Annotated in this window: 50 protein-coding genes, 3 pseudogenes and 1 riboswitch (2 of these 54 cut by a window edge); of the genes and pseudogenes, 24 read left to right on the top strand and 29 right to left on the bottom strand. The window is 63.2% G+C overall.

The window, feature by feature from the left end; all coding sequences use genetic code 11:
• Positions 1 to 452, top strand: partial view of an alpha/beta hydrolase gene (locus F3J15_RS10030; RefSeq protein WP_166890353.1) — the 3' portion only. It extends 385 nt beyond the left edge of the window; only the last 452 of its 837 coding nucleotides appear in the window; its start codon lies off the left edge, out of view; it ends in the stop codon at positions 450 to 452.
• Between the two features lie 47 nt (positions 453 to 499).
• Here the strand turns inward: F3J15_RS10030 and F3J15_RS10025 are convergent, their stop codons facing one another.
• From F3J15_RS10025 to F3J15_RS10015, 3 genes are all read right to left on the bottom strand, one after another.
• The gene (locus F3J15_RS10025; RefSeq protein WP_166890418.1) at positions 500 to 1,057 is read right to left on the bottom strand and encodes a glutathione peroxidase; all 558 of its coding nucleotides are present in this window, start codon (positions 1,055 to 1,057) and stop codon (positions 500 to 502) included.
• 306 nt (positions 1,058 to 1,363) lie between these two features.
• Positions 1,364 to 1,690 carry an EthD family reductase gene (locus F3J15_RS10020; protein ID WP_166890350.1) on the bottom strand — a complete coding sequence of 109 codons (327 nt, stop codon included), beginning with the start codon at positions 1,688 to 1,690 and terminating at the stop codon, positions 1,364 to 1,366.
• A 540-nt stretch (positions 1,691 to 2,230) separates the two neighbouring features.
• Positions 2,231 to 2,647 (bottom strand): hypothetical protein, encoded by a 417-nt coding sequence (locus F3J15_RS10015; RefSeq protein ID WP_166890347.1) that lies wholly within the window; start codon positions 2,645 to 2,647, stop codon positions 2,231 to 2,233.
• Positions 2,648 to 4,228: 1,581 nt separating this feature from the next.
• Here F3J15_RS10015 and F3J15_RS10010 point away from each other — a divergent pair.
• Positions 4,229 to 4,780 (top strand): hypothetical protein, encoded by a 552-nt coding sequence (locus tag F3J15_RS10010; protein ID WP_166890344.1) that lies wholly within the window; start codon positions 4,229 to 4,231, stop codon positions 4,778 to 4,780.
• 248 nt (positions 4,781 to 5,028) lie between these two features.
• Here F3J15_RS10010 and F3J15_RS10005 read toward each other — a convergent pair whose 3' ends face one another.
• Both F3J15_RS10005 and F3J15_RS10000 read right to left on the bottom strand, forming a co-directional pair.
• On the bottom strand, positions 5,029 to 5,364 hold the full coding sequence (locus F3J15_RS10005; RefSeq protein ID WP_166890342.1) for a hypothetical protein: 336 nt from the start codon (positions 5,362 to 5,364) through the stop codon (positions 5,029 to 5,031).
• A gap of 397 nt (positions 5,365 to 5,761) precedes the next feature.
• Complete coding sequence (locus tag F3J15_RS10000; RefSeq protein ID WP_166890339.1) at positions 5,762 to 6,226, bottom strand: GNAT family N-acetyltransferase; 465 nt, start codon at positions 6,224 to 6,226, stop codon at positions 5,762 to 5,764.
• Positions 6,227 to 6,376: 150 nt separating this feature from the next.
• Between F3J15_RS10000 and F3J15_RS09995 the strand changes: the two genes are divergently transcribed.
• The 3 genes from F3J15_RS09995 to F3J15_RS09985 all read left to right on the top strand — a co-directional run bounded on the left by F3J15_RS09995 (position 6,377) and on the right by F3J15_RS09985 (position 8,843).
• Positions 6,377 to 7,039 carry a GntR family transcriptional regulator gene (locus F3J15_RS09995; protein WP_089448773.1) on the top strand — a complete coding sequence of 221 codons (663 nt, stop codon included), beginning with the start codon at positions 6,377 to 6,379 and terminating at the stop codon, positions 7,037 to 7,039.
• The gene (locus F3J15_RS09990; RefSeq protein ID WP_166890336.1) at positions 7,023 to 8,264 is read left to right on the top strand and encodes a dicarboxylate/amino acid:cation symporter; all 1,242 of its coding nucleotides are present in this window, start codon (positions 7,023 to 7,025) and stop codon (positions 8,262 to 8,264) included. Before F3J15_RS09995 ends, F3J15_RS09990 begins: the two co-directional genes overlap by 17 nt.
• A gap of 174 nt (positions 8,265 to 8,438) precedes the next feature.
• Positions 8,439 to 8,843: a hypothetical protein gene (locus F3J15_RS09985; protein WP_166890333.1), complete on the top strand. Its 405-nt coding sequence runs from the start codon at positions 8,439 to 8,441 to the stop codon at positions 8,841 to 8,843.
• A 385-nt stretch (positions 8,844 to 9,228) separates the two neighbouring features.
• Here the strand turns inward: F3J15_RS09985 and F3J15_RS09980 are convergent, their stop codons facing one another.
• A complete protein-coding gene (locus tag F3J15_RS09980; RefSeq protein ID WP_166890330.1) occupies positions 9,229 to 9,543 on the bottom strand; it encodes a hypothetical protein in 315 nt (104 codons plus the stop codon).
• A gap of 202 nt (positions 9,544 to 9,745) precedes the next feature.
• On the opposite strand from F3J15_RS09980, the gene F3J15_RS09975 reads away from it, so the two are divergent.
• The 3 genes from F3J15_RS09975 to F3J15_RS09965 all read left to right on the top strand — a co-directional run bounded on the left by F3J15_RS09975 (position 9,746) and on the right by F3J15_RS09965 (position 12,013).
• On the top strand, positions 9,746 to 9,961 hold the full coding sequence (locus F3J15_RS09975; protein WP_069249651.1) for a hypothetical protein: 216 nt from the start codon (positions 9,746 to 9,748) through the stop codon (positions 9,959 to 9,961).
• A 412-nt stretch (positions 9,962 to 10,373) separates the two neighbouring features.
• Positions 10,374 to 11,399 (top strand): phosphate ABC transporter substrate-binding protein PstS, encoded by a 1,026-nt coding sequence (gene pstS, locus F3J15_RS09970; protein WP_166890327.1) that lies wholly within the window; start codon positions 10,374 to 10,376, stop codon positions 11,397 to 11,399.
• Between the two features lie 257 nt (positions 11,400 to 11,656).
• Complete coding sequence (locus F3J15_RS09965) at positions 11,657 to 12,013, top strand: hypothetical protein (RefSeq protein ID WP_166890324.1); 357 nt, start codon at positions 11,657 to 11,659, stop codon at positions 12,011 to 12,013.
• Here F3J15_RS09965 and F3J15_RS09960 read toward each other — a convergent pair.
• The 3 genes from F3J15_RS09960 to F3J15_RS09950 form a co-directional block, all read right to left on the bottom strand.
• Positions 11,994 to 12,593 (bottom strand): DJ-1/PfpI family protein, encoded by a 600-nt coding sequence (locus F3J15_RS09960; protein ID WP_166890321.1) that lies wholly within the window; start codon positions 12,591 to 12,593, stop codon positions 11,994 to 11,996. The two genes, F3J15_RS09965 and F3J15_RS09960, sit on opposite strands and share 20 nt — an antisense overlap.
• A 219-nt stretch (positions 12,594 to 12,812) precedes the next feature.
• Positions 12,813 to 13,226, bottom strand: a complete 414-nt coding sequence (locus F3J15_RS09955; RefSeq protein ID WP_166890318.1) for a hypothetical protein — start codon at positions 13,224 to 13,226, stop codon at positions 12,813 to 12,815.
• A 1,191-nt stretch (positions 13,227 to 14,417) separates the two neighbouring features.
• Positions 14,418 to 14,801 (bottom strand): ATP-dependent protease, encoded by a 384-nt coding sequence (locus F3J15_RS09950; protein WP_166890314.1) that lies wholly within the window; start codon positions 14,799 to 14,801, stop codon positions 14,418 to 14,420.
• Positions 14,802 to 14,912: 111 nt separating this feature from the next.
• On the opposite strand from F3J15_RS09950, the gene F3J15_RS09945 reads away from it, so the two are divergent.
• Positions 14,913 to 15,353 carry a hypothetical protein gene (locus F3J15_RS09945; protein ID WP_240158750.1) on the top strand — a complete coding sequence of 147 codons (441 nt, stop codon included), beginning with the start codon at positions 14,913 to 14,915 and terminating at the stop codon, positions 15,351 to 15,353.
• A 372-nt stretch (positions 15,354 to 15,725) separates the two neighbouring features.
• Here F3J15_RS09945 and F3J15_RS09940 read toward each other — a convergent pair whose 3' ends face one another.
• Positions 15,726 to 17,171, bottom strand: a complete 1,446-nt coding sequence (locus tag F3J15_RS09940; protein ID WP_205190762.1) for a DEAD/DEAH box helicase — start codon at positions 17,169 to 17,171, stop codon at positions 15,726 to 15,728.
• Between the two features lie 379 nt (positions 17,172 to 17,550).
• Between F3J15_RS09940 and F3J15_RS09935 the strand changes: the two genes are divergently transcribed.
• Positions 17,551 to 18,285 carry an ABC transporter substrate-binding protein gene (locus F3J15_RS09935; RefSeq protein WP_166890410.1) on the top strand — a complete coding sequence of 245 codons (735 nt, stop codon included), beginning with the start codon at positions 17,551 to 17,553 and terminating at the stop codon, positions 18,283 to 18,285.
• A 138-nt stretch (positions 18,286 to 18,423) separates the two neighbouring features.
• Here the strand turns inward: F3J15_RS09935 and F3J15_RS09930 are convergent, their stop codons facing one another.
• Positions 18,424 to 19,068, bottom strand: a complete 645-nt coding sequence (locus F3J15_RS09930; RefSeq protein ID WP_089448781.1) for a carbonic anhydrase — start codon at positions 19,066 to 19,068, stop codon at positions 18,424 to 18,426.
• A 407-nt stretch (positions 19,069 to 19,475) separates the two neighbouring features.
• Here F3J15_RS09930 and F3J15_RS09925 point away from each other — a divergent pair, with 407 nt between their 5' ends.
• Together F3J15_RS09925 and F3J15_RS09920 are read left to right on the top strand one after the other, a co-directional pair.
• Positions 19,476 to 20,225, top strand: a complete 750-nt coding sequence (locus F3J15_RS09925; protein WP_166890311.1) for an MHYT domain-containing protein — start codon at positions 19,476 to 19,478, stop codon at positions 20,223 to 20,225.
• A 21-nt stretch (positions 20,226 to 20,246) separates the two neighbouring features.
• Positions 20,247 to 20,617: pseudogene (locus tag F3J15_RS09920) on the top strand (GyrI-like domain-containing protein); the annotation flags it as partial.
• A 75-nt stretch (positions 20,618 to 20,692) separates the two neighbouring features.
• Here the strand turns inward: F3J15_RS09920 and F3J15_RS09915 are convergent.
• Positions 20,693 to 21,670: a LysR substrate-binding domain-containing protein gene (locus F3J15_RS09915; RefSeq protein WP_166890308.1), complete on the bottom strand. Its 978-nt coding sequence runs from the start codon at positions 21,668 to 21,670 to the stop codon at positions 20,693 to 20,695.
• Positions 21,671 to 21,782: 112 nt separating this feature from the next.
• Between F3J15_RS09915 and F3J15_RS09910 the strand changes: the two genes are divergently transcribed.
• From F3J15_RS09910 to F3J15_RS09895, 4 genes are read left to right on the top strand one after another with little or no spacing between them, the layout of a single operon-like run.
• Entirely contained in the window at positions 21,783 to 22,955 is a 1,173-nt protein-coding gene (locus F3J15_RS09910) for an acyl-CoA dehydrogenase family protein (protein ID WP_166890305.1), read from the top strand.
• 58 nt (positions 22,956 to 23,013) lie between these two features.
• Complete coding sequence (locus F3J15_RS09905; protein WP_166890302.1) at positions 23,014 to 23,871, top strand: MaoC family dehydratase N-terminal domain-containing protein; 858 nt, start codon at positions 23,014 to 23,016, stop codon at positions 23,869 to 23,871.
• Positions 23,872 to 23,881: 10 nt separating this feature from the next.
• Positions 23,882 to 25,081, top strand: a complete 1,200-nt coding sequence (locus tag F3J15_RS09900; protein WP_166890299.1) for a CaiB/BaiF CoA-transferase family protein — start codon at positions 23,882 to 23,884, stop codon at positions 25,079 to 25,081.
• Positions 25,082 to 25,084: 3 nt separating this feature from the next.
• Positions 25,085 to 25,936, top strand: coding sequence for a CoA ester lyase (locus F3J15_RS09895; protein WP_166890296.1), 852 nt, complete (start codon positions 25,085 to 25,087; stop codon positions 25,934 to 25,936).
• A gap of 50 nt (positions 25,937 to 25,986) precedes the next feature.
• Here the strand turns inward: F3J15_RS09895 and F3J15_RS09890 are convergent, their stop codons facing one another.
• The 15 genes and pseudogenes from F3J15_RS09890 to F3J15_RS09820 form a co-directional block, all read right to left on the bottom strand.
• Entirely contained in the window at positions 25,987 to 27,027 is a 1,041-nt protein-coding gene (locus F3J15_RS09890) for an LLM class flavin-dependent oxidoreductase (protein ID WP_166890293.1), read from the bottom strand.
• Between the two features lie 236 nt (positions 27,028 to 27,263).
• Positions 27,264 to 27,474: pseudogene (locus F3J15_RS09885) on the bottom strand (hypothetical protein); the annotation flags it as partial.
• A gap of 38 nt (positions 27,475 to 27,512) precedes the next feature.
• Positions 27,513 to 27,800: a DUF1330 domain-containing protein gene (locus tag F3J15_RS09880; protein WP_166890290.1), complete on the bottom strand. Its 288-nt coding sequence runs from the start codon at positions 27,798 to 27,800 to the stop codon at positions 27,513 to 27,515.
• Positions 27,801 to 28,261: 461 nt separating this feature from the next.
• Positions 28,262 to 34,165, bottom strand: coding sequence for an excinuclease ABC subunit UvrA (gene uvrA, locus F3J15_RS09875; RefSeq protein ID WP_166890287.1), 5,904 nt, complete (start codon positions 34,163 to 34,165; stop codon positions 28,262 to 28,264).
• Positions 34,166 to 34,523: 358 nt separating this feature from the next.
• Positions 34,524 to 35,729 carry an MFS transporter gene (locus F3J15_RS09870; RefSeq protein ID WP_166890284.1) on the bottom strand — a complete coding sequence of 402 codons (1,206 nt, stop codon included), beginning with the start codon at positions 35,727 to 35,729 and terminating at the stop codon, positions 34,524 to 34,526.
• A 204-nt stretch (positions 35,730 to 35,933) separates the two neighbouring features.
• Positions 35,934 to 37,952, bottom strand: a complete 2,019-nt coding sequence (locus tag F3J15_RS09865; protein ID WP_166890281.1) for a bifunctional DedA family/phosphatase PAP2 family protein — start codon at positions 37,950 to 37,952, stop codon at positions 35,934 to 35,936.
• Between the two features lie 3 nt (positions 37,953 to 37,955).
• Complete coding sequence (locus F3J15_RS09860) at positions 37,956 to 41,075, bottom strand: efflux RND transporter permease subunit (protein ID WP_166890279.1); 3,120 nt, start codon at positions 41,073 to 41,075, stop codon at positions 37,956 to 37,958.
• Positions 41,076 to 41,117: 42 nt separating this feature from the next.
• On the bottom strand, positions 41,118 to 42,179 hold the full coding sequence (locus tag F3J15_RS09855; protein ID WP_166890276.1) for a metal transporter: 1,062 nt from the start codon (positions 42,177 to 42,179) through the stop codon (positions 41,118 to 41,120).
• The gene (locus tag F3J15_RS09850; RefSeq protein ID WP_166890273.1) at positions 42,176 to 43,567 is read right to left on the bottom strand and encodes a TolC family protein; all 1,392 of its coding nucleotides are present in this window, start codon (positions 43,565 to 43,567) and stop codon (positions 42,176 to 42,178) included. Before F3J15_RS09850 ends, F3J15_RS09855 begins: the two co-directional genes overlap by 4 nt.
• Before the next feature lie 88 nt (positions 43,568 to 43,655).
• Positions 43,656 to 44,951 (bottom strand): HAMP domain-containing sensor histidine kinase, encoded by a 1,296-nt coding sequence (locus F3J15_RS09845; RefSeq protein ID WP_166890406.1) that lies wholly within the window; start codon positions 44,949 to 44,951, stop codon positions 43,656 to 43,658.
• Positions 44,932 to 45,621, bottom strand: a complete 690-nt coding sequence (locus F3J15_RS09840) for a response regulator transcription factor (protein WP_166890239.1) — start codon at positions 45,619 to 45,621, stop codon at positions 44,932 to 44,934. Before F3J15_RS09840 ends, F3J15_RS09845 begins: the two co-directional genes overlap by 20 nt.
• A 125-nt stretch (positions 45,622 to 45,746) precedes the next feature.
• A complete protein-coding gene (locus tag F3J15_RS09835; protein WP_174945789.1) occupies positions 45,747 to 45,932 on the bottom strand; it encodes a DUF1289 domain-containing protein in 186 nt (61 codons plus the stop codon).
• 2 nt (positions 45,933 to 45,934) lie between these two features.
• The gene (dmeF, locus tag F3J15_RS09830; RefSeq protein ID WP_166890270.1) at positions 45,935 to 47,218 is read right to left on the bottom strand and encodes a CDF family Co(II)/Ni(II) efflux transporter DmeF; all 1,284 of its coding nucleotides are present in this window, start codon (positions 47,216 to 47,218) and stop codon (positions 45,935 to 45,937) included.
• A gap of 12 nt (positions 47,219 to 47,230) precedes the next feature.
• On the bottom strand, positions 47,231 to 47,503 hold the full coding sequence (locus F3J15_RS09825; RefSeq protein WP_166890253.1) for a metal/formaldehyde-sensitive transcriptional repressor: 273 nt from the start codon (positions 47,501 to 47,503) through the stop codon (positions 47,231 to 47,233).
• Between the two features lie 170 nt (positions 47,504 to 47,673).
• On the bottom strand, positions 47,674 to 48,672 hold the full coding sequence (locus F3J15_RS09820; RefSeq protein ID WP_166890250.1) for a sodium:calcium antiporter: 999 nt from the start codon (positions 48,670 to 48,672) through the stop codon (positions 47,674 to 47,676).
• 50 nt (positions 48,673 to 48,722) lie between these two features.
• Positions 48,723 to 48,904: riboswitch (yybP-ykoY riboswitch) on the bottom strand.
• A 271-nt stretch (positions 48,905 to 49,175) separates the two neighbouring features.
• Between F3J15_RS09820 and F3J15_RS09815 the strand changes: the two genes are divergently transcribed.
• From F3J15_RS09815 to F3J15_RS09800, 5 genes are all read left to right on the top strand, one after another.
• Positions 49,176 to 49,583, top strand: coding sequence for a plastocyanin/azurin family copper-binding protein (locus F3J15_RS09815; protein ID WP_166890247.1), 408 nt, complete (start codon positions 49,176 to 49,178; stop codon positions 49,581 to 49,583).
• A 231-nt stretch (positions 49,584 to 49,814) separates the two neighbouring features.
• Complete coding sequence (locus F3J15_RS09810) at positions 49,815 to 50,891, top strand: TIGR03118 family protein (RefSeq protein ID WP_166890244.1); 1,077 nt, start codon at positions 49,815 to 49,817, stop codon at positions 50,889 to 50,891.
• Positions 50,892 to 51,385: 494 nt separating this feature from the next.
• Positions 51,386 to 51,835, top strand: a complete 450-nt coding sequence (locus F3J15_RS37745) for a hypothetical protein (RefSeq protein ID WP_240158763.1) — start codon at positions 51,386 to 51,388, stop codon at positions 51,833 to 51,835.
• Complete coding sequence (locus F3J15_RS09805; RefSeq protein ID WP_240158766.1) at positions 51,781 to 52,500, top strand: hypothetical protein; 720 nt, start codon at positions 51,781 to 51,783, stop codon at positions 52,498 to 52,500. The genes F3J15_RS37745 and F3J15_RS09805 overlap by 55 nt, the downstream gene beginning before the upstream one ends.
• The gene (locus F3J15_RS09800) at positions 52,497 to 53,240 is read left to right on the top strand and encodes a cytochrome c (protein WP_345891489.1); all 744 of its coding nucleotides are present in this window, start codon (positions 52,497 to 52,499) and stop codon (positions 53,238 to 53,240) included. Before F3J15_RS09805 ends, F3J15_RS09800 begins: the two co-directional genes overlap by 4 nt.
• Before the next feature lie 871 nt (positions 53,241 to 54,111).
• Here the strand turns inward: F3J15_RS09800 and F3J15_RS09795 are convergent.
• Both F3J15_RS09795 and F3J15_RS09790 read right to left on the bottom strand, forming a co-directional pair.
• Positions 54,112 to 54,450, bottom strand: a pseudogene (locus F3J15_RS09795) (sensor histidine kinase); the annotation flags it as partial.
• The gene (locus F3J15_RS09790; protein ID WP_166890239.1) at positions 54,431 to 55,120 is read right to left on the bottom strand and encodes a response regulator transcription factor; all 690 of its coding nucleotides are present in this window, start codon (positions 55,118 to 55,120) and stop codon (positions 54,431 to 54,433) included. The gene F3J15_RS09790 and the pseudogene F3J15_RS09795, both read right to left, overlap by 20 nt.
• 209 nt (positions 55,121 to 55,329) lie before the next feature.
• On the opposite strand from F3J15_RS09790, the gene F3J15_RS09785 reads away from it, so the two are divergent.
• The 3 genes from F3J15_RS09785 to F3J15_RS09775 all read left to right on the top strand — a co-directional run.
• Positions 55,330 to 56,307, top strand: coding sequence for a chromate resistance protein ChrB domain-containing protein (locus tag F3J15_RS09785; RefSeq protein ID WP_166890236.1), 978 nt, complete (start codon positions 55,330 to 55,332; stop codon positions 56,305 to 56,307).
• Positions 56,304 to 57,482 (top strand): chromate transporter, encoded by a 1,179-nt coding sequence (locus F3J15_RS09780; RefSeq protein ID WP_166890234.1) that lies wholly within the window; start codon positions 56,304 to 56,306, stop codon positions 57,480 to 57,482. The genes F3J15_RS09785 and F3J15_RS09780 overlap by 4 nt, the downstream gene beginning before the upstream one ends.
• A 180-nt stretch (positions 57,483 to 57,662) precedes the next feature.
• A protein-coding gene (locus tag F3J15_RS09775; RefSeq protein WP_166890231.1) for a hypothetical protein crosses the window boundary here: on the top strand, positions 57,663 to 57,671 show its 5' end (the start). The gene runs 315 nt beyond the window's last position; 9 of the gene's 324 nt are visible here — the first part of the coding sequence; the start codon lies at positions 57,663 to 57,665; its stop codon lies beyond the right edge, outside the window.

The raw sequence follows: 57,671 nt of genomic DNA, 5'->3' as shown, positions 1-57,671 counted from the left end.
AGGCGACGTTCCCGGTCCTGCGCAATCCGGCCAACCTGCATCGCGCTGTGCCCATTACCGAGAAAGAGTTTCACTACGCATTCACGAACAACCTGAGCCTCGAGGAATCGAAGCGGGTTTACGACCGCTACGCGGTACCCGTGTCGGGGCGCATCCTGTTTCAAGGCGGGTTCGCGAACGTCAACCCGAATGCCCCGACGCGCTACAACTTCGCGAACGGCGATCGCGCGCCGCTGCTCTTTATCGCCGGCGGCAACGACAACATCCTGCCGCCGGCCGTACAGCGCGAGAATTTCGAAAGGAATGCGAAGGGCTCGCGGGCCGTTTCGGCGTACAAACTGTTCGACGGCCGCAGCCACTACACCTGCGGCGAGAAAGGCTGGGAGGAGGTTGCCGATTTCGCGCTCGACTGGGCGCTGGCGCCTGCGGCGGGAGATCTCGGCAAGGGTTGAGTTGCCGGCCAATGGCCCATAAACGGCTATGGCCGTGAATCCACCTGCTATCGTGCAACAACGGTCTTGGCCAGCTCCGCGTCGATGGCGGCGACCAGCGTCGGGTCGTCCGCGGTCGTATCGGGCGAGAAGCGCGCGACCACTTCGCCCGTGCGGCTCACGAGAAACTTCTCGAAGTTCCACAGCACCTCGGGCGCCGGGCTCGGTTGAATGCCGTAGCCTTCGAGGCGCGCACGGAACGGACCGTCGCCGGTCGCCTGCGGCTGCGCCTGGGTGAGCGAGCGATAGAGCGGATGCTTGTCGTCGCCGATCACGGAGATTTTCGAGAACAACGGAAACTTCACGCCGAAAGTGCCGGTGCAGAACGACTGGATCTCCGCATCGGTGCCCGGCTCCTGGCCCTTGAAGTTGTTGGCGGGGAACGCCAGCACTTCGAGACCTTCGGCGCGCTTGCCTTCGTAGAGCGCCTCCAGACCTTCGTATTGCGGCGTCAACCCGCATTTGGACGCCACGTTCACCACCAGCAGCACTTTGCCTTCGTAGGAACGCAGGGTTGTTTGCGCGCCGTCGATGGCGTTGACAGGAATATCGTAAATCGTGCTCATGTCTGCATCCTTCAATTGATCAAATTGATTGGCGAACCGCCGGAATCGCGGTGTATCGCGTTCACTGGAAAACCTTGCACGTCGGTCAGCGAAGGCGCGTTATCGACGCTCGTGATCTGCGCGTAGCGGAGCCCTATCCTACTGGATCGGTCAACTGCTTGCTTGCAGGCGCGGGCCGCAGGGTCAAACAGGCGGCCTCGAAAGACACGAGACTTCGATACCCCGGCTGAGTGCTTGCATAAGCACCGCCTTGTTGCCGAGGTATGCCATGTGCGGATGCGGTGCCTGGCGATATCCGAACCTTGGTCAGAATTCGGAACGCTCTACCACCACCTCACTGATTTGAAGCACGGGTTGTATATCCGTGTATTTGGCGATGTCGGCCATGATCTCCTGCGCGTGCGGGTCGCGGGCCGCCTCGAAAGCTTCAACAGAAGTGCAGACGAAGTCGCACTTGGCCACGTAGACAGGATCAGTGCCCGGAGCGCCGCCTGCGATGCCCTTGTCCACCGTGTAGTACAGACATGCCGCACCGAGCCGCTGCTTCACCATTGGCATGTGCTTCTCGCGGTAGTAAGCATGATCGAATCGCGCGCCTGCGGCGTACGGGTACATGACACTGACTTTGATCATCGGGTTCTCCTGTTGCTGCACGGTAATCGAGGCGCCAACGCTCGCGAGACGACATCGAGGTCGCCAATTTATGGCGTGGCGAAGGCTTTTTGCAGAATCGGCGTACTGATTCTTCTGATTGTAAGCACGGGCGAACCCGTCTTGTCAGTTTGGTGGCGCTGTGTGTCCAACGATGCGGGAGCCGTTCGGCGATGTCGGATGCTTTGAGGGGCGGCAGTCAGGTGAGGACGCCTTGCAGATAGCTGCCGATCGTCATAACCGACAACCGACCGAATGTGAAGCTCGAGTCGTCCCGTTTGGACCGCTGATACACTCGGGCGTCCACGGCAACTTTTCGCGGTCACATGGACACGCGCCTCCCCGGAGCGCCAGTACCCGCCCCTCCAATGATGCAGCAATACCTGGAACTATTCTGATTAGGCTCGGCGCGCAAACCCAAGCCGCGACCTGCGCTTACCCTTTCAAGGATCGCCCGTTACCGACCCGAAGCGGGCATCCCGCGTTTCAGTATTGCTTGTCGTGTAAGTTGGGACTTTCACATCATTCTTCGTGCACTATAAGTTCATAGCCTCCCCCATTTCCGTCTTTCCGCTCCACCATAATGTAGTAAGTGGCATTGGGAGAACTGTCGAAAGACAGCGTCACGGGATCGTCACCGGTTTCCCAATTCGACTTGACGTTCCGCTCGACTGCGTCATAAATCGTGACGCTCGCGTAGAAGCGCTTTCGCAAAATCACCCTTATCGTTCCGGTGGTATGGCTAGGGGTTTTAAGGGTGTAGAACGCGCGATCTTGGATCTTGCTCAATCGCCCCGCTATCGTTTCGCCGAGCATGATTTTATAGGCGGAAGTGATTTCATTGCCAGCCGCTTTCTCCACGCGCGGAGTTGTGGCAGTGGGCGTTGCGTTGGTGTCCTCTATGGGAGGTGTTTGATGGCTGGCATCCGTTGTTGGCACCGTCAGCTCCGGTCTACTCTGCTCCGGTATTGTGTGAGAGACTGACGCGCGTTCTGAAACTGGCGCCTTATCTGAGGAAGAAGGTATCCTCTGCATTTGTTGATGCATACATTACAACGCCAACAGCAACGAATACTGTGCCAAGAATCCCGGAAATTATGCGCCCATGAGAACCGGGCTCAACTTTCCCACTAATATTTCCGACTGCCGCAACAAACAAGAAGATCATCCCGGCAACAACAAATATAGTCGCCAATGGTGCGTTGAATACGCCCTTGACTATCTCACCCATTGTCGTTCTCTAGCTTGCCCTAGGGGCGTTTCAAGAGACAGAATAATTCTTCACACGGATGCCGGCGCTCGATGCAACGTCCTGTCCGCTCGACGTCACTGCACCAAACATTCAATCATCATAGACAAAATATGTCCTCCAGCTTAAGCGAAAAAGTAAGCGATAGTCTGCGTCTGGCCGAAAGGCGAACTTTATACGAAGGCATCGGAGCTGCTGGTAAGCTCGCGAAGCCAAACCTTTTCGTCTGACCTATAACGGCCTTACTACTCGATATCCTCGCAGGCCGCTCGCCGTTGATGCATAGGTTTCTTGGTTTTGTCTGATAATACTCGGATCCAAAAGCTACGCTACAACGCACGCCGACGGATTTCCAGGACGCCCGCAGCCGATAAGCGGCCCTTCGTGATGACGCCGCAGGTTCTAAGTACTTAGCAAAATGGCAACGTCTACGGCCGTGAGATCAGTGAGCGCATTAATAATTCAGATACGTCGCTGGTACGTGAAGTCAATGGTTTTCCTACCCCAGATCTCGGGTGTTGACCCATGCCCCGCTTCATCGATCGTCTCTACAATTAAAATTCAATGACTTGAGATTCGTGATCCTGAGATTTATAGCCAAGCGCCGTAAGTCGTGTTTAGCTTGCGCTCTTCGGAAAATTTCCGAGGCGGCGTAAACGGCTTGCACTTTCGGATCCAAGCGACCTGTCCTCATACATACTCCACTCCTCGAAATGTGGAGGCGGATAAATCTGCGGGGCAGTCGACAACATTCATTTCTCGGACGTTTTAGTTTCGAATGATTGAGCGTATCTCTTCTTTCTAGAAAATTCGTATAGCGCGCACCGAGTATCTGTCCCGGACTGCGCCGGGATTTGACCGGCTCCCCCACCCCTAACTTGAAAAAAGGAAAAGAAATGGCCACTTTGAAACCGCGTCCCGTGGGCCCCACTCACTGGATGACTCGCAAAAACGTACCGAAAGCACCCGCCGATCTTCAACAGCTACGGGCTATAGGGTCCAGAGCGGGTGTTATCCAGATTGTTGCTCCACGACACGTTTACCGACCGGCGTATCTTCGAAGCGCAGAGCAAAATGATCACGAGTTGGTCACTCAGCCGCTGGCATCACCGACGGGCCCAGGAGGAGCGGCGGGTTTTAGAAACCGAGGCGGCAGTCAGCTTCTTCAACCCGAAGTGATGAATGTGTACCTCGGACCGTATTGGGGAGACCAAGGGTTTCTGGAAACGTTTAGTAAGGCTATCGTGGAGTACGGCTACCTGCAGCCGCTTATGGATCTTGGCTACGGAACTGGTCCGGGGCGCTATAACGGATCAGTAGTTGGACCGACGCTGGACTCAGGCTCCATTTTTACCGACTCCGACGCTCAACAGGTAATCAAGTCGCTTATATCGGACGGTACGCTTGTAGCCAACGCGAATAGTCTTTTCATGCTCATACTTCCCGATGGAGTTACATCGCGGTTTGACGGCAACGGGGATGAGTCTTGTAGCGCGTACTGTGGATATCATGACGCATTCTCCTTTAATGGCCTCGACACTGCATATGCCGTGCTTCCTTCTCCCACCGGATGCAATGGTTGTGGTAATGGCGATGTCGGAGATTTCACTGCGGTTTATGGTCACGAACTTGCAGAGGCGGCTACTGACAAGGTTCCTGGGAAAGGGTGGATGGCTGATGATGGCCAGGAGAACGGTGATCTGGAAGCCTGGATATTGTTTGGATGGGGGCCTCCGACAGATCCGCGTCGTTACACTGTTCAAGGTTACTACACCAACCAACGCGGAAATACGGTTGGATCTTGGTCTGGACCGGAAGCTTAAGACGTTTCAATGAAATCGATGTTTCACGACCGGCTGCAAACACGGCGTTGCAGTTTTTGTGTCGATCGAACTCGCTTCGCTTCAGTAGCATGGGGACGCTCGCGTTGCGAAAATATGCTCTTCGATTGTGACGTTGGTTGGTTTTTTTGACCGTGCCCCCCTAAACCTGAGTGGGCACCGGCGCTCATAGCGCGATAATTCGACAAGGGGCGGACTCACGGCAGCCGACCGCTTCCGCCCCGAAGCGGTCAGCCAATTTTCTCGAAGCTGGCCGTTCGATCCAGGCGAGTGTTCGCTCCAAGTGCATCCCAAACTTGCATTCCCCGATACCAACCGACGATGGGGATCAGTGCCGCTGCGCCGAAAATTGAACTCATTAAAATGGCAAGTAGATGCTCGCCCGCAACTGACCTGAAAACAAACCCTAAAACGACGACGGCCACGAAAAGCGCACCAAACAAAATGGCGGCAAAGCGCAGCGACGATATAGAGGAAACACCCTCAATGCGGCCGCTCTGATGGTTGCGCCACCCCTCCAACGTTTGCCAATCATTCGGGGCCCGGAGTACTGCAGTTACGATCATTCCGCTCTCAACTCGAACAGTTCCGACGATCTGCACAGCGCATTGTCGCTGACCGTCTATGGTGGCATAGAATACAGTGTTCGCCCCGAACCTCGTTCGGGTCGTTACCGCGCCCGATACATCGTCGATTGCCGCTGTAACCGGTAGAGCTTCATTTTTCTCATGCTCCAGTCATCCAACGACGCTGATTGTCGATGATGCAGGCAATTGCGTCGAGCGACTCTTCATGGCCGTCGGCGGCCCTATCCAGGCAGGCCAGGGCGCCGTCGATCGCTGATAGTTTCCAAGTTGATCGCAGAAGTCCTTGGACATCACACGCAATCGGAGTCAGCGCAGAAGCACTGCACCAGACCATGCAGACACCATCTAGTCGTCTGACGTCAGTAGCAGACGAAAATCAGCCCACGATCTGGCGCTGCATGAGAAAGAACCTCATGTCGTCGCGCCCCTGCATTGAAATCGGTTTCGGATCGCGATTAAAGCCGAGCATTTCATAAAATGGGTATGCTGATTCGCGCGCCGTACACCAGAGCAATAATCCACGCTGTTCGCGGACATGACGAATGGATAGATTGACCAGAAGGCGTCCGAATCCCAAACCACGCACCGATGGATGGACGGCCATGCCGCGAAGGCGCCACGCTTCAGCGTTCAAAACACCGGCTTGTCCTTCTTGACATACGGACGCCACAGCCACAATACCGTCGTTATCACGCACGGCAAAATGCATCGTCGTCGGGGCGAAGTCTCCGGGTAGAGCGCTCCCCTCCTCATCGCCGGCCATCAAGATTGCGGCCCTGAGGGGATAGGTTTCTTCCGCACGAACGGCGCAGATGGTAAAGCGCACATCTTGTGAAGTCATCTAATTATCAGCTCGCTTCATGACGCAGATTTTCTTCCGGTTCGCGTTCGGCATACCCACTCGCAAAATTATCAGTTGCCGAACGTTACCAGTAAGGGTAATTTCCTATCCGTTATCTCTTTTTCAATCATACGCTAACTGCGATCACAGATGACGTCAAAAGTCTCGACAGATGCAGAGCTTGCCTACGACGAGATCCGATCGAGGATCTTTGACGGCCGCCTTGCGCCTGGACAGAAAGTATCCCATCGAGGCCTGTCGGACGAACTCGGCTTCGGCCAAATGCCCGTGCGCAGCGCATTGCATTTGCTCGAATCCGAAGGGCTGGTCGTCGTGATCGAAAAGAGTGGGACCTATGTCGCCTCGCCGACAACGAGTGATCTCCGCGAAATTTTTGAAATGCGGCTGGCCCTCGAGAGTACAGCGGCATTTCTTGCAGCCAGGTCGGGCGTAACGGCAGACCTTCGCGACGCAGCAGAGAAAATGCAGGACTTGATTGACCGGGACGTCGCGGACATCATGCTCGAGCAACGTGTCGGCTGGGTCTTTCATCAAGCGTTATTTGCTGCAGCAAGAAACGTGCGAATCTCATCGGCGTATGGTCTATTGCGAGCCCAGACATTAGCGCTAAACGAACTCCCGCGTAGCGACGACGAAACCGTTCGGCGCGGCACGATCGAGCACCTAAAAATCTTTCACGCAATCGAAGCGAACGACGGCGAGCTTGCGCGTCAGCATATGTGGAATCACATCGTTGACGGTACGCCCGCACGGATAAAACTACTAAAGGCGCGGCATGAAAACGAAAAATAAGGGACTTTCCCTCCCGATGCAAATGCTTGGCGGGCTCGTCCTGGGCGTCGCTTGCGGCGTGTTTGCTCCTGGCTTTGCCGGGAAACTGGGCTTTCTCAGCGCGATGTTCGGCCACGCGATCAAGATGGTCGTCATGCCGTTGATCTTCCTGTCGGTCACGGTCGGTGTCTTTCGTGCCGGCCGACTGCGCGAACGGCTTGGCAAGGTCGCACTATCCAGTATCGTCTTCTTCGTCTTGATGACCGGCCTGGCTGCGTCGCTCGGCCTGCTGCTCAACTTTGCATTTCGACCGGGTCTTGGTGCGAGCCTCATTCACTCCGGATCGATGCCCACCGCGCTCGCGTCCAGCATCGACTGGACGAAATTTCTCGTTGATTTGATCCCCGCGAACATCGTCGCTGCGCTCGCTGCAGGGAATTCTCTCCCGGTACTCGTTTTCGGCGTCATTTTCGGTGCGGCCTTGTCGGCTGCCCCGGAGCGTGCCGAGCCCGCGATCGCCGTTTTCGAGGCGCTTCTGTCGGGGCTGTTCAAGATGACCCAGTGGGTGATCGCATGGTCGCCGCTCGCGATCTTCGCCGCGATCGCGCAGCTGTTGTCGGCCAAGGGCTTCACCGGCGTGCACTCGCTCGTCGAGCTTCTGGGCGTGGCCTATCTCGGCATGGCGGTGCTGGCGGTGGTACTCACCCTCGTCATTCGCGTCGCCGGTCAGTCGCCTCTCGCCGTTCTCAGGAAGGTGAAGGAACCGCTGATTCTTGGTTTCACGACGCGGTCGTCCGAAATTACCTACCCGTTGCACCTGAAGAAGCTGGTCGAATTCGGCGTTCCCCACGGCGTGGCGTCCACGATCTTGCCGCTCGCCTATATTTTCAATCGCGACGGCGCAGTCCTTTACACGGCCCTTGCAGTCGGCTATCTGGCCGACGCATATCATCTCGCCTGGTCCTGGCCGCTGGTGATCACGATTTTGATTTTGACGATCATCACCATCGACGGAGCAGCCAATGTGCCCTCCGGAGCGATCGTAGCCATCACCATCGTGCTGACGTCGATCGGATTGCCGGCCGATGCGGTGCTGCTGCTGTTGGGCGTCGACGCCTTTTTCGACATGGGGAGAACCGCCCTCAACGTCTACGGGAGCACGGCGGCGGCGGCTGTTGCGGTGAGACTTTCCGGTTCGGAGGACAGTATCGCCGCCGACACCGTGACGCGTCAGGCGAGCGTGTGAGTGCCTCGGAAGCGACGGGCGCAGGGCGCTTCACTGTTGCGCCCGCCCATTGCAAGGCCCCGGGGCACATCCACTCGAGTATCCGGGTACGGCGAAGAGAACAGGATTGGATGAACGTTCGTTTCCATTGATCTTCAGTTAGCAGAACAACGGATCTTTTGCAGGAGAAACAGTATGGTTGGTTCAGAGTCTGCAGATTATTTCATGCTGCGCCTAGGCACGCCGCATCCGACATGGGCGTTGACGGATGACAGCAACATGATTGCCATTGGCAACTGTGACGGCGTGGTGAGTGCCCTGTTCGAGCTGGATCGCAACCAAATCGCACGGATTAGAGGATTGGGCCAATCGGTGGAGAGAATCAAGTGTATGTGCGACCGCGCTGGCCGGGAGCTGCACTTTTATCTCCATGGCAGACAGGTGTCTCGCGGCGTGTGGGCCGGGGTCGCGTCGGCCGATCCCGACTATCTGCCGACCGCCGCGATGATCGCAACGTGGACAGTTCCGAAGAAGCCCTGCGATGCCTTCAATTTTCCGAGCATGAGTGCACGTCGGGTCGCATCCGTTAGCCCGGCCTAAACTGCGATCACAGATTATTGCGCAAGGTCGAGCCGGAGAAGCCCCGACTTTCGGGGCCGATCGTTTGAGATGCTCGTCTGGCTGCACGCGCACGCCGTTCAGTGTCTTTGGTTCTGGCACACTCAACCTCGGATCGCCAGGACCACTTTGCTGGCCAGTTCACCGGCCAGCGCTTTTCATTCATGGGTATGCAGTCATCGCGCGACACCCTTTCATCGCGCCGCTCAATCGCGAGGCTACGCGGAAGCCCGCAAAAAGCATCCCGCCAACACTGCAGCAGTACCTGCGCCGCACGCGACAATACGCAACGCGTGAAGCTCGCCAAGCCCCACGCCCGTCCGCTCCAGAACCGAAAACTCCGCTCTCCTCAACCGCCCTGCGACGCTCACAGCATCACCGCCCAAGCCGCCGGCTCGCTCCGAGCACTCCCCGGCCGAACAAAATCCGAAACATTCATCGAAACCGTATCGGCCTTCGCCTTTGAGCGCGTCTTCCGCGCGACTGCCAGGATCGACGTCAAATGCTCGTAAAAGCATTCGAGCTGTCGTGCGTCAGACGCCAGTCGCTCAAGGTCGCACGCCTTCTCGAGAATCAATCGAGCAATATGAAAACGCTGAAGTCCGTGACCGACCCGAATCTGAAACACGACGCCATCGCTGCTATGCGGCACCCCCGCCCACACAAGCGAACTGCGATCCATAAAGCCTCCGAAAAATCCTAATCGTCACACCAATATGCCAGCCATCTCCGGGGTTGCATATTTGTATTTCAAAATTGTGGCGTTTCACACATTGGCATTTTCGTAAAACTCGAATATTGCGCCGCAGCAAAAGTGTCCGTAGACTGGGTTCGCGCGTCCGATGTAGTTGCCCCGCAATTGCCCCACGACGGGAGAGCACGCGATGACGACTTCTTCACCAGCACTGGGCCAAGGCCCCCCTGCGCTCCACGTGTTCCAGCAAGATGGCGGCTGGCACTGGGGCATCACGGTTCCTCGCTCCGCGGGATCCGGCTTCAAACTGATCGCATTCAGTACCGACGTCTTTTCCACGGAAGACACTGCCCAACGCGACGGCGATCGGGCGTTGGCCTCCATCGTCGCCCGTGACGTGCATTGAATGCGGCGGATCGAGCCATTGCGCCTTCCTTGAATTTTCACAGTCAACTGCAATACTCCTATCACCCTTCGTTGCGAGATCGCTTACCGCACACGATGACGGACTTCGCCACTTGTCTGACCTACCCGATCGTCGGTGACGATCCAGGCCGGCCGCTCACTTCCCGCGGCCTCGGTTGCGGTACGTTGCAATCAAGCTCCCCGCGAACGTCACACGAGAAAAATGCGGCACAGAGGCTGCCGCGGCCACGCAATGGCGCATCGTGCTCGAAAGCAATCGAGAGACGATCATTGCCGCGGTCAATCGACAGACGTTGCCGAAAAACAGCCGGCAGACCCCACTCGACCCGTCAGACTTCTCAACCGAGGCCTGCTTGCGGGCCGGCATGCCGATAGCCGACAGGAGGCGTGACATGAACATCCGGATCTTGATGCCCTGCACCCTGGTTCTTGTTGCCCTCCATGCTCACGCGGTAGATATCACCGGCGCAGGCAGCACGTTCGCCGCCCCGATTTATGCAAAGTGGGCAGACGCGTACAAGCGGGCGGGCGGCGGCAAGGTCAACTATCAAGGCATCGGCTCGTCGGGCGGCCTGAAGCAGATCAACGCGAAGACAGTCGATTTTGCCGGTTCGGATGCTCCGCTGAAGGATGACGAGCTCGCGAAGGCAGGCCTGTTCCAGTTCCCGACGGTGGTCGGTGGCGTGGTGCCGGTCGTCAACGTGCCGGGCGTGAAGGCCGGCGAACTGACACTGTCAGGCCCGGTGCTCGGCGACATCTACCTCGGCAAGATCAAGAAGTGGAACGACCCGGCGATCGTCGCGCTGAACCCGAAGGTGAAGCTATCGGACACGGACATCGCCGTGGTTCGCCGTGCCGACGGCTCGGGCACGAGCTTCATCTGGACGAACTACCTGTCGAAGGTCAACGGCGAATGGAAGTCGAAGGTCGGCGAAGGTACGACGGTCAATTGGCCGACGGGCACGGGCGGCAAGGGCAACGACGGCGTCGCCGCGTTCGTGCAGCGCCTGCCGGGCGCGATCGGCTACGTCGAATGGGCGTACGCGAAGAAGAACAACATGGTCTACACCGCGCTGAAGAACTCGACGGGCACGGTGGTCGAGCCGAAGACGGAAACGTTCAAGGCGGCGGCTGCCGGCGCGAACTGGTCGAAGTCGTTCTATCAGATCCTGACGAACGAGCCGGGCAAGGAAGCATGGCCGGTCGTCGGCGCGACGTTCGTGCTGCTGTATGCAACGCAAGAGAAGCCGGCACAAGGCACGGAAACGCTCAAGTTCTTCGACTGGGCATTCCACAACGGCAACCAGGCCGCCACGGAGTTGGACTACATCTCGCTTCCCGAATCGGTGGTATCCGAAATCCGCACGCAATGGAAAGCGAAAATCAAGGATGCGTCCGGTAAGCCGATTGCAAACTGAGTAGTCCGGATGAGACGCGCAATCGCCCGCATTCGCCACGCAGCGAAGGAGGACGTCCCTTTGATGACCTTCCGGACGGTCCGTCACGACCGCCAATCGACGCACACCGCGATGGCGAGCGCGCCTGATTTGAACATCGGACGGACGCACTGCCGATCACGTTGCAATCAGCGGACGATTTGAACCATGAGCGAAGAAGTGATTCGCCGCGCCGACGCGTTCCTGAAAGGCTGACGCACATGCCTTGCGAAGCGTGCATGAACATGCGCATGATGTCCGATCCCGTCGCGCATCGCGGACTGGTGGAATTGCACAAGCCAACGAAATTGCGGCCGCTAGGTCGGCCTGCAATCGTCGTGCGACAGTATCGCTGCCGTCTTTGCACGACGAACTGGCTGGTGGAGTCCGATCCGTTGCAGACCGGCGTCACCGAATGGCTCTGCCTGAATGAGGCATCGAACATTCTCGCCCCCTCTTCCACGCGGCAGCCGAACGACGTGGCAACCGGGCACCTGGGAGAAGCCGGTGTCGGGAACCCGACGTTACCGCTCAGCCCGGCTCGTGGCGATGGAGGCAGCGCCATTTTTTTGCGCGCTACGGCAGGTAAGGCGTGATGTTCGTCAACGCACGAGATACGTACGCCTCCTTCTCCCCGACCGGCGCCACGTAGTGCAGTGCGCTTCGCGCCGCTTCCTCGCCTTCCAGGCGCGCAATGATCCATGCGGCCAGATACGGCGAAGCAAGGCAGCCACCTGCCGTTGCGACATTGCCTTGAGCGAAGAAAGGCTGATTGAGGACTTCGACGCCCGCCTCGACGACCCAGGGTTTGGTCGTGAGGTCCGTGCACGCCGGGATGTTGTCGAGAAGGCCAAGCTTTGCGAGAACCAGCGTACCCGAGCATTGGGCGCTAATCAGTTGCCGGGTCGGATCGAGATTCAGTTGCTCCATCAGCGTCGCGTCGTTGACGACGTCCCGGGTTTGAATCCCGCTCCCGACGATGACGGCATCCGCCGCGCGTGCGTCCGCCAACGTCGACTGCGCCTGCACGGTCACACCGTTCATCGATGTGACGAATTGCTCCGGGCATGACAGCGTCACCCGCCAGTCGGGCTTCTTGATGCGATTGAGTACGCCCAGCGCGATGAGGGAATCGAGTTCGTTGAAGCCCTGGAAGGTCAGAATCGCGATGTGCATGGGATGCCTTGGCTGTGGTCTGTCGATGCATATTGCCAGATCGGCGCGATGAACGGATTTACGTTGGCGAAAACTTGCGGGTGCTGTTTCGGCCACTGGGACCTGGTCGGAAGTGTGCACGTCGCGTTCTCACATCAGCGCTGCTTTCCGGACCGGCAGTTCATGAAGCGTAGCCTCACCGGGGAATCTCTTTCCGTTTGGCACGGTGGGTTTGGAAAGTCAGCGGACAGTCTGTCCGACAACCCGAGCCCACACCGCCCGAATGCGTCGCGCGCGGTCTTCGAAGAGATATGACGCGGCAAGCGTAAAGGCACCTGAAATTGCCCCCGTCACGATGTGCTCGACATACGGGATGCGGTAGTGACTCGTGTGCGAGTAGGCGTCACCCAACGTGGTCAGGACGCCAACGACCAGCGCATTGCCGTATCGATGCGCGTAGAGTTTTGACACAGGCGTGAACGTCAGAAGTACAGCCAAGAGTCCAGTCAGCAGACCCGTATGAAATGCGATAGTCCAGTGGGCAAGGCTCGTGATATTTCCCCAGCTCCCCGGCATGCACGTCATGCACGCACTGGTCGGCTGCCAGAAACGCTGGACAAACAGTCTGACGCGGTGGTTCCACTCGGTTGACATGATGCATTCCCATCAATGCCTTCGTCGCGGCCGGAGCCGCCACACGTATCGTTGAGACAGTTTCCGAACACTGTAGCGAGCTCGCCGCCGTCGTCACGAATGGGTCGACAGTGCGCCGTAGAGGCTTGGCAATGACCTGAACATGGGGGAATACTACTCCACGATTAGACGGTCGCTGTTTCGATCGAGACCGAAATTTCAACGCTCGAGTCTATCGGGGCGGCCCCGTCCGTGACGCGTATCGAACGAGGTGCTTGTGTGCGAAGTCGCGGGCCGGGATCGACCCGGAGCGGTCCTTTCGTGATTTTGCAAGCGGTCATTCGATCGACCAATTACGTCTTTCGTGGCCAACCACCCGACGATGTCTATAAGCCGTCAAACATAACAAATCCTTTCGTCCACTCGATTTGACCGACTTGGTCCACTTTCCAATAGACTTCCGCAAACACACCGTAAGACAGGAAACCCTTGCCTTTACGGTGAAAGTCGGCAGCATGAATCGACCGGTCTGTCTTGCAGACACCGTCAAAGTGGAATCCTTGTTCAGCAAGGGTCCTTTCGAGTATCCGAGCATCCGATCCAGGAGGGAAACCAGCATTCAATCGGGCGTCAAGTTCAGGCGATGTTCCAAGCCGGCCCATGGTTTTCAACGTTTCCTGTCCGGTCCTGTCCTTAGGCGGGCATGCACCCCAGTAACCACCACTCGCCGTCACGTTTTGCAATAGAGCCGGCGACTCGTCCTGTTCCTGCTTGCAAGCACCGAGACACAGGCAAAGTACAAATGTCACAGCAATCAAAATGGACGAGTGAAGACTGGATCGCATATTTGTGCCACCTCCCCTGTCTCATGCACTTTGTTCTAGTTGTATCTCGATTGTTTGTTGGCGATGTACATTTCCCAGACCCGCGAAAATCGGATTAATTGTTGCCGATCTCCGATACTGTCGATTGACCGCTTCTGGCCGGCCGCTGTCCGACGCGGCCGCCCAAGCACACCCCATTGCTGCAGATCGAGCCGTTGCACCTCGACGGCAAGTGTCAGAGCACAACGGTCACACGCTCCGAAGATCCGAAAGCTTGCCCTCTCTTGACGGGATCGGCTTCAGCAACTGAAAGCCCGGCGCACCTCGCAATTGACCTGACTCCAGCCCCGCACCCAGCACGACTTGCGCCCCCAATGGCAAGCCATGATCAGAGGTCTCCGCGCACCTCACCGGTTCCCAGCGCGCTCCGCTGCCGGTTGACTTCCGCCCAAAGCTCATCGCTGTCGTCATTGCGCAGCACGACCATCCAGTCCAGTTGATCGTCAGTCACGTCGAAGTATTCCAGGATTTCCCGGCGAGCCGCGTCGATGAACTGCGCGTATTCCGGAGTTGCCTGGGCCCGCGCGTGCAAGGCGTCGTATTCGGCATCGTCCGCGCCGCCGCCGTGCTCGTCGATATAGCGCGAGATCCACTGATCCCGTTCGCGGTCGTAGTCCGCCTCGGCGCGCATCGCCTGCAAAGCCGTGTAGAAATCCAATTGGGCAAACGCGGCGATCGCCGCCGTTGTCGCCTCGTCGAATGTAGTCGTCATTCCATCTCTCATGTCGTTCATCGCACATCATCGCACGGGCTGCACCCCGGCAGGCGCCTCGAGTCCGGACCGCGCGCACATGCCATAATTCGCCCGTTCCCGAGCTACCGGATGCATCGTGTCATACGCGAAATGATTTTGATCAGATCACTTGCCGCCTACCTGTTGATGGCTGGATGTCTTGCTGCAGCGCACGCCGAGACGTATCCGCCAGAAGTATCGAGAAACATCGACAAGCTTCAGTCCCAATGTGCCCGCAAGTCCAACGATCCCAAAGCCCCAGCCTGCATCGAATACAAGGCCACGTTGGCCCGCACCATTCCATCTGCCGTCCAGGCATTGATGCATCAGGAAGAAGTCGCCAATGACAAATGCCGGAACGGCCCGGCACCAAAATTATTGCCTGACGGGCAATATGCTCCGGGAAGCGCCTGCGCACAACGCGAACAGTTGATGAAGACTCTTCACCAGCACGGCTGGTGCTGGGGCCATACGGACATGGATAGCTACCTCCCGGGTTGGGTGATCTGTCATCCCGGTGAATGGCAGTAAGGCCGCACCCATAGCGGGACAGCATTCCGCAAGGCTGCGAAGGCGGATTGCAGGTCCCAGCCTTCGCCGGCGATGCTCGCACCCGCTGCTGCCGCAGCAAGCAGTCGAACTGGTTTCCCGGCAATGCGTCCAGTCTTTCGGTCTGCCTTTGCAGCGCTAATCCTCGCCGCCGTCCTGGCATCAGCAACGGGCGCTTGTCCCGGCGGACTTTCCTGAACCTCCCGTTTCAGCCTCAAACGGTGGTTCTGAAATTTGCGTCGACGGATCGCGATGGGCTGCAGATTCAACCCGACGACGCCACACACTCGAGGTTACCTTCAGCCGTCGAACCGCCAGCCATATTCAATGGCTGGCGAGCCGCATCTCCACGCATCAGGACGGACGTTTCCCGCGGGCACCAGCGGGTTTGCCAGCCGGCTTGCGCGCGCCCGCCGCCGGCTTGCCGGCAGATTTGCCACGCGGCTTCTGCACGCTGAACGGGCTGCCGATGGTGTAGTCCGGTCCGTTACCGGCCGGCTTCGCGTGCGGCGCCGCAGCCTTGCGCTTGTTCTCACCACCTTGCGGACGCGGCTTCTTACCCGCCACCGGCATGGCAGCCGACGCAGCTTGCGACACTTTGGGCTTCTTCGGTTTTTTGGGTTTCTTGATGATCTGGCCCGTCGCGCTGGTTTCCGGCACGCGGTGTTCGGCCTCGAAACCCGGCTCTTCTTCACGGCGCAGCGTTTGCTTGATCAGCGCTTCGATCGCGGCCAGTTGCGGCGCTTCATCCGCACACACCAGGGACACCGCCACGCCACTGGCGCCTGCGCGCCCGGTACGGCCGATGCGGTGCACATAGTCTTGCGCCACGATCGGCAGGTCCACGTTGATCACCAACGGCAGGTCGTCGATATCCAGCCCGCGCGCCGCCACATCGGTGGCCACCAGCATCTGGACCTCGCCCGTCTTGAAGCGCTCCAGCGCACGCAGGCGCGCCGGTTGCGGCTTGTCGCCGTGGATGGTGTCGACTGCATAGCCCGCTTCGTCCAGCATCGCCGCCAGGTAATCCACGCCATTGCGCGTCTTGACGAATACCAGCGCATGCTCCCACTTGTTCTCGGCCACGAGGTGCATGAAAAGGTCGGGCTTGTTCCGCTTGTCCACCGTCACCACCCACTGCTTGATCTTGCTGGCCGTGGCATTGGGCGGGCTGACGCTGATGTTGACCGGACTACGCAGAATGGTCGCCGCCATCGCGCGGATATCGTCGGTAAACGTGGCCGAGAACAGCAGCGTCTGGCGCTGCGCGGGCAGCGCGGCAAAGACGGCGTTGAGTTCGCGCGCAAAGCCGAGATCCAGCATGCGGTCGGCTTCGTCCAGCACCAGCGTCTGCACCTGATCGAACTGCACCGCGTTCTGGCGATTGAGGTCCAGCAAACGGCCCGGCGTGGCTACGAGCACATCCACGCCCTTGCGCAACTTCATCATCTGCGGATTGATGCTCACGCCGCCGTAAGCGGCCAGAAATCGCAAATCGAGGCCCTTGCCGTACGCGATGAAGCTTTGCAACACCTGTTCAGCCAGTTCACGCGTGGGCACCAGCACCAGCACCCGTGCGCGGTTGCTGGACACCGCCGGGCCGTGTTGCACCAGCCGCTGCAACAGCGGCAGCGCAAACCCCGCCGTCTTGCCCGTGCCGGTCTGGGCGCCCGCCATCACGTCCTTGCCACCGAGCACGGCAGGAATCGCCTTGGCCTGCACCGGCGTGGGGGCCTGGTAATTGAGGTCCTGCAGGTTACGCAGCAAGGGATCGATCAGGCCGAGCGAGGCAAAAGACATGGACGTATTCCGGACTAAAACCGCAATTCTAGCGGTTGCCGGGCGGATCGAGGCCCACAGCGCCGGCTGGGCGGCGCCGATGGGGAGCGGCGACACGGCCAACCGACAGCCGCCGCTGGCGCGAAGCACGCAAATCACCTCCCTCTTCCCGCATCAAATCGCCTCTCGCAGCCACGCCATCCCTTTGCCCGCCCTTCACGGTTCGGGCCGCTAGATGAGGGGAAGACACCTATCTCGCGTCTCCCGGTTGACGCCGAAGGCCGGCTTGCGCCGCTCGACGCCGCTCGATGACGAAAGCCAGGTGTTAAGCTCGATGCCGACGCGCCGTCGCACATCGACGCGCTCCGAACCCTGTCGCTACGACCACCACGAGCCTCCCATGCCCCTCGCCCCTTCCGTCCTCTCCGCGTTCACGCCGACCGGCAAGCTGCGCGCGTCGATCAACCTCGGCAACCCGATCCTCGCGAACCGCGACCCGGCGACGGGCGAACCGTTCGGCGTGTCGATCGACCTTGCGCGCGCGTTCGCCGAGCGCCTGTCGGCCGAGCTGGAACTGGTCGTGTTCGACACTGCCGGCAAATCGGTGCAGGCACTGACCGACGAGCGTGCCGATTTCGGCTTCTTCGCCGTCGATCCGCTGCGCGGCGAAACGGTCACGTTCACGGCGCCGTACGTGCTGATCGAAGGGTTCTATCTGGTGCGCGACGCGTCGCCGATCCGCACGAACGCGGACGTCGACCAGCCGGGCAACCGCGTGACCGTTGGCAAGGGCAGCGCCTACGACCTGTTCCTCACGCGCGAACTGAAGGCCGCGCAGATCGTGCGTGCACCCACGTCGCAAGCCGTCGTGCAGACCTTCCTCGAAGAGCAACTGGAAGTGGCCGCAGGCGTGAAGCAGCAGCTCGAGGCCGACGCCGCTAAAACGCCCGGCCTGCGCCTGCTCGACGAGCGGTTCATGGTGATCCGGCAGGCCATGGGTGTGCCGAAGAGCCGCGGCGAAGCGGCCGCGGCTGCACTGAATGCGTTCGTCGAGGAAATGAAGGCGTCAGGCTTCGTCGCGGATTCGCTGCGAAGGCATGGCATCACCGGCGCATCCGTCGCGCCGCAAGCGTGATTGCATCGGGCGTGGCGCAGCGCGCCGGGACCGCGCTCGGCCCGCTCACCGGCCGCTTCGGGTGCGAGCAGCCGCGATCGCTTCCCGCTTTTCCACTCGGCATGGCGGATATGACCGGCCGGACCGAGGTCCCGGCGCTCAGTACGACTTGACCGCCACCGTGGTCGGCGACTCGCTCAACGGGACGAATCGGCGCGTGGTGCCGTCGAGTGCGTCGATGCGCCCCATCTCGATGTCGTAGACCCAACCGTGCAGATTCATGCGTCCTTGCTCGAGCGCGAGGGCAACCGACGGATGCGTGCGCAGGTTGGCGAGCTGCGCGATCACGTTCTCGCGCACCAGACCGTCGAGCTTGGCCCGAGGGGAGTCGAACTGATGCGCGGCATTGATGGCTTTCGCGGCATCGGAATGGCGCAACCAGTTCGCGACAGCCGGCATATGGTCGAGACACGTACACCGCGAGATCGCGCCCATCGCACCGCAATCCGAGTGCCCGCAAATGACGATATCCCGCACGCCGAGCACGGCGACCGCGTATTCGACGGTGGCCGACACGCCGCCCGGTTCCGGTCCGTACGACGGGACGATGTTGCCCGCGTTGCGAATCACGAACAGTTCGCCCGGCTCGCGCTGCGTCAGCAGTTCGGGCACCACGCGGCTGTCCGAGCACGTCACGAACAGCGCCTTGGGATTCTGGGTGGTCGCGAGCTGCTTGAACAGCTCGACACGTTGCGGATAGACCTCGCGCTGAAAGCGCAGAAAGCCGTCGATGATGTCGCGCACGGGACTCTCCTGATACGAATTCACGGCGGGCGGCAATGTGATGGCGCGCCGCGTCCGCCAAGGCGGGCGCCATTATCGCAGATCGACGGCGTCGTGATGAGGCCGGCGCGGGCGTCGGCCGGCCGGACTCCCTCGACGCGCCCCCATGCGCGCACGGCGCATCCGATCCGGTCCGCCCGGGACCGAAAACCCTGCACGATCCGGGGACGTCCGTCGCACCGACGCACCACCCTAAGTTGGCAGCGGCGCCCTTGATTCGAATCCGGGTTTCGGTATATTTGCGGGACACACGAGGGGACGGCGCACTCGCAAAAAATAGGGCGCCCTCAAACGACCAAAAAGCCTATAACCGAGAATAACGATCATGTCCGGCACCTACGTGCCCTACGCTTGTCGTACTTTCCTGCTTGCTTTCGATCCTTGCATCGTTCACGGCACTCAATATTTCCGATCGCCTGAATCTCATCGGGAATCGTTCGATCTGGCCTTGGATCGCTTTCGGCGGTTGCATCATGGGGCTCGGTATCTGGTCGATGCATTTCGTCGCCATGCTGGCATTTCACCTGCCGGTCGCTGTCGGATACGATATTCCCACCACCGTCGCTTCCTTGCTCATTGCGATTGCGGCTTCGACCGTCGGCTTCATCCCGCTCTCCCGCTTCGCCCTGCATTGGCCGCAACTCATTGTCAGCGCAATCGTCATGGGACTGGGCGTCGCCGGCATGCACTATCTCGGCATGCAGGCCATGAGCATCTGCTCCGGTATTCGATACCAGCCCTGGTTGGTCGCGCTGTCCGTCATCATCGCGATCCTGGCGAGCGGCGCCGCCTTGTTGCTGGCCTTCGACCTGCGCCGGCCGAGCACATTCGGCAGAACACGCCAGATCGGTTCGGCCATCGTCATGGGCGTGGCCGTGTGCGGGATGCATTATTGCGGCATGGCAGCGGCGAGTTTTGAACGTGGCAGCGACGCAACGGTGACCCTCTCCGATCTGCCCGCACCGTGGCTGGCCGGTATCGTCGTGACTTTCAGCCTGGTGATTTTCCTGGTCGCTGCCGTGATCATGCTGCTGGATGCCAGAACCAATACCCAGGCACGAGAACGCGTTCAGGCGACATTGAGCACCCATCTCGATCGACGGAATCCCACTCGCTGACAGGGCAGGCTCGACTTCATCCGGGCCTTCATGCTGGCCGCCGCCCGCGGCCTGGCGCGCCCCGAGGCGATCGGCTTCGGCGTGTATTGCGACGATCCCGAGCAGGTGCCGGCCAACCGCTTGCGCTCGATGGCCGGCATGTCCGTCGCGCCCGACGCCGAAGTGGGCGACGAGCTGGAACGCTTCGAGATTTCCGCCGGCCGCTGCGCGATCCTGACCTACACCGGGCCGTACAACGAAATGGACCAGCCGTATAACTGGATGTTCTCCGAATGGCTGCCCGCGAGCGGCATGGTGCCGGCCGACTTCCCGATGTTCGAGCAGTACCTGAACGACCCGCGCAGCACACCGCCGCGCAGTTGCAGACGCGCATCTGCATGCCGTTGAAGTAAGCGTCGCACGGCCTCGCGGCGTCACGCCGGGGCCTGCCGGCGATGGCTGATCCCTGCCGGGCACGCCCGCCGGGGTCAGCCACGACCGCCCTGAAGGCGGTTCACGCCAGTCACGGGCTCGCCCTGGCCCAGCCAGCGCGCGTCGGGCCAGTCGCCCTGGTCGAACGTCGCCTTCACGCAATCGAGCAGCACACCGACCACGCAGCGCACCGGCGCCGTCGCCTGCCGGCTGCTCGGCGCCGCCAGCACGATCGTGCGCCGGACGCCCGGCGACGCGAGCGGCGCCGCGCTCAGGATGCCGCGCTCGACCTCCTGCGTCACACCGACGGCCGGCAGGATCGTCCAGCCGTGGCCTTGCGCGACCAGTTCCTTCTGGACGCTCAGCGCATTGGTTTCGGCGAACACCTGCAACGTCACGCCCGCCTCGGCCGCCGCGTGCTCGATCGCCGCCCGCAGGCCCTGTGGCGCGGACGGCAAGATGAACGACTCGCGCGCGACCCGCTCGAGCGACACCGGCCGCTTGCGCGACAACTTGGCCGACGGCGCGGCGACGGCCCACAGACTCTCGTCGATCAATGCTTTGACGTGCAGCGCGGGCGTCTCCTTCTGCCCGTACAGCAGCGCCGCATCGACATCCCCCGCTTCGAGCCAGTCCTGCAGGTGGCCCGCGTAGCCGATCGTGAGCCGCAGGCGGATGTGCGGATAGCGCCGCGCCACCTCGCCCGCCAGCCGCGTGGCCAGCAAGTCCGACGTGCTGGCCAGCAACCCGATGCTCACGATGCCCGCCACCGGCCGCTCGGTCGGCTGGATCTCGGCCTTGGCCCGCGCTACCTCGTTGAGGATGCGGCGCGCGTATTCGAGCATCGTCTTGCCCGACGGCGTGAGCTGCATCCCGTGACGGCTACGGTCGAACAGTTCCGTCCCCATGTCCTCCTCGAGCAGGCGCAGCTGCCGCGACACGGCCGGCTGCACGAGATTCAACAGGCTCGATGCGCGGGTGACGTTGCCCGTTTCGGCCACGGTGACGAACGCACGCAATTGCTTCAGATCCATCGCGGATACCTCGATACCAAAAACTGATTCGACGATCAGGAAATTCTATTGTTTAAGAAATCCATCAAAACTTATTATGGACTCGACCCATGCCAATGACGAGACACGATTCATGAGCGCCTCCGTTTTTTCCGCCCCCGACCAGTACCAGGCAATCCGCGACGCGGTACGCGGCCTGTGCAATCAGCTTCCGGCCGACTACCACCGCAAGATCGACGAGGCGCGCGGCTACCCCGAAGCGTTCGTCACGGCTCTTACGCAGGCCGGTTGGCTGGCCGCGCTGATTCCGCAGGAATACGGCGGCCCGGGGCTGTCGATGGCCGAGGCGTCGGTCATCATGGAAGAGATCAACCGCTCAGGCGGCAATTCGGGCGCGTGCCACGGCCAGATGTACGTGATGAACACCATCGTGTTCAGCGGTACCGACGCGCAGAAGCAGCGCTACCTGCCGCGCATCGCGGCGGGCGAACTGCGTGTGCAGTCGATGGGCGTGACCGAGCCCACCACCGGCAGCGACACCACCAAGCTCAAGACCACGGCCGTGAAGAAGGACGGCCGCTGGGTCATCAACGGCCAGAAGGTGTGGATCTCGCGCGTCCAGCACAGCGACCTGCTGATCCTGCTCGCACGCACGACGCCGCTCGACCAGGTGCAGAAGAAGAGCGACGGGCTGTCGTGCTTCATCGTCGAACTGGACAAGGCGATCGGCAACGGCCTCACCGTGCAGCCGATCCTCAACATGGTCAACCACGAGACCAACGAGCTGTTCTTCGACAACCTGGAACTGCCGGAAGACGCGCTGCTCGGCACCGAAGGCAAGGGGCTGAAGGTGATCTTCGACGGCCTGAACGCCGAGCGCACGCTGATCGCGGCCGAGTGCATCGGCGACGGCTACTGGTTCCTCGAGAAAGCGCGCGACTACGCGAGCGAGCGCAAGGTGTTCGGCCGCCCGATCGGGCAGAACCAGGGCATCCAGTTTCCGCTCGCCGAATCGTTCATCGAGCTGGAGGCCGCGAACCTGATGCGCTGGCGCGCCTGCGAGAAGATCGACGCGCGCCAGAACGCCGGGGTCGAAGCCAACATGGCCAAGTACCTGGCCGCGAAGGCAAGCTGGGAAGCGGCCAATGCGTGCCTGCAGACGCACGGCGGCTTCGGCTTCGCCTGCGAATACGACGTGGAGCGCAAGTTCCGCGAAACGCGCCTGTACCAGGTCGCGCCGATTTCCACCAACATGATCCTCGGGCATGTCGCCGAGCACGTGCTGCAGCTCCCCCGTTCCTACTGATTTCGGAAGGATTCCTCTCGATGAAGATTCCCGTACCCGATATCGAGCACCCAACACCATGAGTGTCGAGCCTTCCGAATCCTTCGACGCGTGGGTCGGCCGCCGCGAAGACAGCGCGGACCGGATTACCCGGAGCCCCGTCCGTCTGCTGCAGGCGACACTGGACTACGCGAACCCATCCGAACTCCCCGCGACGCTGCCGCCGCTGTGGCACTGGCTGTACTTCCTGCCGGGCGAGCGTCAGTCGAACATTGGTATTGACGGTCACCCGCGGCGCGGCGGCTTCCTGCCGCCCCTCACGCTGCCGCGCCGCATGTGGGCCGGCGGACGGCTGCAGTTCCTGCGCCCGCTGGCCGTGGATACGCCGATACAGCGCCGCTCGACGATCGCGAACGTGCAAGGCAAGTCCGGCCGCAGCGGTCGGCTCGTGTTCGTGACCGTGCTGCACGAGATCGGCGACGCGCAAGGCATGGCGATCCGCGAAGAACAGGACATCGTCTATCGCGACGCGCCGCCGCCTGCCACTGCCGGCGCACCGGCCCCGCAGCCGGCACCGGCGCCGACCGACGAACAGTATTCGCTCGTCGTCACGCCTGATCCGGTGCTGCTGATGCGCTTTTCCGCCCTCACCTTCAACGGCCACCGGATCCACTACGACCGGCCTTACGCGATGCAGGAAGAAGGCTATCCGGGCCTCGTGGTGCACGGCCCGCTGGTCGCGATGCTGCTGCTGGAGGAACTGCGCCGAACGCACCCCGGCAAGACCGTTCGCCGCTTCGAGTTCAAGGCTGTGAGCCCGCTGTTCGACACCGCGCCGTTCACGGTGAACGGCAAGCTCGAAGGACATGCCGCCCGCCTGTGGGCGCGCGGCCCGCAAGGGCAGCTGGCCATGCAGGCCAGCGCCGAACTGGAATAACGATCCGACCATGCAAGCTCGCAAAGCTCAACCCGGCCCGCTGAGCGGGATGACCGTCGTCACGCTCGAACACGCGATCGCCGCGCCGTTCTGCACGCGCCAGCTCGCCGACCTCGGCGCCCGCGTCATCAAGGTGGAGCGTCCCGGCATGGGCGATTTCGCGCGGGCGTACGATCACCGCACCCAAGGTCTCGCGTCGCATTTCGTGTGGACCAACCGGTCGAAGGAAAGCCTCACGCTGGACCTGAAGCAACCGGCCGCGCAGGCGGTGCTGGGCGAACTCGTGGCCCAGGCCGACGTGCTGGTGCAGAACCTCGCGCCCGGCGCGGCCGCGCGCATGGGCCTGTCGTTCGACGCGCTGCACGCGAAGCACCCGCGGCTGATCGTCTGCGACATCTCGGGCTACGGCGCCGACGGCCCCTACCGCGACAAGAAAGCCTACGACCTGCTGATCCAGAGCGAGGCGGCGTTCCTGTCGATCACGGGCACGGCCGACGAGCCGTGCAAAGCCGGCATTTCAATCGCCGACATCGCGGCGGGCATGTATGCGTACACGGGCATCCTCAGTGCGCTCCTGCAACGCGGCGTCACGGGCATCGGCTCGCACGTGGAAATTTCGATGCTCGAGGCGCTGGCCGAGTGGATGAGCTTCCCGATGTACTACGCATACGACGGCCAGCAGCAACCGGGCCGCAGTGGCGCCGCGCACGCGACCATCTATCCGTACGGCCCGTTCGAGGCCGGCGACGGCCGCGTCGTGATGCTCGGCCTGCAGAACGAGCGCGAATGGAAAGCGTTCTGCGATGTCGTGCTGCGCGACCCGGCGCTCGCGACCGATCCGCGCTTCGACGCCAACGTGCGCCGCTCGGAACACCGCGCGGAACTGAAGGCCGTGATCGAACAGGCGTTCTCCTCCCTCACCGCGCAGGACGTGATCGCGCGCCTCGACGAAGCGCAGATCGCGAACGCCGCCGTGAACCAGATCGGCGATCTCTGGACGCATCCGCAACTGCACGCGCGCCAGCGCTTTCGCTCGATCGACTCGCCGGCCGGCGAACTGCAGGCGCTGCTGCCGCCCGCCACGATCGACAGCTTCGACGTGCGCATGGACGCGGTGCCCGCGCTGGGCGAGCACAGCGCGGCCATCCTGCACGAACTCGGGCGCACCGACGCCGATATCGAACAACTGCGCGCCGCCGGCGTGATCTGAGCCATGTCCAAGCTCCTTTCCCCCGTCCATCACGCGCGCAGTCTGCTGTTCGTGCCGGCCACCCGCCCCGAGCGCTTTGCGAAGGCGCTCGACTCGGGGGCCGACTGCATCATCGTCGACCTCGAGGATGCCGTCAGCCCCGGCAGCAAGGACGACGCCCGCGCGCAACTCGCGGAGCATCTGCCGCTGCTGACGGACGAGCAGCGTGCGCGCACCGTCGTGCGCGTGAACGCGGTCGGCACGCCGTGGCACGACGCGGACATCGCGCTGCTGCGCGACTGGGTCGCGGAAGGCGTAGTCGTGATGCTGCCGAAGTCCGAAGACGCGGGCGCGTTGCGCCACGTCGCGGAGCAGCTCGGCGAGCACGCGCAACTCGTCGCGCTGATCGAATCGCTGGCCGGGCTCGATGCGGCCGACGCGCTGGCGCGCGACCCGCAGGTCGTGCGTGTCGCGTTCGGGCATCTGGATTTCCAGCTCGATCTCGGCATGCGCGCGACACCCGACGAGCCGGAGCTGGCCTTTGCGCGCAATGCGATCGTGGCCGCGTCGCGTCGCGCGCAGTTGCCCGCGCCGATCGACGGCGTGACCACGCGCACCGACGATGCCGAGCGTCTGACGGCCGATGCCCGACGCGCGCGTGCGTTCGGGTTCGGCGGCAAGCTTTGCATCCACCCGGCCCAGGTCGCCGGCGTGAACGATGCGATGGGCTATTCGGAAGACGAGCAGGCGTGGGCGCGCCGCGTGATCGACGCAGCCGCGAAACACGGCGGCGCCGCGTTCAGCCTGGACGGCCGGATGGTCGATCTCCCGGTGATTCGTGCGGCCGAGGCGATCATCGCCGGCACGCGGAAATAATCGATCGCTACTACTAAGCGCGCCCCACCGGTCCGCTCCCGCGCCGCCGCTCAGGCCGCCGCCTGTTCGCGCCGATCGGCGGGACGCCAGCCGAGCGCCGGTGCGATACGCGTGATGACATCGTCGAGAATCTGCAGGTAATTCTCGAACGGCAGGTTGTAGGGCAGTTCGACGCGCAGTTCCCGCACCTGTCCGACCACCGGATCGGCCAGCAGCCGCTCCAGGATTTCGTCCGAGGTGCCGACGAGATCCGGCGCGTACAGCGTGCGTCGCTCGCCCTGCGGCGCCAGCGTGCGGGCATGACGCCCGTCCGCAAACGCGCGATAGCGTTCGCGCTCTTTCGCGCTCGCGCCGTCGGTCGGGACGATCACGCGCCCCAGCGAAATACGCGGTGCGTGGGCTTCATGCCAATGGTCGCGATACAACGCCAGCTGCCGCAACTGGGCGTCGATATGGCTGTCGGTGCCCTCGCCCGTGGTCACGTTGGCGATCAGCAGGTTGAAGCCGTTCCGGGCCGCCCATTCGGCCGACCGCGTGGACCCCGCGCCGTACCAGAGCCGCCCCGTCAAGCCGGGTGCGAAGGGGCTCACGCGCGGCCGGACCTTGCCCGCCGCCGATTCCACGAACGTGTCGTCGTCACCGAGCCAGTCGCCGGCCAGATTGCGGCGCAGCCGGACCAGGCGTGCATGCGAGAAGTCGACCTGCTCCGGATCGGTGTCGAACAGGCGTTCGCCCAGCAGCGCCCCGTGAATCGGCGCACCCGCACTGAGTCCGACGTTGAGCCGCCCGCGCGACAGCACGTCGACGGTGGCGAGATCCTCGGCCAGCCGGAACGGATTCTCGTATCCCATCTGGATGACCGCCGTGCCCAATCCGATCCGGGTCGTGCGCTGGCTCGCCGCCGCGAGAAACGTGGCGGCCGACGAGACGGCACGCTCGAGATGGCGTTGCCGTATCCAGGCACCGTCGTAGCCGAGCGCCTCGCCCGCGTGGAACAAATCGAGCGCCCGCTCGAATCCCTCCGCTGCATCTTCGCCGGGGTAATTTCCCGTTGTCAGGAAGGCAATTTGATCAATGCGTACGTTGCTCACTTTCGTGTCCTTCGCAATCGGTCGAAAATCGAAAGGAAATGAGGCATCGCGCACGACCTCGAAAAGGGTCGCGCACATCGGATTCAAGCGGTCATGAGAAAGCGTGGAAGGGACAGACGACTTCACATGCGCATTCGATTATGGAGAACGTGCGACTGCCCCGTTGCGGTGATTTCTTCTATGGATATGACACGCGCATCAATAATGGAATTCGCGATTGATGCAGGACGGTTCTTCGCCCGTTGCCGATCGTCGAGCGGCTGCGCGCACGCGGGCTCAGTCTGCGCGCGCACCGCGTCGAGATCGACCGGCGGAATCCCGGTCGCCCGGGCGATACGGCGCCGACAGCTCGCGCTTCGACACCTTGCGTGGCAGCGCGGCCGGGAAGCCGTCCGGCGGGAAAGCCAGCTCGCCGTTGAACAGCGACACGACGGTCCCGCCGAAGGCGGAGTGGCCGTGACGATCGACAAGAGGCTCGCCCCCGGTCAGACGCCTTCGACCAGCACGGCCCGAAAGCGTCCGCCCTTGATGCGATGCTGAACGATGGCCTGGTATGCCGGGCTGTCATACCACGCGCGCGCGGCGTCCCCGGACGGAAACTCGACGATCACCACCCCTTCCGGGCCGTCGCCCTCGAGCGTTTCCTGCGGGCCATACGCGGCCAGCACCTTCAACGGGTGGCCGGCGGTCGTCGCGCCGACTTTGTCCTGGTAGAGATCGAGTTCCTGCTGATCGTGCGTGCTTTCACGCGTGAAGACGATATAGGTCGCCAAGATTGCACTCCTGATGCGTTCGAGAATGATGGGACGATCCGAAGATCGTCCGCCGCACAACGGCATTCATCCTAACCATCGGGCGCGCTTTCTCTTATCCCCCTGCTTCCAACTCTCTATTCGAGCCGGATTAACAATGGACGCATCCGGGCGGGCGCGGCCGCGGCTGCCGCGATCGCCGGCAGCCGCGCCATCTCGTTCGCACGCGATGTCCATCAGCCATTCCCGGTGCTCGCCGGGTTCGACACCTGGCAGCTTGCGTTCGTGCTGATCGGGCTTCCGGCCTGTGACGGTGTGCCCGCCTCGCGATCACGGCGGCGGCATGGGCGTCGACCGCAGCCCCAAAAGAAACACCCCTCGACGAGGGGTGCATGAGCCGGATCGCGATGCCCCCAGCCGCTGGCAAGTCAGTTGGGGGAAATCACCGCCGGCACCGGGGCCGTCGAGACGAAGCGTCGCGCTTACCCCACCCGCGCTTCGCCCTCGCGCTCGGCTTCCGCTTCGTCCGACCCCGTTCGCGCCAGCACCGGCTTGAGCGCCTGCCCGGTGTGGCTTGCGCTCACCTGCACGAGCGCTTCCGGCGGCGCCGCCGCGACGATCGTGCCGCCGCCCACGCCGCCTTCCGGCCCGAGATCGATGATCCAGTCGGCTTCCGCGATCACGTCGAGGTCATGCTCGATCACGACGACGCTGTGCCCCGCATCGACGAGCCGGTGCAGCACGCGAATCAGCTTCGCGACATCGGCCATGTGCAGGCCGACCGTCGGTTCGTCGAGCACGTACAGCGTGTGCGGCGCCTTCTGGCCGCGCCGCGTGATGTCGTCGCGCACCTTCGTCAGCTCGGTGACGAGCTTGATGCGCTGCGCCTCGCCGCCCGACAGCGTCGGCGACGGCTGGCCGAGCGTCAGGTACCCAAGCCCGACATCCTTCATCAGCTGCAGCGGATGCGCGATGTTCGAGATCGGCGCGAAGAATTCCACCGCCTCGTCGATCTCCATCGTCAGCACGTCGCCGATGTTCCGGCCGCGCCACGTGACGGCGAGCGTCTCCGGGTTGAAGCGCTGCCCGTGACACACGTCGCACGGCACCTTCACGTCGGGCAGGAAGCTCATCCCGATCGTGCGCACGCCTTGCCCTTCGCATGCGGGGCAGCGCCCGTCGCCGGTATTGAACGAGAAGCGCGATGCCGTGTAGCCGCGCGCCCGCGCTTCCAGCGTATCGGCGAACAGCTTGCGGATCGTGTCCCACACGCCGATATAGGTGGCCGGACACGAGCGCGGCGTCTTGCCGATCGGCGTCTGGTCGACTTCCAGCACGCGATCGATCTGCTCCCAGCCGCTCAGCGACTCGCAGCCCTGCCACGCATGCGTGACGTTCAGCGACGGCCGCGGCGCGCTGCGCGCGAGCACGCTCGAACGACGGTTGGTGGCCGGCGCGTCCTGCTGCGCGGCCTTGCGTGCGCGGCGCGTGGCCGGCGACGACAGTACCGAGCGGCCGACCGCGTCGAGCAGGTTCGTCATCAGCACGTCGCGCGCGAGCGTCGACTTGCCCGAGCCGCTCACGCCCGTCACCGCGACGAGCCGAGCGAGCGGAATGCCGACCGTGACGTCACGCAGGTTGTGCAGCCGTGCGCCATGCACGGTCAGCCAGGCGTCCGGCACCGCGGCGCCGCCCTGCTTGCCCGGCAGGCTCACGCTGCGGCGCGGCTGCAGCGGGTGCGTCATCGGCTGCGCGAGCAGCCGGCCCGTAACCGAATCGGACTGCGCGGCCAGATCCGCGACCGCGCCCTGCGCGACCAGCGTGCCGCCGCGCTTGCCGGCGCCCGGGCCGACATCGATGATGTGATCGGCGCGGCGGATCGTGTCCTCGTCATGCTCGACGACGACGAGCGTATTGCCCTTGTCGCCGAGCTTGCGCAGCGCGTCCAGCAGGATCTGGTTGTCGCGCGGATGCAGGCCGATCGTCGGTTCGTCGAGCACGTAGCAGACACCCTGCAGGTTGCTGCCGAGCTGCGCGGCGAGCCGGATGCGCTGCGCTTCGCCGCCCGACAGGCTCGGCGCCGCGCGATCGAGGCTCAGGTAACCGAGCCCGACTTCCTCCAGAAACGCGAGGCGGCTGCCGATCTCGCTGACGATGTCGCGTGCGATCTGCGCGTCGCGCCCCGTCAGTTCCAGCCCGTCGATCCAGCGCCGCGTGTCGGACACCGTCCATTGCGCGACCTCGACGATCGGATGCGCGTCGAACGTGACCGCGCGCGCGGACGGATTCAGCCGCGTGCCGTGGCAATCCGGGCACGGCTCGTTGCCCACGCCTTCCGGTTCCTGCTCGTCGGACGGCAGCGTCTGCTCGCGGCCGCGATCATCCCCGGCGAGCACCGTGTCGTCGTACGCGGCACGCTGTTCGCGCGTGAGCGTGACGCCGGTGCCGACGCAGGTCGTGCACCAGCCGTGCTTGCTGTTGTACGAGAACATCCGCGGGTCCAGCTCCGGGTAGCTCGTGCCGCACACCGGGCACGCGCGCTTGACCGACAGCACCTTGACCGTGCCGACGCGTGCGGTCGAATGATCGTTCTGCATTGCGTGGTGCAGCCCGTCGAGCGGCGCGAGCAGATGCATCACGCCCTTGCCGAGCTCGAGCGTCTCGTCGAGCACGCGCCGCAGTTCGGCCTCGTTGTCCGGCGACACGACGATATCGGCCACCGGCAGCTCGATCGTGTGCTCGCGGAAGCGGTCGAGCTTCGGCCACGGATCGACCGGCACGAACTCGCCATCGACGCGCAGATGCGTGCTGCCGCGCGCCTTCGCCCACTTCGCGAGATCCGTATACACGCCCTTGCGGTTGACGACGAGCGGCGCGAGCAGCCCGACGTGCTCGCCGCGATGATCGCGCAGCAACTGCGCGGCGATCGATTCGACGGACTGCGACGTGACGGGCGTGCCGTCGTGGATGCAATGCTGCAGGCCGAGCTTCACGTACAGCAGCCGCAGGAAGTGCCAGACCTCGGACGTGGTCGCGACCGTGCTCTTGCGCCCGCCGCGCGACAGCCGCTGCTCGATCGCGACGGTCGGCGGAATGCCGTACACCGCATCGACTTCGGGCCGGCCGGCCGGCTGCACGATCGAGCGCGCATACGCGTTCAACGATTCGAGGTAACGGCGCTGGCCTTCGTGGAACAGGATGTCGAACGCGAGCGTCGACTTGCCGGAACCCGACACGCCGGTGATCACGTTGAACTTGCCGTGCGGGATGTCGACGTCGAGCGCCTTCAGGTTGTGCTCACGTGCATTGACGATCCGCACGACGTCTTCGCCTTCGATCGCACGCCGCTCGCGCGCCGCGTTCAGCACGGCCTGCAGCGGCTTGCCTTCGTCGGCGAGCGCCAGCTCGGCATCCATTGCGCGGTCGTACTGCAGCAGCGCCACGCCGGTATGCGATTCGGCGCAGGCCTTCACGTCGTCGGGCGTACCCGCGCACAGCACGAGGCCGCCGCCGTCGCCGCCTTCCGGGCCGAGATCGATCAGCCAGTCGGCCGCGCGGATCACGTCGAGGTTGTGCTCGATCACGATCAGCGAATGGCCGGCCGCGAGCAGCTTGCCGAACGCCTGCATCAGCTTCGCGATGTCGTCGAAGTGCAGCCCGGTGGTCGGCTCGTCGAACATGAACAGCTTCGCCCGCGCGATGCGCGCTTCTTCGGTGACGACCCGGCGGCCGTTGACGGCTGCCGCCGATTCGGCGAGGAAGCCGGCCAGCTTCAGCCGCTGCGCTTCGCCGCCCGACAGCGTCGGCACCGGCTGGCCAAGCTTCACGTATTCGAGGCCGACGTCGACGATCGGCTGCAGCACGCGCAGCACCTCGGCGTCGGTCGCGAAGAACGCGGCCGCTTCGCTGACGGTGAGATCGAGCACGTCGGCGATGCTCAGCGCGCGGCCGTTGCGCTCGATGCGCACTTCGAGAATCTCGGCGCGGTAGCGGCTGCCGTCGCAGTCCGGGCAGCGCAGGTAGACGTCGCTCAGGAACTGCATCTCGATGTGTTCGAAGCCCGAGCCGCCGCAGGTCGGGCACCGGCCGTCGCCCGAGTTGAAGCTGAACGTACCGGCGCCGTAGCCGCGTTGCAGCGCAAGCGGCGCCTTCGCGAACAGCTTGCGGATCTCGTCGAACGCGCCGACGTAGCTCGCCGGGTTCGACCGCGTGGTCTTGCCGATCGGCGACTGGTCGACGAACACGACGTCGCCGACCTGGTCGGCGCCCGTGAGGCCGCGGTACGCGCCCGGCGACTCGGTCGCCTTGCCGTGGTGCCGCGCCATCGCCGGATAGAGCACGTCCTGCAGCAGCGTGGACTTGCCGGACCCCGACACGCCCGTCACGCAGACGAGCCGCTGCAGCGGAATCTCGACCGTCACGTCGCGCAGGTTGTGTTCGCTCGCGCCTTCGAGCACGATGCGCGGCGTGTTCGCGTCGACCACCCGACGCGCCCAGTTCGACGCATGCGCGACCTGCTTGCGGCCGCCGAGATACTCGCCCGTCAGCGTGCGCGCGGAGCGGATATCGCCCGGCGTGCCGTCGTAGACGATCGTGCCGCCGCGCTCGCCCGGGCCGGGCCCCATGTCGATCAGCCGGTCGGCCGCGAGCATCACCGACGGATCGTGTTCGACCACGACCAGCGTATTGCCCGCGTCGCGCAGCCGCTGCATCGCCTCGACGATCCGCGTGAGGTCGCGCGGATGCAACCCGATGCTCGGTTCGTCGAGCACGAACAGGGTTTTCGTGAGCGACGTGCCGAGCGCCGTCGTCAGGTTGATCCGCTGCACCTCGCCGCCCGACAGCGTGCGGCTCTGCCGGTCGAGCGTCAGGTAGCCGAGCCCCACGTCGCACAGGTATTTCAGGCGCGTGCGCACCTCGGCGAGCAGCAGCTTCAGCGCATCGTCGAGCAGCGCGCTCGGCAGCGTGATGTCGTCGAAGAAGCGGCGAATGCGCTCGATCGGCAGCAGCATCAGGTCGTGCACGGTCAGGCCCGGCAGCGCTTCGAGCTGCGCGCGGCTCCAGTCGACGCCGCGCGGCATGAAGCGGCCGGCCGGCGCGAGCACGCCGTCCGCATTCTCTTTCGACCCGAGCCGCCATTGCAGCGATTCGGTCTTCAGGCGCGCGCCGCCGCACACGTCGCACGGCGTGTAGCTGCGGTATTTCGACAGCAGCACGCGGATATGCATCTTGTACGCTTTCGACTCGAGATAGCCGAAGAAGCGTTTCACGCCGTACCACTGGCTCTGCCACTTGCCGTTCCAGTCCGGCGACCCGTTGACGACCCAGTCGCGCTCGGCGTCCGACAGCTCGGACCACGGCGTGTCGCGCGGGATGCCGGCTTTCGCCGCGTAGCGCATCAGGTCGTCCTGGCACTCCTTCCAGGCAGGGGTCTGCATCGGCTTGATCGCGCCGCCGCGCAGCGTCTTGCGTGCGTCGGGGATCACGAGGCCGAGATCGACGCCGATCACGCGGCCGAAGCCGCGGCAGGTTTCGCACGCGCCGTACGCCGAATTGAACGAGAACAACGCCGCCTGCGGCTCCGCGTAGCGCAGGTCGCTGTCGGGATCGTGGAGCCCGGTGGAGAAACGCCACACCTGCGGCTCGGCGGCCGTGCCACCTGCCTGCTCCGGCTCCGCCGCGAGCACGTACACGTTCACGCGCCCGCCGCCGCGCTTCAGCGACGCCTCGATCGCCTCGACCACACGCACCTTGTCGGCGCCCTGCACGCGGAAGCGGTCGGCCACCACGTCGAGCACCTTGCGCGGCCCGGTGGGCGACGCGACCTCGCGCTGCGCCTGCACGCGCGTATAGCCGCTCGCCGACAGCCACTGCGCGATTTCTTCATCGGACACCGCTTCCGGCAGCTCGACCGGGAACGTGACGACCACGCGCGGATCGTCCGCCTGCGTGCGCGCGACGAGCTCCGCGTAGATCGTCTCCGGCGTGTCGTGCCGCACCTGCCGCGCGGTCTTGCGGTCGAACAGCTCGGCCGCGCGCGCGTACAGCAGCTTCAGGTGATCGTTCAGCTCGGTCATCGTGCCGACGGTCGAGCGCGAGCTGCGGACCGGGTTGGTCTGGTCGATCGCGATGGCCGGCGGCACGCCGTCGACACGTTCGACCTGCGGGCGGTCCATCCGGTCGAGGAACTGCCGCGCGTACGCGCTGAACGTCTCGACGTAGCGCCGCTGGCCTTCCGCGTACAGCGTGTCGAACACGAGGCTGGACTTGCCGGAGCCCGACGGGCCGGTAACGACCGTCATCTCGCCGGTGCGCAGGTCGAGATCGAGATTCTTGAGGTTGTGCTGACGTGCTCCGCGAATGCGGATCAGATTGCTGGATGACAATTTGCCTGCCCGTCTGAATGAGTTAGCCAGAGTTCACGGTGCCGGAACGCTGCGGCGGATGCCCGCAGGCGCGGCGCACGGGCCGCAAGGTTGTACCCGTGCGACTCGATTTCGACGGACACTATACTGTATATTCATACAGTTTTCCACGACGACCCTGGCGCTGTCATGGGCAGGCGGCTGGCGAGGCGGCGAGATGCATCCAGCCCGGAGCTTTCTTCGCTCGAACCGGAACGGCGAGCGCCCGGTAGCTGGCGAGCCGTGGCGCACTTTTCCCAATAAAAACAACCAATCGGAATAGGGGTTGCTGCTCGATCGTTCGTTCAGCCGCGTACTGCTCGAGGAAGCCGTATCCCTTTCAATTCCGTGACGCCGTTGGGCGGGGTGCATACGCGCACAGACACAGCGGCACCACCACCAGTGCGGCGCCCACGACAAAGGTCGTAGAGGCACCGAAGCGGGCCCATACCACGCCCGCGATACTGCTCGCGAGCAGCATGGCCACACCGCTGATCAGGTTAAATACGCCGAACGCTGTTCCGCGCAGGGTCGGCGGCGACGTTTCCGAAACCATCGCCGCCAAAATGCCTTGCGTGAACCCCATATGCAGTCCCCATGCGGCAACCCCGACAAACATCGACAGTTTCGACCTCCCCATGCCGAGGAGCAAATCGGCCGCAATCAACAGAACCATGCCCATGGCGAGCAGAACCCGCCGGTCCACACGATCGGAAAGCACGCCGACCGGCCAGGCCGACAGCGAGTATGCGAAGGCCATGACGACCATCACCGCGGGAATCCACGCGACATCGAGACCGGCTTGCTGCGCGCGCAGCACCAGAAACGCCTCGCTGAAACGCGCAAGCGTAAATGTCGCCCCGACGATGACGACGAACCAGTAGTGCGAGGAAAATTCTCGCAGCGCCCGCCAATGCAGTGGCGAGCGGAAAGGCCGATGGGATTGCCCGCGGTCGGATTCGCGTATGCCGAAGACGATCAGGCCGACCGCAACAAAAGCGGGCACGGCGGCGAACCACAAAACCCACCTGATCTGATCCGCGAACCCCAACATCAATACGATCGCGAGCATCGGCCCCAGAAATGCGCCGATCGTATCCATCGATTGGCGCAATCCGAAGCAGGCGCCGCGAATGTCTGGCGGAGCGACATCGGCCACCAACGCGTCCCGCGGCGCGCCACGAATGCCCTTGCCGACACGATCGAGCAGACGCGCCGTCACGACGACGGTTGGCGTGGTCGCCAGCGGAAACAACGGCTTGGTCAATGCGGCGAGCCCGTAGCCGAGCAGCAGCAACCCTTTGCGACGCCCCAGCCAATCGCTGATCGCGCCGGAAAAAACCTTGACGATCATCGCTGTCGCCTCTGCCGCCCCCTCGAGAACCCCGAGCGCCGCCACACTCATGCCCATCGTCGAGACCAGGTAAATCGGCAACAGCGCATGGATGAGCTCGGATGACAGATCCATGAACAGGCTCACGAAACCCAACGCCCAAACGGTACGTGGTATGGCGGGCCTTTTGGCAACAGGTGATTGGGTGGCCATGATGCGTCGAGGTCAAAAGCGGTTCGTTGGAAAGTAGCGTGCATCCGTTACAGCGGGTATGACATTCCGCCGGACGGAGATCGACCAGAAGTACAGCGCTCCACAACGGAAGACGAATCAGATACCGGAATATTCACCCCTCCCTGGGATCTCGACCAGGATTCGCGATGCACACCCGGCGCGGTGAACGCCGGCCAACGTGCATTAGTGGCCGGCGACCGGGGCGCCGCGGGGCAATACCAGCGTGACGGGCCCGGTTGCATCGCTGACGCCTGCCTCGACGCTCGACGCGACCGCATCCATCTTCACAAAACCAGGAATGACAGCGGTATTCGACCGCGTTATGACACCGACAGTGAGCAATTGCCACGGCTGCCGGAACAACTCCGGGTATTGCGCGCCATACCAGACCGGCACACGCCCCGCCCGATCAGTCGCGACCTCGTACTCGGAACGCCAGAGCCGCAATACCGTACGACTCAAAGGCTGGGCTGGATCGAACTTGACGAAGGTCAGTGCCGCGCCGTAGCCGTTCGACAACTTCGGCAGCACGGGCAATGCGCCGACGGACACGTGTGGCGTCAACCACAGCAGCGCGGATTGCGTCGACCACGCGGGAGCAGACCGCCAGCCGGAGGCTTCGAGCTGCTTCGAAATCGAGATTGCATCGTCCGCCCACTGCAATGAAAGCGCTTCTTCCCGATCACCACTCAAGTCGATACGTCGAACCGGAAGCGAGCGCCACCCGCCATCCATCCACTGACGAAGCGTTAAAGTTGTTTCGTGCGCGACCGGGCGGCTCCGCTCGAGATCGGCACGATCGGCGTCAATATCCACCCAGGCGCCATAGATCGCGAGCGTACCCGCCACGATGCAGACCAACAGGCCCGGCCGCACGTCATCGCGCACGGTCCAGTGTGTATGGATGCCAGCCAGCGCGGCGAACCACGCGAGTCCCAGGCCCCATCCGGCCAAAATGTCGGCAAGCCAGTTTTCGCCCAGATAGAGATGGGCGAAGCCGACCAGTGCAATCCATCCGACTATCCCCGCGATGACCGCGCCGCGCCATGACGACTCCCATCGGCGAATCAGCAGCCAGCCAAGCGATCCGTACAACAGGAGATTGAGCGTGGCATTACCGCTTGGCATCGGCGCGTGCGGCACACCCGCCTGCCACACCAGCGGCTTCACGTAGTCTGACGGCTCAAGTACGGGGCTGACCGCCGCGGCAATGCACACCACGAGCAACCAGTAGATCGTCGTGCGCCAGCATTGGCGTACCACCAGCCAGAGGAGTACCACTGCAGCCACGATCAGGCCGACGTCCCACCCGCTCAGTTCGACCACTCCCGTCATCAAAGAGTCGATGGGCGCTGTGTGAAGCGTGCGCAGGAAGTTATCGATCGCGATGTCGGCATCCATGAGCGGATCGTGTGCGATCACGTCCTGAAGAACGCCAAGGAACAGCCACACCCCCCCGATGAACAGCAGGGCAAGCACCATCAGCGTCGGCGATTCGGGATGGTCGGGACCGATGATGCCCGACAGCGCCGTTGCGAGACGTGGATGCCGGCGCGCCAGGCGCTCCATCGCCCGCCACGCGGCGGCCCTCACGGCAGGCACGCCATATCGCATCGCAATACGCACGAACCGGACGATCAACCAGATCAGCGCGGCGAGCAGCAGCAGCATCACGGCGAGGCGCTCACTCACGGCAGCAGCGAGTTGAGCAGACGCACCAAACACGATTCCCGGGACGATGTGAGCGGGAGACCATGCCAATGCCGAAGCGATATTGATCGGATAGAACTTGCGGCGCGGCATCTGTGCCGCCCCAGCGACCAGCGGAACGATTGCGCGTACCGGTGCAAGGAAGCGCGCCATGACGATGCTCTTCCCGCCGTGCCGCGCGACAAACTGCTCACCGCGTTCCCAGGCCTCCATATGTCCGTGATCAGCCCACCAGGTGCGTACCTCGCCCGCATAGCGGCGACCAAGCTCGAAGCTGATCCCGTCACCCGTCATCGCACCGAGTGCGGCGACACCGAGGGTCGTCCACACATCCAGCACACCAGCGCCGATCAGCGCACCTGCGGCAAACATCACGATGCCGGCCGGGACGAGGGTTCCCATGACGGCAAGCGATTCCGCGCAGGCCACACCGAAGACGATGATCAGGACGAGCACCGGATGGGTCGCGATACCGACAAGCCAAGCGTGCATGGGTCACCCGTTCGACGAAGCGGCCGGCGACTCCGCCAGCGTGTCCAGCTCGAACCGTCCGTACCGCAATGCCAGCGTCGGCAGCACGATCAGATTCAGCGCAGTCGACGTGATCAGGCCACCGAGGATGACGATTGCCATCGGCCCTTCGATCTCGTTGCCGGCAGCACCACTGGTCAACGCGAGCGGCATCAGCGCCAATGCGGTCACGAGTGCGGTCATCAGGATCGGAATCAGACGCTCCGACGCGCCTCGTACCGCGGTATCGATTCCCCACGGCATGCCTTCGACGTGGACGAGGTGTTCGTAGTGGCTGATCAGCATGATCGAGTTGCGCAACGAGATGCCGAACAACGTGACGAAGCCGACCATGCTGCCCAGCGACAGGTCGCCACCGGCCAGTGCGACGCTCAGGACGCCCCCCACCAGCGCGAACGGCAGATTGATCATCACGAGCACGACGCCGCGACGGCTCTTCATCGCGAGGAACAGCAGCAACGCGATACCGACGGCGGACATCGCGCCATAGACGAGCAGATCGCGCTGCGACTGCGAACGCGCTTCGCTTTCGCCGGAGAAAACCGCATACGTCCCCGCCGGCATGGCGATCTCGTGACTCACACGCGCTTGCGCTTCCTTCACGAAATCGCTCACGGCGCGGCTGCCGAGGGTCACGGAAACCGTCTGCATGCGCCGACCGCCGTCGTGCGTGATCTGGTAGCGCCCCGACGCCTGACCGATCGTCGCGAGCGCGCGCAGCGGAACCGCGAGCCCGTCCGGGTTACGCAGCATCAGAGCCCCGACGTCCGCGAAGCTGCGGCGCAAGTCGGGCGACAGGATCACGACGACATCGTACGTACGACTGCCCTGATAGACCTGCGACGCGGCCGCGCCCTGGTACGCGCTCTGGATTGCCTCGAGCACATCCACCGGCCGAAAACCCCAACGGCTCAGTTGATCGGGCTTGAGCCGCACGTCGAGTTCGGGAATGCCGGGTGGCGACTCGACGCCGACGCTGGCGACGCCGTGGATCGTGCCGAGCAGCCGCGCAATTTCCTGAGCCTTGCGGTCGATCACATCGAGGTTGTCGCCGAACACGTTGACGACGACCGGTGCAGTGACGCCCGAGATCGTTTCGTCGATCCGCTCGACGAGAAACGTATTGACCGACGTCGTGAGTCCCGGGAAGCGCCCAAGCGCCTGCTGGATGCGGTGCAACGCCTCGCTCTGGCCGGATGCGCTCATCGGCTCGAGATCGACCTCGAACTCGCTCAACTGCACGCCCATCGGGTCGACCACTTCGTTGGCGCGTCCCGCACGCTGGGCGACGAGGCGAACGCCGGGCACCTGCATCAGCGCATGCGTGACCTGTGTCCCGATCCGCATCGATTCGGCGAGCGACGTGCCGGGCGCGATCCCCATATGGACGATGTAGTGGCCTTCGCGCAGCTCCGGAATGAAGTTGCCGCCCATGAACGGCAGCGACGCCAGCGCCGCGACGCACATCAGCGCAACGACCACCATCACGGTCTTCACGCGCTGCTCCACCTTCATCAACAGCGCCGTGTAGCGCTGCTTCAGGCCAGCGATCAGGCGTGGCTCGTGTGCCGGCAGCGGGCCGCGCGAGAGTAATGCAAGCGCCATTGCCGGCGTCAGCGTCAGCGCGACACCGAGCGACGCCAGCACCGCGAGGATGTACGCGATGCCGAGCGGCGCGAACAGCTTGCCGGCCACCCCCGACAACGTCAGCACCGGCAGGAAGATCAGCATCACGATGAACGTCGCGAACACGACCGCGCTCCGCACTTCGAGCGATGCGCGAAGCACGACGCGAAACACGGGCAACGGTGTCGGCAGCGCGCGGTTCTCGCGCAGCCGCCGATAGATGTTCTCGACATCGATGATCGCGTCGTCGACCACTTCGCCGAGCGCGATCGCGAGGCCGCCCAGCGTCATCGTGTTCAGGCTGACGCCGAACGACACGAGCACGATGACCGCGACCAGCAGCGACAGCGGGATCGCGACCGCCGAGATGATCGCGGTACGGACATTGAGCAGGAACAGGAACAGCACCGCGATCACGAGGACGGCGCCGACCAGCAGCGCGGTACGCAGGTGCCCGACCGATGCGTCGATGAACTTGGCCGGCCGGAACACGTCCGGCTGAACGTCGATGCCCTGCTTCGCCAGCACCGGACGAAGCGCTGCGAGCGTCTTGTCGATGTTGTTCGTCACGGCCCGCGTGTTCGTTCCGTACTGGCTTTCCAGCACGAGCATCACGCCCGGCTGCCCCATGATGGATGCCGCGCCCACTGCCGGCGCGCTTCCCCACGTCACGGCCGCGACATCGGACAGACGCACCGCGACACCGTTGCTCCAGCGGAGCACGACACCTGCCAGCTTTTCCGGCGTCGCGATCTGACCGTCCGCGTTGACCGCGATGCGCTGGTTGTCGTTCTCGATAAAGCCGGCACCACGCACGCCGGTCGACTGGCGTGCCGCGGCAATCACGTCCTGGATCGACAAGCCGTAGCGCATCAGTTTCGCCGGATCGACCTGAACCTGCAGCTGACGCGTCTGGCCGCCGAACACGATGGCGTCGGCGACGCCCGGCGCGCTCATCAGCTGCGGCCGAACGACCCATTGCGCGATGTCGTACAGGTCCATCAACGAACGCGTCTTCGACGTCAGCCCGAGCGTGCGCACGACGCTGGTGGTCGTCGTCAACGGCAACAGGCGCGGCGGCAGCACGCCCGCCGGCAACGTCGCGGCCAGCGCGTTCACGCGTTCGGACACGAGCTGGCGGATCTGCATCACGTTCGCGTGCGCATCGAACACCAGCGTGATCGACGCCAGACCCTGCATCGAGCGCGAACGCATCGACTGCAGGCCGACCATGCCGCCGAGGCCATTCTCCATCGGCTGCGTCACGAGGGTTTCGACTTGCTCGCTGGTCAGGCCCGGCGCCTCGACCTGGACGATGCTCATCGGTGGCGCGAATTCCGGAAAGACGTCGAGCTTCGCGTGCGACAGCGAAAAGAGGCCGTAACCGGCCGCCAGCACGGCGAGCGCGTATACGATGCCGCGAAAGCGCAGCGAGAACCGGATGATCGCGTCAAGCATGGGCAGTGGTCGGATGGATGGCGGGCAAGCCGAACGCCAGATTCAGTCGTCGCATTCGGGTGGATCCTTGCAGGCCGTCGCGATGCCCTGCGGTTTCTGTTCCTCCGACAGCAGCAGCTGCGCGCCCTGCGTCACGACGGCGTCCCCTGCATGGAACCCGGTCGTCACGTCGAAGCCCTGATCGCCCGCGGAATCGGCCGGCACGGCGCGGCGCGTGAAGCGATCGGGCGCCGTGCGCACATAAACCCAAGGCTGCCCGCCGTACCACACCACGGCGCGATCGGGAATCGCCAGCGCCGACCCGGCCGGGTTCGCGCCCGGCACGTGTGCGCTCGTGCGGGTGCCGACCGGCAACGCGCGTGCGACGGCATAGAGCCACGGATTGCCTTGCACCGCCGGATCGCCCTGCGGCGAGGCCGACAGCTTCTGCGCCATCACGGGCTGGCCGTCCGGCCCGTCGATTGCAATGCGCTCCGGGGCCGCGGCCGCATCGTCGGGCGGCAGCGTCACGCGCACGACAATCGCCTGTCCGGCGAGCAGCCGCCGAAATAACGGGGATTGAGGCGCCATCGCGGCATTCGTCAGGACGTCGCCAAACTGCTGACGCATCGTCGCGGCCAGTGAGCCTTGTGCCGCATCGGCGGACTGCAGCTTCGCGCGAGCCGTTTGCGCGGCTGCCTGCGCGTCCTGCAATGCCTTTTGCGAGACGTTCCGATCGTCTGCGAACAGCGTTCGGCTTCGTTCGTATTGTGCTTGCGAGGTGGCGGCCAGTTCACGTGCGGTATCGCGGTCCGCGATGGCCGACGCCAGCCGGTTGCGCAGATCGAACAGCGGCTGCAAGTCGACGACCGTTGCATAGGCCGTGCGGCCGGATCGCACGGCTGCCGCGGCCAGCGGTGTCGCTTCGATTCGACTGGCGCGCTGCTCGTCGGTCGGCACGACGACGACCGTCTCGCCGTTCACGGTTTGCACGGCGGGCTGCGCCACACGTGTTGCGGCAACCGGTGCTGATGTTCCCGGACCGAGCGTCCGGTAGATGTACCACCCGGCACCGGCGACCAGCGCAATGGAGATAACGGAGAAAAAGAGCAGTCGGCGTTTCATCGCGCACTCTGTTGTGACGGGGAGAACGTTCGGACGGCGTCCGGTGTCAGCGGGCGCTGCATCGCGTCCTCGAGTGCGCCGGCCGCCTGGCGAACCGCGACGGCCGCGTCCAGACGAGCGATCTCGGCGGCCTGGTAGTCGGCGTTCGCCTGCGTGAGCGTCAGGCGGTCTACGTCTCCGGCTGCGAATTCGGCTGCCTGACTGTCGAGTTGCCTGCGTGCGGCGGTGCGGTGTATATCGGACAGCTTCAACGCGTCGATGCTCGATCGATAGCGAGCGAGCGCGTGATCGAGGTCGCCGAGGATCGTGTCCTGCAGCGCGGCGGTGCGGGCCGCGGCTTCCTTGCGCTTCGCTTCCGCCTGCGCGATGCCACCCTGGTTCTGATCGAAGATCGGCAGCGCAATGCCGGCCAGGCCGAACGCAATCTTGTGCGTGCCGGTGTCGTACGTGTAGCCGGGGCCGAGGTGAATGTCCGGGTATTGCTTGGCGACCTCCAGCTGCAACGCCGATTCGGCGGCCGCATAGTCGGCAAGCGAACCCAGCAGGTCTGCACGATGCAGGATCGCGTCGCGCTGGGCATCGGTCGCGGGTGGCGGTGGTGGAACGTGGTCGAATTCGTCGAAATCGAAGGTAACGCGCTCCAGCGTGGCGGCCGGGATGCCGATCGCCGCGGCCAGTTGCGCGCGGGCATCCTGTTCGGCGCCCCGGCTCGCCGCCAGATCGATTTGCGCCTGAGTCTGCGTGGCGACAGCCGCGTCGACGTCGGGCCCGGCGCTTTCTCCGACCGCGCGTCGCTTCGTGACCATTGCGACGATCTGCTGCGCCGCGTCGACCTTGCGCGACAGTAGCTCGCTGCGCTCGCGGCCCGCTTGGAGCGCCAGCAGCGCGTCACGCACCTGGGCGCCGACTTTCCACGCCTCGTTGCCGATTGCCAGGCGAGCCGATTCCGACAGGTGCGATGCCTGATCGATCCGATACCCGCGCTTGCCCGCGGTTTCGATCGGGATGTCGAGTGCCGGGCCGGTCGTAAACGGTGCGCCCGGCCCCGGGTTCGGCGTCGCCCACTGGAACGGCAACTGAAGGACCGGATTCGGGATCGCACCGGCTACATCGATGCCGGCCTTCGCCGTTCCCCACTGCGCGCGGGCGATATCCAGTGCCGGGCTGTAGTACCAGGCCGCCAGCGTGAGCATCTCGCGATTCCAGCGCGGCAGCGGCCACGGTGCGACGTCGTGCCCAAGCTCGCGCACGAGGTACGCATGCAGTTCGTCGCTCGCGAGCGACCGGTCTTCGAATTGACGGGCAATCTGTAGCGGCGCGATCGGCTGAGGATCGTAGGTCGCACAGCCGCCCAGCAACGCACAGACGACAAGCAGCGCTCCGCGCATACGGGTATCCGGGGTCCTGGCCGACCGATGTGTCGGCTTTCGGCCCGGATACTACGCAACCGGTTGTGAAGTTTTCGTCAACAAAGGGTCAGGTCGACTCGATTCGCGCCGGTTTCGCGGCCGGCAGGCGCAACGACACGCGTGTGCCTTTGTCCGGCTCGCTGTCGATCCGGATCGCCCACCCATGGCGATCGCAGATTTTCTTCACGATCGACAGACCGATGCCGAAACCCGGTGCTGCGGTGCGCGCCTGGTAGCCGCGATCGAACACATGCGGCAACGCATCGGCGGGGATGCCGTGCCCGGTGTCCTCGATGTGCAGCCAGCCGTCCGCAAAGGAGAACGCGATCTCGCCGCGATCCGTATAGCGAACGGCGTTGTCGATCAGATTCGACAGGACCAGCCCGAGCACGGAGCGGCTGGTCTCCACCTGCACGCTGCGATCGATGTCGATCCGAATCTGGATACCTTTGGCGTTCAGCGTCGCGGCAGCCGGATCGACGGCTTCCTCGATCGCGCCGACGAGGCACACGGCCCCGACGTCGGCGGGCGGTTTCTCACGCGCGAGCAGCAGCAGCGCGTCGACCAGATCCTTCATCCCGTCCGCGGCGCGTTCGATCTGCTGCAGTCGGGCGCGCGACTTCGCACCGATCGATGCGTCGTGCTCGAGCAGTTCGCAACTGGTCTTGATCACGGTCAGCGGCGTGCGCAGTTCATGACTGACGTTCCCGGCGAACTCCTTTTCACGTTCGACCATCTCGGCCATGCGTCGGTGATAGTCGTTGAACGCTTCGGCCAGCTCGCCCACTTCAGCCTCATCGTACTTCCCGGTATTGAGCGATGCCGATCCGCCGAGCCGCAGCGACTTCACCTGCTGCGCCAGGCTCGCGACCTGCCGCACCAGCAGCCCCGACAGCCAAAACGCGCACCAGATCGTGAGCAGCGCGAACACGCCGGTGCCGGCCATCAGCGCGTTGATCACCTGCCGGAATCGCTGCTCGTACGTGCTGAAGTCATACACACGATAGAGGCGGCCCGCGCCGAGCGGCACGATTGCGACGTGGATCTCGCGGTCGTCGAGAATGATCTCGTGCGTGCCGTCGGCGAGCTGCGTGACCGAGTCCGGCAGCGCCAATTGCGGGCGGTCCGCCTCCGATACATAGCCGTTCAAGCGGACGTCGAACGGCGGCATCAGCGCCGGGTCGCTGCGATACGAACGCAGCACGCTGGCCAAGTCGTCGCGAATCAGCGCGGTGATCAGTCGCTCCTCCTGCGCTTCGGCGAGCGTCTTGACACCCAGCGCCTGCGCGATGAGCAGCACGATCGTCAGCGCGGAGAAGAAAAGCGCAACTTTGGCGCGAAGACTAAAGCGCACGGTCTTCATCCGCCACGAACCGGTACCCGAGACCATGAACGGTCTCGATCGGATCGCGTTCGCCCTGCGCGGTGAGTGCCCGGCGCAACGTGTAGACGTGCGCGCGCAGCGTGTCGCTGTCAGGCAGCGCTTCGCCCCATACTTCGGCTTCGAGTTCCGCATGACCGATCACCCGGCCTGGCGTCTGCATCAGCAGGCGCAGCAGATGCAGGCATTTGGGCGGCATCTTGACTGGCCGGCCGGCCCGCTCGACGGTCAGCGTCTTCAGGTCGAGGCAGACGTCGGCACAACACAACGCAGTCTCGGCGACCTGCCCGCGGTAGCGTTTGACCAGTGCGCCGAGACGCGCGCCGACTTCCTTGAGCGAGAACGGCTTGACGAGATAATCGTCGGCGCCATGATCAAAGCCGTCGAGCTTGTCATCCAGCGTGTCCCTTGCCGTCAGCATCAGCACCGGCGTATCGCGATGATTCTCTTCGCGCAGCTTGCGGCACAACGTCAGCCCGTCCATGCCCGGTAGCGACAGGTCGAGCAGAATCGCGTCCCAAGTTTGCGACACGGCCAGCTTCAGGCCGGCAGGGCCGCTCATGGCCATGTCGACCTCGTAGCCGGCACCCTCCAGATAGTCGTAGAGGTTGGTCGCGATGCTGGCGTCGTCTTCGATGACGAGTACGCGCACGGTGTTCTCCAAAGGTCCGCAAGCCGGATCGATTCTGCCACGCGCGCCTGGCGAGGGGAATCGACGCGGAGTCGGCCGCGTGATGACGGCTCTCGCTGAAATGATCAGATCAAGCTCATCTGCGTTCAGTCGGTTGTCGTCCGGGGCAGCTTTGCCTCCCGCCGGGCCCGGTCGTTCACGATCTGGTGACGCCGATGGTCCGTCATCTTCTTCCACCCGCGGGCTTCGTCCCGCGTGCGCAGGCACGCCACGCAGTAGCCGGTCCTGCCGTCGAACGAGCACACTTCGACGCAAGGCGATTTGACTGCCATCCTCAGTGCCCCCTCGCGGCGGGCACGACCTCGACAGTCACGTGCGACAGATCCTTGAAGCGCTGAAGCAGGCCGTGATAGAAGCGCGAATCCCGTGCCGTGTCGTCGGTTGAGACGGACACGACCGCGCTCATGTGACCCGGCCCGAGGCGCCAGACGTGCAGATCGTTGATCCGGTCGCCGCCGCCTTCGATGGCAGTGCGCACGTTGTCCGCCAGCCGGCGATCCGGGCTCATGTCGAGCAGGATGCCACCCGTGTCGCGCATCAGGCCGTACGACCAGTTCGCAATCACCAGCGCGCCGATGATGCCGGCGAGCGGATCCATCCAGACCCAGCCGAACGCACGCGCGAGCAACAGGCCGATGATCGTCAGAACCGAGACTGCCGCATCGGCAATCACGTGAATGTAGGCGGAGCGGATGTTGTGATCCCGCGTCGCCGAGCTCGATGTACCGTGATCGTGCTCTTCGAACGCCAGTTCATGCTCGCGACCGTTCAATCGAACGATGGCCTTGAACTCATGAGGCTCAGGGATAGCGTCGACCGACTCCAGATAGCCACCGCGACTTGTCATCGCGAATGCCTGCCAGGAACCGTCCGGACGAATCGTCGTCACCGACACGGCCTTCGCATCGACGAGCGTCGTATCGCGTGTGGCAGGGGCCACGCGGAACACGGGAGGAACCCCCTCCTCGAACACCGACACGAGGAATGCGCCCTGCCGATCGACGATCGTGTGCATGTCCTCTTCGTGCGCGTGATCGTCGTGACCGCCATGGGCGTGCCCGTGATGATGGCCGTGACCATGACCGTGGCCATGGTGATCGCCGCTCAGCAGCCAGACGCTCGCGATGTTGACGAGCAGGCCGGCCACCGCAATCGGAATCGCCTCGCCGAAATGGATCGGCACCGGGGCGAGCAAGCGCGCGACCGCCTCATACCCGATCAGCAGCGCGATCATCGCGAGCACGATCGCGCTCGTGAAGCCAGCCAGGTCGCCAAGCTTCCCGGTCCCGAATACGAAGCGCGGGTCGCTCGCATGCTTGCGTGCATAGGTGTACGCAAGCGCAGCAATCAGCATTGCGCCAGCGTGCGTCGACATGTGCAGCCCGTCGGCGATGAGCGCCAACGAGCCGAAGATCGAGCCGCCGACAATCTCGGCCACCATCATCGCCGCACACAGGCCGATCACCATCCAGGTCCTGCGCTCGTTCTTCTCGTGGGCAGCGCCCAGAAAAATATGGTCGTGACCCGCGCCAAAGGCGGCATCCTTGAATTCGCTCATCGCTTCACCTGATTACTTGAAATAGCTGTGAACGACTTCGATCAGCTGTTCGGTCGCGCTGCCTTCGTCCTCGTGCCCCTCGGCATCGACGAGGTGGCTGCGGATGTGATCCTCGAGCACGACCGCGAGCAACCCGTTCATCGCACCGCGGCTGCTCGTGATGAGCTGGAGAATTTCGTTGCAGCCGCGCTCTTCCTCCAGCGCCCGCTCGATCGCTTCGACCTGCCCCTTGATGCGGCGGACGCGATTCAGCAGCTTCTGTTTTTCCTTGATGGTGTGGCTCATGGTGGCTCCTTCATATAGCGGGGGGGAGTATATTCCAATTCCCGATTCGATATAGGGAGGAGGGGTATATGTCGGGTTAATGCAAGGTTCGAGCGAGACAGGCCGACAGAGGCCGGCAATGCACATCCGGCGGTATCGATCCTCGGGATTCGATACCGCCGCGGATTTCGTCAGATGACAAACAGCAATGCCGCGAAGACCGCGTAGAACCAGCCGACATGCGCGAGTTGCCGGCTGCGCACCTGCGTTGCACGGAACGACCATTGCAGGAAGACGATCGCCAGTGACGTGATGCCTGCGGCGAGAATGGAAGGCGTTGCCAGATGCCATGGCGTAAAGAACAGACCAAATGCCGTGGGAATCGTCGCCTGGATCATCATTGCGCCGCTGATGTTCGCCAGCGCAAGCCGCTCCTTACCTTGTCGCACCCAGATCACCGCGTTCATGATTTCGGGCAATTCGGTCGCGATCGGACTGAACAGCAAGGCTGTTAGCTGAGGGCTCAGTCCGAGCCACGGGCCGACAGCTTCGATCTGGCGGACGAACAAATGGGATGCTGCGAAGATGACCACCAGCGCACCAGTCACCTGCAACGCCACCCAGAACATGGCCGGATTTGCATCGCGCGGGCGCAGCTTCAACGGCTCGAGTTCTCCGTGTTCGTCGCTGTCATCGGAAGCGGTCAACTCCTTCCAGCAATAGACGGCGTAGGCTGCGAGAAAGGCAAGACCGAGCAACGGCTTGAAGCTGAAAAGGATCAGGCCGAGTCCGATCTTCACAACGAAAATCGCAAGAAACCAGAGTTGGTCACGGCGAAGACGCTTCACGTCGGCATCGATCGCGCCGGCCCGCACTTTGCCCACGCGACGGGCAGTTGCCAGCAACGCTATGCCGACGACCGCATATGCGACCGTACTTAGCGCGAGCGGTCCGCCAATCGCGGCGCCAACACCGATTTCCTTCTGCGCGGGTGAATTGCCGAACGCCACGGCGACGAGCGTCACAACGCTTTCCGGAAGCGCGGTGCCGAATGCAGCGAGGATGGTGCCGGTCGCCGTCTGCGTCAGATTGAGCTTCTGGCCCAGCCACTCAACGCCGTTGACGAACGTTTCGCACGAGAAGTAGATGATGCCGGCAGCGGCGATGAGCAGAGCGAAGGTCATGATCATGACAGTCGCCCCTGGATGTGGGTGTGGGGTGCGAACAGCATTTGTAGTTCTCCACGAGCCGGGCCACTTAACCAATGACGCCGCCCTTCGCCCGGCTCGGGTGGAAGGAAGGCGTCAAAGGTCTCGTCGGGCCGTGGAACGGCTGCCGGCGCCATGGCATGGGATGCCAATTATGTTGACGACGGCGCTTTGCCTCGAATGGCAAAGCAGACTACTCCCCTAAGACGGGAGCGATTATATCCGGCTATTGCGTCGATAGGGGTGACGCTACAGCCGCGACTGCTGCAATGGCACGCGGAGTTCGGCTCTCGGCGATGTTCTCTTTCCACGACACTGAAAAATCGCTGGCCCTTGCGCCCTGGGAATAAGTGTGCCGAAGCGTACGTTTACCGTACGTATCGCGCGCTGCAGAAACGTTCATGCCGTCACACAGGCAGGGGCGTTCGTGTGCTCGATGAATGGCGCACGGCAGACGCGATGCTTCGATGCACATGGAGGCAACCATGAAGGCTATTTACAGAATCGTCGTCGCCGCGACCGCGCTGGGGATCGCATCGCATGCCAGTTGGGCGCAGCAAACAGTCGATGCGACATTGCTATCGAACACGATCCAGCTCAACACGCACAACGTGAAGTCGGGTCGCGTCGCGTTTGACGTCAAAAATGCCGCGGACAACATGGAGCACGAACTCGTCGTGATCAAGACGGATCTCGCTGACGATGCGCTCCCTGTCGGAGAAGGGCTGGTCATGGAGCACAAACTGAGAAAAATCGGGGAAGTCGAAGATATCGCGCCTGGTCAGAGCAAACGCGTGTCATTCAAGCTCCCGCCCGGCCACTACGTGCTGATTTGCAACAAGCCGGGCCACTATGAAGCCGGTATGCACACGACCCTTGTCGTGGCACCCTGAATCGCAAGGCGGGCCTGCTCGAACAATGGTCGTCAACGACGCGTGTCGATATGAGGAGACTGACGGGCATTGGCGTTCAGCTCCCGCCGCGAACCGTGGATCGATATCGAGCGGAGTGAGTGCGCTTCGGTGACCATGCTTCGAAAATTCATGCTGCGCGGCCGAGACGGACGGAATAAACGAGGGTGCCTATTCGTTTACTAACGGCTCTTCCACGTTCGGAGTTCCATCATGAAACAGATCCATCCGGCGTTCGGTGCTGCGTTGTCGGCTGTCGTGCTGGCGAGCGTCGTGGCGTGTGGTGGCGGTTCGTCTCACGAGAGACAATACACGGTCAGTGCGTTGGTCTCCGACGGCGCTGTTCCGGCTGCGCACGTCGATACCAACCTGAAGAATCCATGGGGCATCGCCTTCAATCCCAAGGGCTTCGTATGGGTCGCGGATAACGGCACGCAGCACGCGACGCTCTACGATGGCAACGGCGTGCCGCAATCGCTCGTCGTGACGATCCCGCCCGGCACGAGCGGCGACCCCAACCCGACCGGGATCGTGTTCAATGGCACGAATGACTTCATGGTGACCCAGGGTGCCAAATCGGGGCCTGCTGCGTTCATTTTCGTTGGCGAGGGCGGGACCATGACCGCATGGTCGCCCGCGGTCAACACGATGTCGGCCATCACGGTGTTCGACAGCGGCGGCAGCGCCGTCTACAAGGGGCTCGCGATGGCCAGCAACAACGGGGCGAATTTCCTGTACGCGACGGACTTCCACAACAACCGGATCGACGTGTTCGACCGGACCTTCGCCAAAGTCACGCTGGCGGGTGCGTTTCAGGATCCCGCCTTGCCTGCGGGATTTGCGCCGTTTGGCATCCAGGCGATCGGCTCGAAACTGTTCGTCGCCTACGCGAAGCAGGACGCGGCAGCACATGATGACGTCAAAGGCGCAGGCTTGGGCGTGGTCGACGTGTTCAGTCCGTCGGGACAATTCCTGCAGCGCTTCGTCACCGGCGGGCCGCTGAATGCGCCGTGGGGCATGGTACAGGCGCCCACGGATTTCGGGCGTTTCAGCAACGCCGTCCTGGTCGGCAACTTTGGCGACGGCATGATCCACGCGTTCGATGCGACTTCCGGGATGATGCTCGGGACCCTCGAGCAAGGTGACGGCAGCGCAATCATCGAGTCGGGGTTGTGGGGCATCGCATTCGGTAATGGGCTCAACAGTCAACCCACCAATACGCTGTTCTTCGCCGCCGGAGCGAACAACGAAGCGGACGGCCTTTATGGCCGAATCGACGTAGGGCCGTGATCGCGATCGCCGGGATGAGTCCTCGGGCGATGCACAATTCAACGCGAATGGACAATGATCGGACGCGGCTGTACCTGCATCCCCGGCGGGTGCCGCGCAACCAGGCGTCGCCCCGTCAGGAAGTGACTGATTTGGTTGAATGGATCTACCCGAGAACTGCGAGCGCAGTGCGGGGTATGCGTACTTTTCATGCGAAATGCGGCGGTTGCAGGGTGACGCCCCGCCTGACGCACCCAACCGCCATTTCCTACACGATAAGGACGATCACCCCAACTTTGGGTGAACGTCAGACCGTAAGAACGGGGAGGTACTCCATGTTGGCCCCCATCGCACGTTTGCACAATTAAGACGTAGCGTGGGACTCAAAGTCTCGTCGGAGAGCGTTGCACCAGCCCGAACGCGCTGTCTCTTACCATCGCGCAACGAAGTAATACGCAGATCAGTCTTCAGCACCGCCAAAACAATCGGCGAGGCACCGTGCAGCAGAAACAGACATGACAACGGTTTTTGCCAGACATGCCGGTTCTCGTCACTGCCTTCGCCGTGCCTGGATAGTCGCGCTCACGGCGCTCGCATTGCTGCCGGCATCCATTGCGCATGCACTGCCGATCTTTGCGCGCCAGACCGGACAGAGTTGTGTGGCGTGCCACGCCGGCGGTCAGTTTCCGGAACTCACGCCGTACGGGCGCTTGTTCACGCTGAACGGCTACACGTTGGGCGAGCGCACGATACCGCTCGCCGCGATGGCCATCGGCGACCTGAGCAAGACGCGAGCGAACAGCGATGCCAGCGGCAATCCGATCAATACCAAGAACGGCCTGCCGATGTTCGATTTCGCAAGCGTGTTCCTCGCCGGAAAGATCACTGCGGCAACGACCAAGGGAACCCGGTGCACCCGCAAGTCTACCTGCGTGGCTACAACCCGTATGCGCGCATTGCGCTGACGCACGACTGGGGGCCGCACAGCGTGATGGTCGGCGCGTTCGGGATGAGCGTCGACGTCTATCCGAACGACGCCAACAATTTCCCGATCTTCGGCACCGGCGTGACGCGCTATCGCGACTACGGCTTCGACGCGCAGTACGAGTACCTGCTGGAGCCGCACACGATTACCGCGCAGGCGCGCTATGTGCGCGAGAACATTCACGATCCGAACAATTTCGTGCTGGCCGACAACACGGCGGCGAACCTCAATTCGTTGCGGCTCAAGGCCGGATACGTCTATCAGAACAAGTACGGTGTCGCGCTGTCGTATCTTCAATACAACCGGTACACCGGACAGCGCGCGATACTCGGCAAGCGGGAATTTCTATCCGAACACGCAAGGCTGGATGCCCGAGATATTCTGGATTCCGATTCAATATGTAAGAGTCGGCCTGCAGTACACGCACTTCAGCAAGTTCCTCGGCGCGAAGACCAACTACGACGGCAATGGCCGCAACGCGAGGGACAACGATACGCTGTTCCTGTATCTATGGGTCGCTTCGTTTTTACGACGCGGCCGGCGTTCCCCGTTCGTCCGGCCAGTTGGAATACCTGTAACGGGAGGGTTTCGCACATGTCGCATTTCGATCGAAAGCGGATGCCGCCAGATGGCGTGTCGACGTGAGTTGCACGCTGGAGCGGAACGGAGTCGATCCGACGAATCGCAAATGTTGCGGCCAGGAGGTTCGTAACATGAACAAAGTTGTACATATCGTCTCGATAGCAGCGGTGCTCGTCGGGGTGTCCTGTCACGACCTGGAGCGGTCGCGGGAGGTCGACAATCCAGCCGTGCCGGGCAAGACCATTGCGTTGCAGGTGTGCTCGAACTGCCATGGCGCGACAGGCGTGTCAGTCTCGCCGACGTTTCCGAAGCTCGCTGGACAGCGCAAAGAATACCTCGTCGATCAACTGACAGACTTCAAGAATCACACCCGCTCCGATCCGAATGCGAAGCGCTTCATGTGGGGCTTCACGCATCTGACCGACGCGCAGATCGACGATCTTGCGACGTATTTTTCGAGCCAGCACGTGACGCTCGGCGACACCGGCGATCTCTTGCTGATCAGCGAAGGCAAGTCGATCTATATGTCGGGCGTGCCGGACAAGGGTGTCGCGGCGTGCATCGGGTGTCACGGCCAGCATGGCGAGGGGATGAGCCGGTTTCCGCGCCTCGCCGGCCAGCATGCGGACTACGTGATGAAGCAGCTCAAGGTGTTCCGCGAAACCGATACGCGGCCCCGTGGCGCGGTCATGAAGAGCGTGTGCTCGAACATGTCAGAGCAGGACATGCGTGCGGTCGCAGCGTACGTAGAAGCCTTTCCGCCGGAAGCCGGGGCATCGGCGACCCCACCTACCGAAGAGTGAGCAAGCAACATAGATTCTGACCACGTGTGCAAGCAGGCTATTGAACCACTCGGGAAGCGGCCACGGACTTGACGTGCTCGACCGCACCTGAAGAATCGCGCCATATTCGGCGAGGAGCATCAATCAGGAAGGCCCCACCAACGATCGGGACGTAGGAATTGCTCGCGCTTTGAATAACCACCGGCAGCAACACGGTTGTCCCGACGGGAACCGAACTATATAGCGCAGTCTTCGCGCCGGGAGCCAGATAGATACTGTCACCAATATCTGCATCAGGCCCGCAATTGTTGGCACGTCGCTAGCACTTTTCAGGAAAGACGTCCAAGTGCCCGCAGAACAGGACGCCCCATATAACTTGCCCATTGGTGAGCAGAACCTCGTAAGGCAAGCTGGTCAGCGGATCGATGAGGGGTCGGTTTGTCAACGGATTCCAGTAAAGGTTAAGCACACACTGGTCGACTGCAACTGGGAACACTCCACCGGCACCGATCACTCCCGGCGAGGACACAACCGCCACGGCAGTTGCATTCCCCGACGGCACTGCGGCCATATGCTCGTGCACCCGGGAAACGGAAAAGAATGCCAGGGATGATTCACTTTTGAAACGGCGCAGTCCCTGAACGTGACCGCTTCTTGCCGAACGCCGACGCTCCTGCCGGAAGTCTGCGATGACGCTTAGCGTCTAGAAGCAGCCCGAAGCTCTTAATCACTTCAACCTTGTAACGCACGGGAGAAATTGAAGGCCAAACAAGCGTGGGCATGAATATGCGACTTCCGGTCAGAAATGCGTGTTTCTTTACCTGCCCGAGTCTCTGGGTGCACGCGCTAGGTCTTGAAATCTGCTGGTCCGCGTCATCGGTAGACATCATCTGGGTGCCATATCGACGTGGATTTCGCGGTCATCGAGAATGATCTCGTGCATGCCGTCGACGAGCTGCGTGACCGAATCCGGCAGCGCCAATTGCGGGCGGTCCGCCTCCGATACATAGCCGTTCAAGCGGACGTCGAACGGCGGCATCAGCGCCGGGTCGCTGCGATACGAACGCAGCACGCTGGCCAGGTCGTCGCGAATCAGCGCGGTGATCAGTCGTTCCTCCTGCGCTTCGGCGAGCGTCTTGACACCCAGCGCCTGCGCGATGAGCAGCACGAGCGTCAGCGCGGAGAAGAAAAGCGCAACTTTGGCGCGAAGACTAAAGCGCACGGTCTTCATCCGCCACGAACCGGTACCCGAGACCATGAACGGTCTCGATCGGATCGCGTTCGCCCTGCGCGGTGAGTGCCCGGCGCAACGTGTAGACGTGCGCGCGCAGCGTGTCGCTGTCAGGCAGCGCTTCGCCCCATACTTCGGCTTCGAGTTCCGCATGACCGATCACCCGGCCTGGCGTCTGCATCAGCAGGCGCAGCAGATGCAGGCATTTGGGCGGCATCTTGACCGGCCGGCCGGCCCGCTCGACGGTCAGCGTCTTCAGGTCGAGGCAGACGTCGGCGCAACACAACGCAGTCTCGGCAACCTGCCCGCGGTAGCGTTTGACCAGTGCGCCGAGACGCGCGCCGACTTCCTTGAGCGAGAACGGCTTGACGAGATAATCGTCGGCGCCGTGGTCAAACCCGTCGAGCTTGTCGTCCAGCGTGTCCCTCGCCGTCAGCATCAGCACCGGCGTATCGCGATGGTTCTCTTCGCGCAGCTTGCGGCACAACGTCAGCCCGTCCATGCCCGGTAGCGACAGGTCGAGCAGAATCGCGTCCCAGGTCTGCGACACGGCCAGCTTCAGGCCGGCGGGGCCGCTCATGGCCATGTCGACCTCGTAGCCGGCACCCTCCAGATAGTCGTAGAGGTTGGTCGCGATGCTGGCGTCGTCTTCGATGACGAGTACGCGCACGGTGCTCTCCAAAGGTCCGCAAGCCGGATCGATTCTGCCACGCGCGCCTGGCATTCCGGCTCGCGGCGATGACGAGGCGGCTCACCAGTCATTCAAATCACCCCGATGGCGGTTACCCGCCGCCTGCTGACGACGGGTGTGGCACCACGGCAAGCACTGCCCGAAAAGTTAACTTGTAGAAAATGTAACCCATGAGTAGCATTCTCTACATGAATAATACTTCAACCTGGTCGCTCCTCGTTCTGACCCTTCCAACAGAAAATGCGACGGCCCGCATGCGGTTCTGGCGCGCGCTGAAGGCGAAGGGTTGCGCAGTGCTGCGCGACGGCGTTTACCTGCTGCCCTACACCGAAGAGCATGAAGAGACACTGCGCGAGCTCGCGGACGCCATTGCCGAGAGCGGTGGCGCAGCCCACCTGTTGCGCACGCCGAGCCTGACTCCGTCCCAGGAACAGGAATTCCGCGCGCTGTTCGACAGGGCCGACGATTACGCGACCTTCACGCGGACGCTTGCCGACGCGCGCAAGACACTTGCCGGGCAGTCGGTCACGGAACTGACGCGCCTGCTGCGCCGCGTGCGCAAGGATTTCGACGCCATCCGCGCGATCGACCATTTCCCGGGTGATTCGGCCACCCGCGCCGAAGCCGCGCTGCAGGATTTCGTCGCGCTGGTCGATACCGTGCTGTCGCCGGGCGAGCCGCATGCCGCGGACGGCGCTATCCGTCTGCTGGCGATCGACGAGTACCAAGGCCGCACCTGGGCAACACGGCAGCGGATGTGGGTCGATCGCGTCGCCAGTGCGTGGCTGATCCGCCGCTTCATCGACGCGCGCGCCCGCTTCATCTGGCTTGCGGCGCCGGCCGATTGCCCGGTCGATGCGCTCGGTTTCGATTTCGACGGTGCGACGTTCACGCATGTCGGCGAGCGCGTGACCTTCGAGGTGCTACTCGCCAGTTTCGGGCTCGACAAGGACCCTGCGCTGATGCGGCTCGGCGAGATCGTGCATGCACTCGATGTAGGCGGTCCCGCCGCGCCTGAAGCGGTGGGCTTCGAGGCCGTGATGGCCGGCACGCGTCAGCGCACGGAAAACGACGACCAGTTGCTCGAACAGATGGGCGCCGTGCTCGACGCCCTGTACGCGCATTTCGCGTCAAACGGCAAGAACGAAACTGGGGCCAAGTCATGACAACCGCTATCGCCACGACCGAACCGACCTACTCGCTTGGCGAGCTGGTCGCCTACATGTTGCGTCTCGGCACGTTCGGTTTCGGCGGGCCGGTCGCACTCGCAGGCTACATGCGTCGCGACCTGGTCGAGCGTCGCGGCTGGATCACGGAGGCCGACTACAAGGAAGGCCTCACGCTGGCCCAGCTCGCACCGGGGCCGATGGCGGCCCAGCTTGCGATCTATCTCGGCTTCGTCCACTACCGCCTCCTCGGCGCGACGCTGGTCGGTGTCGCGTTCGTGCTGCCGTCGTTCCTGATGGTGGTCGCACTCGGGTTCGCGTACGCGCATTTCGGCGGGCTGTCGTGGATGCAGGCCGTCTTCTACGGCGTCGGCGCCGCGGTGGTCGGGATCATCGCGATGAGCGCGTACAAGCTCACGACGAAGACCGTCGGTCACGACAAGCTTCTCTGGGCGATCTTCCTGACGCTGGCCGCCGTGACCTTCATCACCGAGTCGGAAATCGCGTGGCTCTTCATCGTCGCCGGGCTGATCGGATGGCTGTGGCGTGCCCCGCCCAAGTGGCTTCACAAGGGCGGGCTGCATGCCGTAGCCGCTGCGAATCTTCCGGCGGCCAGCGGCCTGCTGAGCGGCATCGATCTGCCGCAGCTCGTCCAGATCGGCACGTTCTTCATGAAAGCGGGCGCGTTCGTGTTCGGCTCCGGCCTGGCGATCGTGCCGTTCCTGTACGGCGGTGTCGTGACGGAGCACCACTGGCTGAACGACAAGCAGTTCGTGGATGCCGTTGCAGTCGCGATGATCACGCCGGGTCCCGTCGTCATCACCGTCGGCTTCATCGGGTATCTCGTGGCGGGCTTTCCCGGTGCATGCGTCGCGGCGCTCGGCACATTCCTGCCTTGCTATCTGTTCACGGTTATTCCCGCACCGTACGTCAAGAAGTACGGCCACCGGCCGGGTGTCAAGGCGTTCGTCGACGGCATCACCGCAGCGGCCGTCGGCGCGATCACAGGCTCAGTCCTCGTGATCGCGAAGCGATCGATCGTCGACCTGCCGACAGCCGCGCTCGCCGTTGCGACCGTGCTGCTGCTGTGGCGCTTCAAGAAGTTGCAGGAGCCGGTGATCGTGACGGCAGCCGCCATCATCGGACTCGTGGCTTTCCCTCTTCTCCATCACTGACTCGCGTCACCGGGAGACGAACATGACGTACGACATGAAAGCGTTGCCCTGCGATCCCACCGCGCTGCCGGGCCTGTCACCAGCATCTCTTAACAGCCACACAGATGGAAATGGATACGGTCGGGTCGCCGCAGTCGGTTCCCGCGTAATCGACGCGAGCAACCGGGCCAGGAGCGAGTGATGCAAAGG

It is taken from the genome of Burkholderia sp. Ap-955, from assembly GCF_011753045.1.
GTDB classification, from domain to species: domain Bacteria; phylum Pseudomonadota; class Gammaproteobacteria; order Burkholderiales; family Burkholderiaceae; genus Burkholderia; species Burkholderia lata_D.
Note: the sequence above shows the minus strand (reverse complement) of the source record. Positions and strands in the feature narration are given on the sequence as shown.

Coding starts and splice junctions, on each gene's coding strand:
- F3J15_RS09990 (WP_166890336.1), top strand. CDS start 7,023: ATGAAAACGAAAAATAAGGGACTTTCCCTCCCGATGCAAATGCTTGGC.
- F3J15_RS09935 (WP_166890410.1), top strand. CDS start 17,551: ATGCCCCTCGCCCCTTCCGTCCTCTCCGCGTTCACGCCGACCGGCAAG.
- F3J15_RS09825 (WP_166890253.1), bottom strand. CDS start 47,503: ATGAGCCACACCATCAAGGAAAAACAGAAGCTGCTGAATCGCGTCCGC.
- F3J15_RS09960 (WP_166890321.1), bottom strand. CDS start 12,593: ATGCACATCGCGATTCTGACCTTCCAGGGCTTCAACGAACTCGATTCC.
- F3J15_RS09905 (WP_166890302.1), top strand. CDS start 23,014: ATGAGTGTCGAGCCTTCCGAATCCTTCGACGCGTGGGTCGGCCGCCGC.
- F3J15_RS10005 (WP_166890342.1), bottom strand. CDS start 5,364: ATGATCGTAACTGCAGTACTCCGGGCCCCGAATGATTGGCAAACGTTG.
- F3J15_RS09900 (WP_166890299.1), top strand. CDS start 23,882: ATGCAAGCTCGCAAAGCTCAACCCGGCCCGCTGAGCGGGATGACCGTC.
- F3J15_RS09985 (WP_166890333.1), top strand. CDS start 8,439: ATGGTTGGTTCAGAGTCTGCAGATTATTTCATGCTGCGCCTAGGCACG.
- F3J15_RS09780 (WP_166890234.1), top strand. CDS start 56,304: ATGACAACCGCTATCGCCACGACCGAACCGACCTACTCGCTTGGCGAG.
- F3J15_RS09820 (WP_166890250.1), bottom strand. CDS start 48,672: ATGATCATGACCTTCGCTCTGCTCATCGCCGCTGCCGGCATCATCTAC.
- F3J15_RS09940 (WP_205190762.1), bottom strand. CDS start 17,171: ATGTCTTTTGCCTCGCTCGGCCTGATCGATCCCTTGCTGCGTAACCTG.
- dmeF (WP_166890270.1), bottom strand. CDS start 47,218: ATGAGCGAATTCAAGGATGCCGCCTTTGGCGCGGGTCACGACCATATT.
- F3J15_RS09810 (WP_166890244.1), top strand. CDS start 49,815: ATGAAACAGATCCATCCGGCGTTCGGTGCTGCGTTGTCGGCTGTCGTG.
- F3J15_RS09855 (WP_166890276.1), bottom strand. CDS start 42,179: ATGAAACGCCGACTGCTCTTTTTCTCCGTTATCTCCATTGCGCTGGTC.
- F3J15_RS09980 (WP_166890330.1), bottom strand. CDS start 9,543: ATGGATCGCAGTTCGCTTGTGTGGGCGGGGGTGCCGCATAGCAGCGAT.
- F3J15_RS09910 (WP_166890305.1), top strand. CDS start 21,783: ATGAGCGCCTCCGTTTTTTCCGCCCCCGACCAGTACCAGGCAATCCGC.
- F3J15_RS09915 (WP_166890308.1), bottom strand. CDS start 21,670: ATGGATCTGAAGCAATTGCGTGCGTTCGTCACCGTGGCCGAAACGGGC.
- F3J15_RS09965 (WP_166890324.1), top strand. CDS start 11,657: ATGAACATGCGCATGATGTCCGATCCCGTCGCGCATCGCGGACTGGTG.
- F3J15_RS10025 (WP_166890418.1), bottom strand. CDS start 1,057: ATGAGCACGATTTACGATATTCCTGTCAACGCCATCGACGGCGCGCAA.
- F3J15_RS37745 (WP_240158763.1), top strand. CDS start 51,386: ATGACAACGGTTTTTGCCAGACATGCCGGTTCTCGTCACTGCCTTCGC.
- F3J15_RS09860 (WP_166890279.1), bottom strand. CDS start 41,075: ATGCTTGACGCGATCATCCGGTTCTCGCTGCGCTTTCGCGGCATCGTA.
- F3J15_RS09995 (WP_089448773.1), top strand. CDS start 6,377: ATGACGTCAAAAGTCTCGACAGATGCAGAGCTTGCCTACGACGAGATC.
- F3J15_RS09835 (WP_174945789.1), bottom strand. CDS start 45,932: ATGGCAGTCAAATCGCCTTGCGTCGAAGTGTGCTCGTTCGACGGCAGG.
- F3J15_RS09945 (WP_240158750.1), top strand. CDS start 14,913: ATGCATCGTGTCATACGCGAAATGATTTTGATCAGATCACTTGCCGCC.
- F3J15_RS09785 (WP_166890236.1), top strand. CDS start 55,330: ATGAATAATACTTCAACCTGGTCGCTCCTCGTTCTGACCCTTCCAACA.
- F3J15_RS10020 (WP_166890350.1), bottom strand. CDS start 1,690: ATGATCAAAGTCAGTGTCATGTACCCGTACGCCGCAGGCGCGCGATTC.
- F3J15_RS09815 (WP_166890247.1), top strand. CDS start 49,176: ATGAAGGCTATTTACAGAATCGTCGTCGCCGCGACCGCGCTGGGGATC.
- F3J15_RS09865 (WP_166890281.1), bottom strand. CDS start 37,952: ATGCACGCTTGGCTTGTCGGTATCGCGACCCATCCGGTGCTCGTCCTG.
- F3J15_RS09975 (WP_069249651.1), top strand. CDS start 9,746: ATGACGACTTCTTCACCAGCACTGGGCCAAGGCCCCCCTGCGCTCCAC.
- pstS (WP_166890327.1), top strand. CDS start 10,374: ATGAACATCCGGATCTTGATGCCCTGCACCCTGGTTCTTGTTGCCCTC.
- F3J15_RS09870 (WP_166890284.1), bottom strand. CDS start 35,729: ATGGCCACCCAATCACCTGTTGCCAAAAGGCCCGCCATACCACGTACC.
- F3J15_RS10000 (WP_166890339.1), bottom strand. CDS start 6,226: ATGACTTCACAAGATGTGCGCTTTACCATCTGCGCCGTTCGTGCGGAA.
- F3J15_RS09845 (WP_166890406.1), bottom strand. CDS start 44,951: ATGAAGACCGTGCGCTTTAGTCTTCGCGCCAAAGTTGCGCTTTTCTTC.
- F3J15_RS09850 (WP_166890273.1), bottom strand. CDS start 43,567: ATGCGCGGAGCGCTGCTTGTCGTCTGTGCGTTGCTGGGCGGCTGTGCG.
- F3J15_RS10010 (WP_166890344.1), top strand. CDS start 4,229: ATGGATCTTGGCTACGGAACTGGTCCGGGGCGCTATAACGGATCAGTA.
- F3J15_RS09950 (WP_166890314.1), bottom strand. CDS start 14,801: ATGACGACTACATTCGACGAGGCGACAACGGCGGCGATCGCCGCGTTT.
- F3J15_RS09895 (WP_166890296.1), top strand. CDS start 25,085: ATGTCCAAGCTCCTTTCCCCCGTCCATCACGCGCGCAGTCTGCTGTTC.
- F3J15_RS09955 (WP_166890318.1), bottom strand. CDS start 13,226: ATGTCAACCGAGTGGAACCACCGCGTCAGACTGTTTGTCCAGCGTTTC.